General features: G+C 65.6%; 54 protein-coding genes (1 of these 54 only partly in view). 28 read left to right on the top strand and 26 right to left on the bottom strand.

The features are described 5' to 3' along the window. The first annotated feature begins 1 nt into the window (after position 1). The 4 genes from odhB to C8J47_RS13250 all read left to right on the top strand — a co-directional run bounded on the left by odhB (position 2) and on the right by C8J47_RS13250 (position 5,089). Entirely contained in the window at positions 2–1,252 is a 1,251-nt protein-coding gene (odhB, locus tag C8J47_RS13265; protein WP_121886032.1) for a 2-oxoglutarate dehydrogenase complex dihydrolipoyllysine-residue succinyltransferase, read from the top strand. 94 nt (positions 1,253–1,346) lie between these two features. Next, complete coding sequence (locus tag C8J47_RS13260; protein WP_259467544.1) at positions 1,347–1,634, top strand: GIY-YIG nuclease family protein; 288 nt, start codon at positions 1,347–1,349, stop codon at positions 1,632–1,634. Positions 1,635–1,729: 95 nt separating this feature from the next. Then, the gene (lpdA, locus tag C8J47_RS13255; RefSeq protein WP_121886031.1) at positions 1,730–3,124 is read left to right on the top strand and encodes a dihydrolipoyl dehydrogenase; all 1,395 of its coding nucleotides are present in this window, start codon (positions 1,730–1,732) and stop codon (positions 3,122–3,124) included. A 753-nt stretch (positions 3,125–3,877) separates the two neighbouring features. Beyond that, positions 3,878–5,089, top strand: a complete 1,212-nt coding sequence (locus C8J47_RS13250) for a GGDEF domain-containing protein (RefSeq protein ID WP_121886030.1) — start codon at positions 3,878–3,880, stop codon at positions 5,087–5,089. Between the two features lie 51 nt (positions 5,090–5,140). Here C8J47_RS13250 and C8J47_RS18955 read toward each other — a convergent pair whose 3' ends face one another. Together C8J47_RS18955 and C8J47_RS13240 are read right to left on the bottom strand one after the other, a co-directional pair. After that, positions 5,141–5,722: a hypothetical protein gene (locus C8J47_RS18955; RefSeq protein WP_147454331.1), complete on the bottom strand. Its 582-nt coding sequence runs from the start codon at positions 5,720–5,722 to the stop codon at positions 5,141–5,143. Between the two features lie 95 nt (positions 5,723–5,817). Further along, positions 5,818–6,636 carry an energy transducer TonB gene (locus tag C8J47_RS13240; RefSeq protein ID WP_121886028.1) on the bottom strand — a complete coding sequence of 273 codons (819 nt, stop codon included), beginning with the start codon at positions 6,634–6,636 and terminating at the stop codon, positions 5,818–5,820. Between the two features lie 234 nt (positions 6,637–6,870). Between C8J47_RS13240 and uvrA the strand changes: the two genes are divergently transcribed. Both uvrA and C8J47_RS18950 read left to right on the top strand, forming a co-directional pair. Next, on the top strand, positions 6,871–9,768 hold the full coding sequence (gene uvrA, locus C8J47_RS13235; RefSeq protein ID WP_121886027.1) for an excinuclease ABC subunit UvrA: 2,898 nt from the start codon (positions 6,871–6,873) through the stop codon (positions 9,766–9,768). A 110-nt stretch (positions 9,769–9,878) separates the two neighbouring features. After that, a complete protein-coding gene (locus C8J47_RS18950; RefSeq protein WP_147454330.1) occupies positions 9,879–10,814 on the top strand; it encodes a hypothetical protein in 936 nt (311 codons plus the stop codon). 629 nt (positions 10,815–11,443) lie between these two features. Here C8J47_RS18950 and C8J47_RS13230 read toward each other — a convergent pair. Next, positions 11,444–11,743 (bottom strand): BrnA antitoxin family protein, encoded by a 300-nt coding sequence (locus tag C8J47_RS13230; RefSeq protein WP_121886026.1) that lies wholly within the window; start codon positions 11,741–11,743, stop codon positions 11,444–11,446. Then, positions 11,703–11,975, bottom strand: a complete 273-nt coding sequence (locus tag C8J47_RS13225) for a BrnT family toxin (protein WP_121886025.1) — start codon at positions 11,973–11,975, stop codon at positions 11,703–11,705. The genes C8J47_RS13230 and C8J47_RS13225 overlap by 41 nt, the downstream gene beginning before the upstream one ends. Positions 11,976–12,144: 169 nt before the next feature. Between C8J47_RS13225 and C8J47_RS13220 the strand changes: the two genes are divergently transcribed. The 7 genes from C8J47_RS13220 to C8J47_RS13195 all read left to right on the top strand — a co-directional run bounded on the left by C8J47_RS13220 (position 12,145) and on the right by C8J47_RS13195 (position 16,302). Then, positions 12,145–12,474, top strand: a complete 330-nt coding sequence (locus C8J47_RS13220) for a hypothetical protein (RefSeq protein WP_121886024.1) — start codon at positions 12,145–12,147, stop codon at positions 12,472–12,474. 542 nt (positions 12,475–13,016) lie between these two features. Next, positions 13,017–13,259, top strand: coding sequence for a hypothetical protein (locus C8J47_RS18945; protein ID WP_147454329.1), 243 nt, complete (start codon positions 13,017–13,019; stop codon positions 13,257–13,259). After that, positions 13,256–14,551 carry a hypothetical protein gene (locus C8J47_RS13215; RefSeq protein WP_121886023.1) on the top strand — a complete coding sequence of 432 codons (1,296 nt, stop codon included), beginning with the start codon at positions 13,256–13,258 and terminating at the stop codon, positions 14,549–14,551. The genes C8J47_RS18945 and C8J47_RS13215 overlap by 4 nt, the downstream gene beginning before the upstream one ends. Beyond that, positions 14,548–14,991 (top strand): DUF3597 domain-containing protein, encoded by a 444-nt coding sequence (locus C8J47_RS13210; RefSeq protein ID WP_121886022.1) that lies wholly within the window; start codon positions 14,548–14,550, stop codon positions 14,989–14,991. Before C8J47_RS13215 ends, C8J47_RS13210 begins: the two co-directional genes overlap by 4 nt. A gap of 73 nt (positions 14,992–15,064) precedes the next feature. After that, entirely contained in the window at positions 15,065–15,478 is a 414-nt protein-coding gene (locus C8J47_RS13205) for a glycine zipper 2TM domain-containing protein (protein ID WP_183128697.1), read from the top strand. 278 nt (positions 15,479–15,756) lie between these two features. Beyond that, a complete protein-coding gene (locus C8J47_RS13200; protein ID WP_031394996.1) occupies positions 15,757–15,969 on the top strand; it encodes a cold-shock protein in 213 nt (70 codons plus the stop codon). A gap of 105 nt (positions 15,970–16,074) precedes the next feature. After that, entirely contained in the window at positions 16,075–16,302 is a 228-nt protein-coding gene (locus C8J47_RS13195) for a hypothetical protein (protein ID WP_056047490.1), read from the top strand. Between the two features lie 666 nt (positions 16,303–16,968). On the opposite strand, the gene C8J47_RS13190 is transcribed toward C8J47_RS13195, so the two are convergent. The 14 genes from C8J47_RS13190 to C8J47_RS13125 all read right to left on the bottom strand — a co-directional run bounded on the left by C8J47_RS13190 (position 16,969) and on the right by C8J47_RS13125 (position 31,943). Further along, on the bottom strand, positions 16,969–17,964 hold the full coding sequence (locus C8J47_RS13190; protein WP_121886021.1) for a cell wall hydrolase: 996 nt from the start codon (positions 17,962–17,964) through the stop codon (positions 16,969–16,971). A gap of 157 nt (positions 17,965–18,121) precedes the next feature. Next, positions 18,122–20,953 carry a pitrilysin family protein gene (locus tag C8J47_RS13185; RefSeq protein ID WP_121886020.1) on the bottom strand — a complete coding sequence of 944 codons (2,832 nt, stop codon included), beginning with the start codon at positions 20,951–20,953 and terminating at the stop codon, positions 18,122–18,124. Between the two features lie 8 nt (positions 20,954–20,961). Continuing rightward, positions 20,962–21,159, bottom strand: a complete 198-nt coding sequence (locus C8J47_RS13180) for a hypothetical protein (RefSeq protein ID WP_197978314.1) — start codon at positions 21,157–21,159, stop codon at positions 20,962–20,964. Next, entirely contained in the window at positions 21,156–22,307 is a 1,152-nt protein-coding gene (gene tgt / locus C8J47_RS13175) for a tRNA guanosine(34) transglycosylase Tgt (protein ID WP_121886019.1), read from the bottom strand. The genes C8J47_RS13180 and tgt overlap by 4 nt, the downstream gene beginning before the upstream one ends. 1 nt (position 22,308) lies before the next feature. Continuing rightward, a complete protein-coding gene (locus C8J47_RS13170; protein ID WP_259467543.1) occupies positions 22,309–22,764 on the bottom strand; it encodes an EF-hand domain-containing protein in 456 nt (151 codons plus the stop codon). Between the two features lie 8 nt (positions 22,765–22,772). Next, the gene (gene queA / locus C8J47_RS13165) at positions 22,773–23,798 is read right to left on the bottom strand and encodes a tRNA preQ1(34) S-adenosylmethionine ribosyltransferase-isomerase QueA (RefSeq protein WP_121886017.1); all 1,026 of its coding nucleotides are present in this window, start codon (positions 23,796–23,798) and stop codon (positions 22,773–22,775) included. Positions 23,799–23,805: 7 nt separating this feature from the next. Then, positions 23,806–24,528: a peptidylprolyl isomerase gene (locus C8J47_RS13160; RefSeq protein WP_121886016.1), complete on the bottom strand. Its 723-nt coding sequence runs from the start codon at positions 24,526–24,528 to the stop codon at positions 23,806–23,808. A gap of 221 nt (positions 24,529–24,749) precedes the next feature. Next, positions 24,750–25,256: a pantetheine-phosphate adenylyltransferase gene (gene coaD / locus C8J47_RS13155; protein WP_121886015.1), complete on the bottom strand. Its 507-nt coding sequence runs from the start codon at positions 25,254–25,256 to the stop codon at positions 24,750–24,752. A 9-nt stretch (positions 25,257–25,265) separates the two neighbouring features. Further along, positions 25,266–26,165 (bottom strand): polyprenyl synthetase family protein, encoded by a 900-nt coding sequence (locus tag C8J47_RS13150; RefSeq protein WP_259467542.1) that lies wholly within the window; start codon positions 26,163–26,165, stop codon positions 25,266–25,268. Positions 26,166–26,169: 4 nt separating this feature from the next. Next, positions 26,170–26,409, bottom strand: a complete 240-nt coding sequence (locus C8J47_RS13145) for an exodeoxyribonuclease VII small subunit (protein WP_056047509.1) — start codon at positions 26,407–26,409, stop codon at positions 26,170–26,172. Between the two features lie 54 nt (positions 26,410–26,463). Continuing rightward, a complete protein-coding gene (locus C8J47_RS13140; protein WP_121886013.1) occupies positions 26,464–26,664 on the bottom strand; it encodes a hypothetical protein in 201 nt (66 codons plus the stop codon). Positions 26,665–26,777: 113 nt separating this feature from the next. Beyond that, positions 26,778–28,454: a diguanylate cyclase gene (locus tag C8J47_RS13135; RefSeq protein ID WP_259467541.1), complete on the bottom strand. Its 1,677-nt coding sequence runs from the start codon at positions 28,452–28,454 to the stop codon at positions 26,778–26,780. A 670-nt stretch (positions 28,455–29,124) separates the two neighbouring features. After that, on the bottom strand, positions 29,125–31,443 hold the full coding sequence (gene clpA, locus C8J47_RS13130) for an ATP-dependent Clp protease ATP-binding subunit ClpA (RefSeq protein ID WP_121886012.1): 2,319 nt from the start codon (positions 31,441–31,443) through the stop codon (positions 29,125–29,127). 305 nt (positions 31,444–31,748) lie between these two features. Continuing rightward, positions 31,749–31,943, bottom strand: a complete 195-nt coding sequence (locus C8J47_RS13125; RefSeq protein WP_056047521.1) for a DUF1192 domain-containing protein — start codon at positions 31,941–31,943, stop codon at positions 31,749–31,751. A gap of 124 nt (positions 31,944–32,067) precedes the next feature. Between C8J47_RS13125 and C8J47_RS13120 the strand changes: the two genes are divergently transcribed. From C8J47_RS13120 to C8J47_RS13090, 7 genes are all read left to right on the top strand, one after another. Then, complete coding sequence (locus tag C8J47_RS13120; RefSeq protein ID WP_121886011.1) at positions 32,068–33,048, top strand: NAD(P)H-quinone oxidoreductase; 981 nt, start codon at positions 32,068–32,070, stop codon at positions 33,046–33,048. A gap of 344 nt (positions 33,049–33,392) precedes the next feature. After that, a complete protein-coding gene (locus tag C8J47_RS13115; protein ID WP_121886010.1) occupies positions 33,393–34,277 on the top strand; it encodes a UDP-2,3-diacylglucosamine diphosphatase in 885 nt (294 codons plus the stop codon). 158 nt (positions 34,278–34,435) lie between these two features. Further along, positions 34,436–35,470 (top strand): glycosyltransferase family 1 protein, encoded by a 1,035-nt coding sequence (locus C8J47_RS13110; protein WP_121886009.1) that lies wholly within the window; start codon positions 34,436–34,438, stop codon positions 35,468–35,470. Between the two features lie 109 nt (positions 35,471–35,579). Next, positions 35,580–36,257, top strand: coding sequence for a DUF1013 domain-containing protein (locus C8J47_RS13105; RefSeq protein WP_055873545.1), 678 nt, complete (start codon positions 35,580–35,582; stop codon positions 36,255–36,257). Between the two features lie 203 nt (positions 36,258–36,460). Beyond that, positions 36,461–37,525, top strand: coding sequence for an MBL fold metallo-hydrolase (locus C8J47_RS13100; RefSeq protein WP_121886008.1), 1,065 nt, complete (start codon positions 36,461–36,463; stop codon positions 37,523–37,525). 34 nt (positions 37,526–37,559) lie between these two features. Further along, positions 37,560–38,429 (top strand): dienelactone hydrolase family protein, encoded by an 870-nt coding sequence (locus C8J47_RS13095; RefSeq protein ID WP_121886007.1) that lies wholly within the window; start codon positions 37,560–37,562, stop codon positions 38,427–38,429. Positions 38,430–38,620: 191 nt separating this feature from the next. Then, complete coding sequence (locus tag C8J47_RS13090) at positions 38,621–39,235, top strand: glutathione S-transferase family protein (protein WP_121886006.1); 615 nt, start codon at positions 38,621–38,623, stop codon at positions 39,233–39,235. Between the two features lie 503 nt (positions 39,236–39,738). Here C8J47_RS13090 and C8J47_RS13085 read toward each other — a convergent pair. The 3 genes from C8J47_RS13085 to C8J47_RS13075 all read right to left on the bottom strand — a co-directional run bounded on the left by C8J47_RS13085 (position 39,739) and on the right by C8J47_RS13075 (position 42,720). Continuing rightward, the gene (locus C8J47_RS13085; RefSeq protein WP_121886242.1) at positions 39,739–40,257 is read right to left on the bottom strand and encodes a thioredoxin family protein; all 519 of its coding nucleotides are present in this window, start codon (positions 40,255–40,257) and stop codon (positions 39,739–39,741) included. A gap of 5 nt (positions 40,258–40,262) precedes the next feature. After that, on the bottom strand, positions 40,263–41,969 hold the full coding sequence (locus tag C8J47_RS13080) for a DEAD/DEAH box helicase (RefSeq protein ID WP_121886005.1): 1,707 nt from the start codon (positions 41,967–41,969) through the stop codon (positions 40,263–40,265). Positions 41,970–42,243: 274 nt separating this feature from the next. Next, the gene (locus C8J47_RS13075; protein ID WP_259467540.1) at positions 42,244–42,720 is read right to left on the bottom strand and encodes a hypothetical protein; all 477 of its coding nucleotides are present in this window, start codon (positions 42,718–42,720) and stop codon (positions 42,244–42,246) included. A 110-nt stretch (positions 42,721–42,830) separates the two neighbouring features. Here C8J47_RS13075 and C8J47_RS13070 point away from each other — a divergent pair, with 110 nt between their 5' ends. The 4 genes from C8J47_RS13070 (at position 42,831) to zwf (ending at position 48,548) form a co-directional block, all read left to right on the top strand. Beyond that, on the top strand, positions 42,831–44,258 hold the full coding sequence (locus tag C8J47_RS13070; protein ID WP_121886004.1) for an FAD-binding oxidoreductase: 1,428 nt from the start codon (positions 42,831–42,833) through the stop codon (positions 44,256–44,258). Between the two features lie 62 nt (positions 44,259–44,320). Further along, a complete protein-coding gene (locus C8J47_RS13065) occupies positions 44,321–45,103 on the top strand; it encodes a SapC family protein (protein WP_121886003.1) in 783 nt (260 codons plus the stop codon). 314 nt (positions 45,104–45,417) lie between these two features. Further along, positions 45,418–46,965 carry a sodium:proton antiporter gene (locus C8J47_RS13060; RefSeq protein WP_121886002.1) on the top strand — a complete coding sequence of 516 codons (1,548 nt, stop codon included), beginning with the start codon at positions 45,418–45,420 and terminating at the stop codon, positions 46,963–46,965. 83 nt (positions 46,966–47,048) lie between these two features. After that, positions 47,049–48,548, top strand: a complete 1,500-nt coding sequence (gene zwf, locus C8J47_RS13055; RefSeq protein WP_259467539.1) for a glucose-6-phosphate dehydrogenase — start codon at positions 47,049–47,051, stop codon at positions 48,546–48,548. 108 nt (positions 48,549–48,656) lie between these two features. Here zwf and C8J47_RS13050 read toward each other — a convergent pair whose 3' ends face one another. From C8J47_RS13050 to C8J47_RS13040, 3 genes are read right to left on the bottom strand one after another with little or no spacing between them, the layout of a single operon-like run. Continuing rightward, positions 48,657–48,944 carry a hypothetical protein gene (locus C8J47_RS13050; protein WP_056047554.1) on the bottom strand — a complete coding sequence of 96 codons (288 nt, stop codon included), beginning with the start codon at positions 48,942–48,944 and terminating at the stop codon, positions 48,657–48,659. Positions 48,945–48,971: 27 nt separating this feature from the next. Then, on the bottom strand, positions 48,972–49,202 hold the full coding sequence (locus tag C8J47_RS13045) for a hypothetical protein (protein ID WP_056047557.1): 231 nt from the start codon (positions 49,200–49,202) through the stop codon (positions 48,972–48,974). A gap of 43 nt (positions 49,203–49,245) precedes the next feature. After that, positions 49,246–49,623: a helix-turn-helix domain-containing protein gene (locus tag C8J47_RS13040; protein ID WP_121886000.1), complete on the bottom strand. Its 378-nt coding sequence runs from the start codon at positions 49,621–49,623 to the stop codon at positions 49,246–49,248. Positions 49,624–49,718: 95 nt separating this feature from the next. Here C8J47_RS13040 and C8J47_RS13035 point away from each other — a divergent pair, with 95 nt between their 5' ends. Continuing rightward, a complete protein-coding gene (locus tag C8J47_RS13035) occupies positions 49,719–50,780 on the top strand; it encodes an SDR family oxidoreductase (protein WP_121885999.1) in 1,062 nt (353 codons plus the stop codon). Positions 50,781–50,912: 132 nt separating this feature from the next. Here C8J47_RS13035 and C8J47_RS13030 read toward each other — a convergent pair whose 3' ends face one another. After that, positions 50,913–53,321, bottom strand: coding sequence for a hypothetical protein (locus tag C8J47_RS13030; RefSeq protein WP_147454328.1), 2,409 nt, complete (start codon positions 53,319–53,321; stop codon positions 50,913–50,915). A 121-nt stretch (positions 53,322–53,442) separates the two neighbouring features. On the opposite strand from C8J47_RS13030, the gene C8J47_RS13025 reads away from it, so the two are divergent. Further along, complete coding sequence (locus C8J47_RS13025; RefSeq protein ID WP_183129107.1) at positions 53,443–54,717, top strand: amidohydrolase family protein; 1,275 nt, start codon at positions 53,443–53,445, stop codon at positions 54,715–54,717. A gap of 228 nt (positions 54,718–54,945) precedes the next feature. On the opposite strand, the gene C8J47_RS18940 is transcribed toward C8J47_RS13025, so the two are convergent. After that, positions 54,946–55,356, bottom strand: a complete 411-nt coding sequence (locus C8J47_RS18940) for a hypothetical protein (RefSeq protein ID WP_147454327.1) — start codon at positions 55,354–55,356, stop codon at positions 54,946–54,948. Positions 55,357–55,768: 412 nt separating this feature from the next. Here C8J47_RS18940 and C8J47_RS13015 point away from each other — a divergent pair, with 412 nt between their 5' ends. Beyond that, positions 55,769–57,163, top strand: coding sequence for a hypothetical protein (locus C8J47_RS13015; RefSeq protein ID WP_121885996.1), 1,395 nt, complete (start codon positions 55,769–55,771; stop codon positions 57,161–57,163). A gap of 102 nt (positions 57,164–57,265) precedes the next feature. After that, a protein-coding gene (locus C8J47_RS13010) for a DUF2975 domain-containing protein (protein ID WP_121885995.1) crosses the window boundary here: on the top strand, positions 57,266–57,286 show its 5' portion. It continues 495 nt past the right edge of the window; 21 of the gene's 516 nt are visible here — the first part of the coding sequence; its start codon is at positions 57,266–57,268; its stop codon lies off the right edge, out of view.

Raw genomic sequence — 57,286 nt, 5'->3', positions numbered from 1 at the left:
CATGGCAACCGAAGTCACCGTCCCCGTCCTGGGTGAGTCGATCACCGAAGCCACCCTCGGCGAGTGGCTGAAGCAGCCCGGCGATCCCGTCGCGGTCGACGAGCCCATCGCCAGCCTCGAGACCGACAAGGTCTCGGTCGAGGTCCCGTCGCCGGTCGCCGGCGTCATGGGCCAGCACGCGGTCGCCGTCGGCGACACCGTGCAGGTCGGCGCGATGCTCGCCACGATCGACTCCGGTGACGGCGCCGCCGCTGCGCCCGCCAAGGCGCCCGAGCCAGCGGCGACTGCGACGCCGTCCGCGCCCACCAAGGACGAGTCCGGCGCAGGGTACGGCGACCAGCCCGGTGCCGGCACCAGCGACTCCCCCGCCGCGCTATCCCCGTCGGTCCGCCGCGCGGTGCTGGAGCACGGCGTCGACCCCGGCACCGTCAAGGGCACCGGCCGCGACGGTCGCATCACCAAGGAAGACGTGACAGCCGCCGCATCGAGCAAGCCAGCGCCTGCCCCCGCCGCGGCGCCCGCACCGGCAGCAGCCCCCGCCGCCGCATCGGGTCGTGGTGAGGAACGCGTGCGCATGACGCGCCTCCGCCAGACGATCGCGAAGCGCCTCAAGGAAGCGCAGAACACGGCCGCGATGCTGACGACGTTCAACGACGTCGACATGACCGCGGTGATCGAGGCGCGTGCCAAGTACAAGGACCTGTTCGAGAAGAAGCACGGCGTTCGTTTGGGCTTCATGGGCTTCTTCGTGAAGGCCGCGACGATGGCGCTGCGCGACATTCCGTCGGTCAACGCGTCGATCGACGGCGATGACATCGTCTATCACGATTACGCCGACATCTCGGTCGCGGTCTCGTCGCCGGGCGGCCTCGTCGTCCCCGTCATCCGCGATGCCGATCAGATGTCGGTCGCGACGATCGAGAAGACGATCGGCGACTTCGGCAAGCGCGCCAAGGAAGGCGCGCTCAAGATGGACGAGATGAAGGGCGGTACCTTCACGATTTCGAACGGCGGCGTGTTCGGCTCGCTGATGTCGACTCCGATCATCAACCCGCCGCAGTCCGCTGTGCTGGGCCTCCACCGCATCGAGGAGCGCCCGGTCGTCGTGAACGGCCAGATCGTCATCCGCCCGATGATGTACCTCGCGCTCAGCTACGACCACCGTTTGATCGACGGCCGCGAAGCCGTGACGTTCCTGGTGGCGCTGAAAAATGCTATCGAGGATCCGACCCGTATCCTGATCGACCTCTGACCCAAAACGGCTCCTCGTTCTCCTGCGAACGCAGGAGCCCAGGGTCACGGACACCACCCCCCGTAATCCTGGATTCCTGCATGCGCAGGAAAACATGAGAGCCGGTTTCGTCTACCTCATGGCGAGCAGCCGCAACGGAACGCTCTACCTCGGCGTCACCAGCGACCTGCTCGCCAGAGCCTACCAACACCGCAACCGTCTGATCGACGGCTTCTCCAAGGAGCATGGCTGCATCCTCCTTGTGTGGTTCGAGGCGAGTGACGACATACAATCTGCACGGCAACGCGAGTTGCAGATGAAGAAATGGAAGCGGGCCTGGAAGATCGACCTGATCGAACAGACCAACCCGCACTGGAAGGATTTGTACGAGACGCTCTTCTAACCCGTTCTCCTGCGAACGCAGGAGTCCAGGGTAACAAGGGGCGCCTCCCGTAACCCTGGGCTCCTGCGTTCGCAGGAGAACGACGGAGATGAAGAATGGCTGACTACGACTATGACGTCCTCGTGATCGGTGCGGGCCCCGGCGGTTACGTCGCGGCGATCCGTGCCGCGCAGCTTGGCCTGCGCACCGCCTGTGCCGAGTCCCGCGAGACGCTCGGCGGCACCTGCCTCAACGTCGGCTGCATCCCGTCCAAGGCGCTGCTCCACGCCTCCGAGATCTACGAGGAGGCCAAGGGCGGTCACATGACGAAGTTCGGCGTCGAGTTCGCCGGCGTCACCCTCAACCTCGACCAGATGCACGCCGAGAAGGCCAAGGCCGTCAAGGAACTGACCGGCGGCGTCGAATTCCTGTTCAAGAAGAACAAGGTGACCTGGCTCAAGGGCAAGGCCGCGTTCCAGGATGCGCACACCGTCGACGTCGCGGGCCAGAAGGTCACCGCGAAGAACATCGTCATCGCCACCGGCTCGTCGGTCATGCCGCTCCCCGGCGTCGAAGTCGACCAGGCGACCGTAGTCGACAGCACCGGCGCGCTCGCGCTCCCGAAGGTCCCCGAGCACATGGTCGTCATCGGCGGCGGCGTGATCGGGCTCGAACTCGGCAGCGTCTGGCGTCGTCTCGGCGCGAAGGTCACGGTTGTCGAGTTCGTCGATCAGATCCTCCCCGGCTTCGACGGCGAAGTCCGTCGCGAGACCGCCAAGCTCTTCAAGAAGCAGGGCATGGAGCTGAAGCTCTCGACCAAGGTCACCGGCGTGACGGTCGACAACGGCGTCGCGACCGTCACCGTCGAGCCCGCCGCGGGTGGCGCGTCCGAGACGCTGACCGCCGATGCGGTGCTCGTCTCGATCGGGCGGAAAGCGAACGTCGACGGCCTCAACCTCGAAGCCATCGGCCTCGAGCTCAACAAGCGCGGCCAGATCGAAACCGACCACTCGTTCCGCACCAAGGTCGACGGCGTCTGGGCGATCGGCGATTGCATCCCCGGCCTGATGCTCGCGCACAAGGCCGAGGACGAAGGCGTTGCGGTCGCGGAAAACATCGCCGGCCAGACCGGCATCGTCAACGAGGACGTCATCCCGAGCGTCGTCTACACGATGCCCGAGATCGCCGGCGTCGGCCTGACCGAGGAAGCGGCGAAGGAAAAGACCGAGATCAAGGTCGGCAAGTTCCCCTTCGCGGCCAACAGCCGCGCCAAGACCAACCGCGACACCGACGGCTTCGTGAAGATCATCGCCGACGCCAAGACCGACCGCGTCCTCGGCGTCTGGATCGTGTCGAGCCTCGCGGGCACGCTGATCGCCGAAGCCGCCATCGCGATGGAATTCGGCGCGACCAGCGAAGACATCGCCTACACGTGTCATGCGCACCCCACGCATGCCGAGGCGATCAAGGAAGCGGCGATGGCGGTGCAAGGCAAGCCCATTCATATCTAGCAAGTGCTAGATATGATCTAAAGGGCTTGCCCGGCCGGCGGCGCTCCAGCGCCGTCCGACGACAGGGGCTTTGCCCCTGTCCGGCCAAGCAAGGCTTCGCCTCTGCGAGTGAAGAAAGATCGAGAGGGCGTCGGTGGCAATCCACCGGCGCCCTCTCTGCGTTTGTGGGGGAACGATACAACTGCACCCCCTCCTCAAAACCCGTCCAACCACCCCCTATCCGTCATCCCGGCGGACGCCGGGACCCACGGTTACGGAGGACCCGGCGATACCGCGCCATCATCACCCATTCCGCGACCATGGGTCCCGGCGTCCGCCGGGATGACGGGGGAGGGAGTAGCGCGCAATCAATTGGCAGCCGCGACTGCAGGAAGATCCTGGTTTGCGAGGTCTATGACAGCGTCCCGCGCTCCAAAGCCCACGCTCCAGACCCTTCCCAAACCCACCCAATCCGCACCCCCTATCTGTCACCCCGGCGGACGCCGGGGCCCACGGTTGCGGCGGACCGCCGATACCGCGCCATCATCACCCCGCCCGCGACCAAGGGTCCCGGCGTCCGCCGGGATGACGGGGCAAGGGGAACGCAATAACCGAGCGCGATCAGAGTGACGTGCAACGCGGTGGCGGGGCCCTTCAAGCCGAAGCACCGCAAACCCAACAAAAAGCAAATTTCCGTCCCCAAGCACCAACCGGAACCAATCCTTAGCAAAGCCAACCTATCAGCCCGCGTAACGAACGAACAAGCAGGTCTCCGTGGCGCTCGATCTCTCTACTCTCTACGTCGTCGCAGGCCTCGGCATGCTGGTCGCCGGGTTCATCCACCTCATCCCCCTCGCGACCGGTCGGTTCGGATCATGGGCAGGCTTATGGGGCGCCGGCCACCTGATCGCGGGTTGCGGCGCGCTGATGGCGGTGCTGAACGATCGGATCGGCCTCCCCTGGGCGCCCAGCATCGGCAACCCCGCGGTGGTGATGGGCTATGCGCTGATCGCCGGCGCGGCGGTGAAATTCGACCGCCCGGACGCGCGACTGAGGTCGCTGCTGGCGATCGCCGCCGTGCTGGGCCTGCCCTTGTGGTTCACGCACGATCCGGCGCATTTCCACCTCCGCGTCGCCTATCTCAGCGTCATCCGCGCCGGGTTCGACCTCGTCGTGGTCGTCGTCGCCGTCCGTTTCGCGCGGCGTGACTCGCTGCAGACCGGCTGGATCGTCGCCGCGCTGTTCGCGGTCACCGTACCGATGTTCCTCGGCCGCGCCTGGTTGGCCTATAGCGACCGGATCGGCACGCAGTTGACCGGTCGTCACGACGATCTCGGCGCCTGGCTCGCGGCCGGCCAGATCGCCTTCATCATCTTCCGCGCCTTTTCGCTGCTGATCCTCCAGGCCGAGCGCGGCCAGAACCTGCTGCTCGATCAGATGGAGCGCGACTGGCTCACCGGCGCGTTCAATCGCGCGGGCCTCGATCGCATCGTGCGGACGTTCGCTGGTTGCCATGCGCCGCGTACGCTGACGGTGATGATGCTCGATCTCGATCGCTTCAAGACGCTCAACGACACGTTCGGCCACGCCGCCGGCGACGCGGCGCTCCGCACCTTCGCGGAGATCGCCCACGAGGCTCTCGGCCGGCAAGGCCACCTCGTCCGTTGGGGCGGCGACGAATTCGTCTGCGTGCTGCCCGACGTCCCGACAACGCAGGCCCGCGCGATCGGCACCAGCATCGCGACACGGTTCGCGCAGACCATGGCGCCGCGCATGGCGACGCATGGCACGCTCGGGGTCAGCTTCGGTATCGTCGAAGGCGAGCCCCAGATACCGATCGTCGACCTCATCGCCGACGCAGACCGCGCGATGTACCGCGCGAAAAGCGATCGCCGTCAACCCGCCGTCTGCATCCCTCCCGTATATATCCCGGACATCTACATCCCGGACGTCTACGTTCCGGACGTCTACACCAAGGCCGCCTGAGCCGCCCCGGCAGAACCGCAACGCCACGCGCGGCGTCGCGGTCCGGCACGGTCAAGCGGCCGGCGGGTCCTTCTTCCCGGTCGGCTTGCCGAACCCGACGAACAATCGCTCCAGCCCTACCGTGACCGAGTCCAGCACCTTGGCGAACTCGGGCGGCAACGCGTTTTTCTCGCTCCGCGGCGGCTCCGGCGTATCCCCGGCGAACGGACCATTGCCCTGCGGCTTGGCCGTCTCGGCCGCCACGTCCGGCTCCACCTTCGACGCACCAGGCTCAGCCTGTTGCGAGGGTGCGGCAGGCGAGGGCGGGGCAGGGGGCGTCGGCGGGGTCGGCCGCGCATTCGCCTTCGCGTCATGCTTCGAGATCGCGGTCGCCGCGGCCATCAGCCCGGCCGCGATCATCTGCCGCCCGACCGGCGTTCCCATCTGCCGTGCGATCGTCGCGGCGATCCCGGCGAACGGCGCCCCACCCGCATGCTTGCCGCCATCCTGCTTTCCACCGTCGTGCTTATGGTCGGCGTGCTTGTGGCGCTTGTGCCCGCCGCCGTCCGGCTCACCCTCGTGATGCCCGCCCGCACGCATGTCGATCTCAACTTCGCGCTCGCGCCGCTTACGCTCGTCCTTCTTCTTGCCCATGTCGTCCTCTGTGCCGTTCGCAATGTGTACGACAAAGATAATACACCATCGGCGGGGCGCAAGGCCGTTTCGTCGGGCGAGCGGATGCGCCGGGCTCAATCTTTGCCCGACCACGTCCCCCGCAATCGCCACGCCACCTTGCGCGTACTGTGGCTGATCATCGGCTTGCCGTCATGACCAAGCGCCGGCTTGTAGCGCCCGCGCTGGGTGATCGCATGGCAGGCTGCCTTGTCGAGTTCGACCTCGCCGCTCGATACCACCGTCCGGCAATCGGCGACCCGTCCGTCCAACCCGATCGTCCACAGCACGATCGATGTTCCCTGCGCGCCCTTTCTGACGATCGTCATCGGGTAATCATTGGTCACGACCCAGTCGCCCGGATAGCTTGCCGGCTCGGCAGACTGGGCGATCCGCGCGCGCTCGGTCGGATCGATTCCCCACAGCTTGACCGTCGAGTCATTGCATTTCGCCAGCGCCTCGAACGCGGCCTTCGCGTTGGGCAGTGCGAACGCCCAGCCCGGCATCTTGTCGGGCACGATCTGCAGCACCGGATCGGCGGGCAGCGTCTCGAACACCGCGCCGTCGACCGACAGGCGGGTCATCCGCTTGTCCTTGGCCTGCGTTGGAAAGCTTTCGTACCGCCCCTCGTACGATCCGCCGCCCGCAATCGATACCCTCGCCTGCCCGAGCCGCATCGTCGCGTTTCGATCGTTGGTATAGACCATCAGTTCGAGCCCGGACGATAGTGGCACCTGACGCAGCGCAAGCACCGTCTCGGCCTTGCCGGTCCCGTAGATCCGTCCCAACACGCAGGCGGTCGCGCCATAATCGACGTTCCATTTGCCCGAGGGCATCATCGGCGCGGCCGGCACGGCCACGGTGGCCGCCATGGCAAGCGCAACTATCACTGGCATCGACACCTATTCCCCACCGGCATTTCCCCCGACGTCGCGGCCGGCGCGGCGGTTGTCGTCAATACGCAATGCTGTTGCAAGCAACGTTCGTGTTCGTTGCCGCCCCGCACGCGAGATCCGCACGCACGATCGTGGATTCGCCCGATTGATCCTGCCGATGAACTGGCACCCGGCCTCATGCATTCCTATCTCTCCCACTAGTGTCCCGATCAGAACAGAAGTAGAACCAGCCTCATGCTGACCAAGATTTCCGTACGCGGCGCGCGCGAGCACAACCTCAAGGACGTCGACATCGACATCCCCCGCGACACGCTCACGGTGATCACCGGCCTCTCCGGCTCGGGGAAGTCGAGCCTGGCGTTCGACACGATCTACGCCGAGGGCCAACGCCGCTACGTCGAGAGCCTGTCCGCCTATGCCCGCCAGTTCCTCGAACTGATGCAGAAGCCCGACGTCGACCACATCGAAGGCCTCTCGCCCGCGATCTCGATCGAGCAGAAGACGACGTCGCGCAACCCGCGCTCGACCGTCGCCACCGTCACGGAGATCTACGACTACATGCGCCTGCTCTGGGCGCGCGTCGGCATCCCGTACTCGCCTGCCACCGGCGAGCCCATTGCGGCGCAGACCGTGTCGCAGATGGTCGACCGCGTCATGGCGCTCCCCGAGGGCACGCGTCTGTACCTGCTCGCCCCCGTCGTCCGCGGGCGGAAAGGTGAGTACCGCAAGGAACTCGCCGAGTGGCAGAAGGCCGGCTTCGCGCGCGTCCGCATCGACGGCACGATCCACGACATCGACGAAGCCCCCGCGCTCGACAAGAAGTACAAGCACGACATCGAAGTCGTCGTCGACCGCCTGGTGGTAGGCGGCGAAATCGCCACGCGCCTCGCGGAATCGTTCGAAACCGCGCTGAAACTCGCCGACGGCCTCGCCTATGTCGACCCCGCCGACCCGGTCGAACCGCACACGCCAAAGTCCGAAATCCTCGGCAACAACGCCCCCGACGGCCGCATCGTCTTCAGCGAGAAGTTCGCCTGCCCGGTCAGCGGCTTCACCATCTCCGAGATCGAGCCGCGCCTGTTCTCGTTCAACGCCCCGCAAGGCGCCTGCCCGGCCTGCGACGGCCTCGGCGAGAAACTGCTGTTCGACGAAGACCTCGTCGTCCCCAACCACATGCTCAGCATCAAGAAGGGCGCGGTCGTGCCCTGGGCGAAATCCAACCCTCCGTCGCCCTATTACATGCAGGTCCTCGGCAGCCTCGCGCGCGAGTATAAGTTCGACATCGAGACGCCCTGGTCCGACCTTCCGCCGGAGGTCCAGAGCACCATCCTGCACGGCTCGAAGGGCAAGCCCGTCACGCTCACCTTCATCGACGGCAAGAAGAAATACGACGTCTCGAAGCCGTTCGAGGGCGTCATCGGCAACCTCAACCGCCGGATGCTCCAGACCGACTCCGCCTGGATGCGCGAGGAATTGAGCAAGTACCAGTCCGCCGCCCCCTGCGAAGTCTGCGGCGGCGCGCGCCTGAAACCCGAAGCACTCGCGGTCAAGATCGCGATGAAGGACATCTCCTACGCCACGCATCTCTCGGTGGTCGACGCGCTCCAGTTCTTCACCGACATGCCGCAGCATCTCGGCGACCAGCAGAACGCGATCGCCGAACGCATCCTCAAGGAGATCGTCGAGCGCCTGGGCTTCCTCAACAACGTCGGCCTCGACTACCTCAACCTCGACCGCACCAGCGGCACGCTCAGCGGCGGCGAATCTCAGCGCATCCGCCTCGCGTCGCAGATCGGCAGCGGCCTGTCCGGCGTGCTCTACGTCCTCGACGAGCCCTCGATCGGCCTGCACCAGCGCGACAACGACATGCTCCTCAAGACGCTCCGCCGTCTGCGCGATCTCGGCAACACCGTGCTCGTCGTCGAGCATGACGAGGACGCCATCCGCACCGCCGACTACATCATCGACATGGGCCCCGGCGCGGGCGTCCGCGGCGGCCAGGTCGTCGCGCAGGGCACGCTGAAGCAGATCCTCAAGTCGAAGGGCAGCATCACCGCCGACTATCTCAACGGCACGCGCGAGGTGCCGGTCCCAACCACGCGACGGAAAGGCAACGGCAAGAAGCTCACCGTCCACAACGCGGTCGCCAACAACCTGCGCGGCGTCACCGCCAGCCTGCCGCTCGGCACCTTCACCTGCATCACCGGCGTCTCCGGCTCGGGCAAGTCGAGCTTCACGATCGACACGCTCTACGCGGCCGCCGCACGCGAGCTGAACGGCGCGCGCATCGTCCAGGGCAAGCACGACAAGATCACCGGCCTCCAGTATCTCGACAAGGTCATCGACATCGACCAGTCGCCGATCGGCCGCACCCCGCGCAGCAACCCCGCCACCTACACCGGCAGCTTCACGCAGATCCGCGACTGGTTCGCCGGCCTGCCGGAATCGCAGGCGCGCGGCTACAAGCCCGGCCGCTTCAGCTTCAACGTCAAGGGCGGCCGCTGCGAGGCGTGCCAGGGCGACGGCGTGCTCAAGATCGAGATGCACTTCCTCCCCGACGTCTACGTCACCTGCGACGTCTGCCACGGCGCGCGCTACAATCGCGAGACGCTCGAGGTGAAGTTCAAGGGCCATTCGATCGCCGACGTGCTCGACATGACGGTCGAGGACGCCGCCGAGTTCTTCAAGGCGGTCCCCCCGATCCGCGACAAGATGGCGATGCTGGTCGAGGTCGGCCTCGGCTACGTCAAGGTCGGCCAGCAGGCGACGACGCTCTCGGGCGGCGAAGCGCAACGCGTCAAGCTCGCCAAGGAACTCTCGCGCCGCGCCACCGGCAACACGCTCTACATCCTCGACGAACCCACCACCGGGCTCCACTTCGAGGACGTGCGGAAATTGCTGGAAGTCCTCCACGCGCTGGTCGAGCAAGGCAACACGGTCGTCGTGATCGAACACAATCTCGACGTCATCAAGACCGCCGACTGGGTCCTCGACCTGGGCCCGGAAGGCGGCGTCAAAGGCGGCGAGATCGTCGCGGAGGGCACGCCGGAGAAGGTGGCTAAGGCCAAGGGCAGCTTTACGGGGAAGTATCTCGCGCCGTTGTTAGAGAAGCGGGTGGTGGCGGCGGAGTGACTAGCCCCATTAGGTGAGTTTTACACAAATCTGCATCATCAGTTGCATACGCTTGACCAAAAAGTTGATCGGGTATTCAATGTCTAGCTAAACAGAGGATCCGATTCTACATGGCTAAGCGTCAACGCAATCACCAGGTAACTGCATCGTTTCATTATCTTGTTAAGTCAATACCGAACGATGACGAAGTAGGCGAGGCGTCGGAAGAGGGTTTCACTGAGGCCGAGTTCAATAGGGTCATAGCGAGGCTTCAAGACACGCGCCCGATTGACGATACTGATGACAGGGTTATTGCGGCGATAAAGCTAGGTAGGAACCTGCCATTCAATTATTTCGAAGAGCCTGAGGAAGGTTTGTTTTTCGGGAACTTTGAGGGAGCGTATTACGGGCAGAAGTATAGAAATAATCGTCTGGGTGTTGTTGAGGCGGACAGCCTTAATCTTCGGGGATTTCACTATCTTGTAACGCGGCTTCGTGACGGGAAGATACTTATCGGTACGACCTATCATGGTGCTTTTGGCGATTATGAAGGTTTGAAGAACTGCTTCTCGTACATTCTCGCCGGGAACTATCGGATCGCGTCAAAAACGCTAACGAATGCCTCCAGTGAAATCGGTACGGGGCGACCCATTTCCGTAAAGCTCATCTATCGCAAGCGCGGTGACCGCGCTGAGCGCCGTCCTATATTTGGAAGTTCGGGTGTGTTGGCGGTTACGAGCGCTGAGTACGGCGATAATTTTGAACAAAGTGTTAGCGACATTACTGAGCAAGTTCGAGGAACGGTTGATCAGCGTAAACGAGCTCTGGCTCGTATAGTCAGTCAGAGCGAACTGCTATCACTTGATGAGGATGAAATCATCGGTTGCTCGGCAGTGATACGAGAAGAAGGTGGTCAAAGAACTATTTATCTATTGGGCGATAATAATTTTTCGACAAAATTTGGCATCTCAGCGGAAATAGACGGCGATGGTATAGCCGATCCGATCCAAGTTAGAGATGAAATGATAAGAGTTATGCGGGAAAAGATAATCCCGATGTTAGCATAATGCGCGCGATTTACCACCTCTGGCGCGATGTGTACGTTACCTATCGTGGCGATGACGAGCGTCATCGACTGAGGTTGGCTGTATTTATCGCGGTAGCGATTTTAATCGCTATATTTGCTAAGGTGATTGACGAAAATTCACTTGCTATGATGTCTGTCGCGATATCGGTTTTGACGGGTTTTACGTTCACGTCACTCTTTTCTAATAATATTTCACCTAGCGCCGACTTGCCGAAGCCAAAGAATGAAACGGACCGTCATGACATTGCGACGTTAGCAATATTGGAAAGAAACTTCAAAGCTAGATCAAAGTTCATAATCGCTGTCTCAATGACCAGTATCATTCTAATGGTCTTCTTGAGTATATCTATAAGTCCTCGGGGTTTGGTATATAAAACTATAGAGGTTATATTTGGGGAAGGCAGTAAAAGATATTTAGACGTTGTATATAGTTATGCCATTTTAGCATGGATTGCATCAGCGTTCGTCGTTAGGGCGACTACAGTGTTTATGTTCTTTGAGGTAATTTATACGTTTTATCGGTTGTCTGAGACGGTAATTTCAGTTTTGGAGACGCGGGGAGCATATCGGGATGCCCACAGGGGTTAGGGGATGTAGTTCGGACACCCCCTAAAGTCCCACCGCCGTCCGCAACGCCGCATTGATCCGCCCCTGCCACCCCGGCCCGCCCTGGCGAAACTTCGCTAGCACGTCCGGGTCAAGCCGCAACGTCACCTGCTGCTTGGCGCGGTCGCGCAGCGGCGGGCGGCCCTTCACAACGCCGTTCGGCCCCAGATAGCCCGTCGCCGGCCGGATCACCTTCCCGCCGATCGCCAACTCGGCATGTTCGAACATTTCGTCCGTCCACTCCGGCGCGTCGTCGTTTGGATCAAGCGAGGTAGCGCTCGAACCGCGTGCGTTCTCGGGCATTGGCCTTCCTCATCGATATGACGCGCCGACCGTCTTCGGCATCGACCCATATTACCACGACCATGCGGCCTTCGAGCATGCCGATTGTCGAGTATCGCCGCTCGGAATACGCACCGCGCTCGTCCTCGAACTCGAACACCGTCCCCGCAAACACCTTGCCCGCATCGGCGAAGTCCAGACCTCGCTCCGCCAGCGTCCATGCGTGTTTCACCGGGTCGAAGCTGATCTCCACATCCGACCCTTTATGTAACTACAACAATGTTACCGTCAATGAGAGCATAGCGCGTCATCACACTCAGCAAGGGTAGTCGCATCGGTAACGGACGCATCCCGTCACCCGCACAAGTTGGAACCCCTGCGACCGACCGTCCGTTTCCGAGGCTGCATCAAAGGACATTCCCATGACCAAGCCTCACCCGCACAAGCCCGCCCCAAAGCCCAAGCCCAACGCCAAAACGTTCGGCATCAACGCGCTGTCGATCGGGGCCGCGGCGATCGGTCTCGGGGGTGCGTTGCTGGCGGTGTTCCTGCGCTCGAAGGCCAACCCCGCCGAGCATGCCGCGCCCGATCTCGCGCTCGACAAGCCGCGGCCAAGTGCGACCGATCGCGCGCCGGACGCCTTCCGCCCCGATCCCACCGCGGTCCCCACCAAGGCCGAGCGCGAGTCGCTCCGCCCCGCCACCGGCCCGGCCCCGTCGTTCGCCGCGGATCGCGGTTCGACGCTCGGCTGACGCCTTCCTGTTCCTCCCCCGCAAGGGGGAGGTGGCTGGCTTGCCAGACGGAGGGGGAGGGGGCGACAACTGCTGTTCCGTGTCCTCCCCCTCCGTCACCTGCGGTGCCATCTACCCCTTGCGGGGGAGGATCAGGAGAGCCCAACGGTCGAAGCCTATCCTGATGCCACCGCCCGTGTTTCGTCACGGTTGGCTGGATCGTTGGGTACGTCGAGCAAGTAAGCCTGTTTCCCCGCGAAGGCGGGGATCCAGACTGGGCTCCCGCCTTCGCGGGAGAACAAGGAGGGCGTCGGATCGCGCGCTAACGCATGTCCGAAATCGATGAGCACTGGTTCCATCACCCACGCCACGCCCTTATCCCCCCCTTCGTCATCCTGACGAAAGTCGGACCCAGAGCCAAAAGCGCCATACCCCGTAACCCTGGGCCCTGACTTTCGTCAGGATGACGAGGGGGCGTCAGGACGCGGGCTCCCCCCGAAACCGCTGTCCTACACACCCCGATCCGGCATACCTGATCGGTCCTCTCGCAACGAGGATCGATCATGGCGAATGCACCCACCCCGGCCGACCCGCCCCCGTGCTACATCGCAACGCGCGCCGTGCCCGCCCCCAGGCCGCGATACGACCCGCCGATCTCCGACCACCTCCCAGACGCGGTCCGCCACGTCATGGCCTGGCAAGCGCATGTCGACGCCGGCCGGATCGGCACCCGCATGCCCGTCTCGCCCGAGATCGCCGCCAACCGCGACCGCTGGACCGCGCTCGCCTGGACCATGCGCAAGTGACCGCCGCTCTCCAGGAACACGGCATCGACGCGCCGCCCATCGACGCCTTCACGCGGCAACATCGCCAGCGCATCGACGGCTGGTCCCCCGAGCGCCAGCGCGGCTTCCTCGAACGCATCGCCGAGGGCGCCACCGTCGACGAGGCGACCGCCAGCGTCGGCCTGTCGCCCCGCGCCGCGTACAGCCTGCGCCGTCGCGCAGCGGGCGCGGCGTTCGCGCTCGGCTGGGACGCCGCCAAGCTCGTCGCGCGGCCGATCGTCGCCGAGGCGCTGTTCTGCCGCGCGATGGTCGGCCAGATCGAGCGTCTCACGAAGCCCGACGGCGACGTGATCGAACGCCACCGCTTCGACAACCGCCTCGCCATGTCGCTGCTCGCCCGGCTCGATCGCCATGCCGAGGAGAGCGAGACCACCAGCGCCGCCGCCCGCCTGATCGCGACCGAGTTCGACGCGTTCCTCGACCTCGTCGAGCGTGACGCAGGGCCCGCCCGCGCCGGCCTGTTCCTCGGCGAGCGTGTCCGATCGTCCGACGCAGGGGAGGGAATGGCGCCGATCGTCGCGCTCGCCCGCGCCGACCGCTGGCTCCGCGGCGGCGCCGGCCTCGCGTCGGAAATCGATGTCACCGATCTCGACCCCGCCGCCCGCGCAGGCTGGACCGCCGAGCAATGGGCGCGCGCGGAGGCCGCCGGCCTGCTCAGTCTCGCGCCCGAACCCGTCGCCAAACCCGCGTCCCCGAAACCCGTTCCAGCGTCTGCACTTTCTGCACTTCCGGCGGTCGAGCCCGACGGTCCCGACGGCGAATGCCCGGTCTGGTGGGACGACGTCACCTGTGCCTGGCGCACCCGCTTCCCACCGCCGAGCGACTATGACGAAGAGGACGGCAGCAATTTCGGCGACGACGATTACAGCCGCGACTGTTCCGAGGAGGAGGTGATCATCCTTGATGCGCCGCGCGACCGCGAAACCGCCGAGCGGTTCGTCGTCGAGGGCGCGGACCGCGACAGCTGGTTCATCGGCTATGCGGTGGACTGCGGGCTGATCGGCGATGACGAGGTCGACGCGGCGGCCGCGACCGATGCGGCCCGAGTCGCGGCGCTCGCCGATATGTTCGATCCGGAACGCCCGAGCGAACCCGACCCCGAGTTCGAACCCCGTGACGATGCTTCGCCCGGCGCCGACCCCGGCCAGTCGCACGGCGCGGCCGATCTGGCGCCGGCCTTTGCGGACCCTGCACCCAAATCCGCCACCGGGCGTTCTCCCGCCATACGCCTCATCAACGGAGACCCCCCATGAGCATCTTCAGCAAGATCAAGTCCGCCATCTTCGGTGAGCACGGCCCGCTCGGCAGCGGCCATTTCGGCACACCCAAGGCCGACGCACCGGCTCCAGCGCCCACGCCGCAGACTACCGCAGCCCAGCCCGCGCCGACGACGGCCGCACCGACTCCGCAGGCGGCCCCCGCCGCGCCCGCCCAGCCGGTCGACGTCGAGGCCGTCCTCTCGGGCATCGCCTCGAAGAAGGGCTCCGATCTCAACTGGCGCACCTCGATCGTCGACCTGATGAAGCTGCTTGATCTCGATTCGAGCCTCGACAACCGCAAGGAGCTCGCCACCGAGCTCGGCTATACCGGCGCGAAGGACGGCAGCGCCGAGATGAACATGTGGCTGATCAAGGCCGTGATGCGCGAGTTGGAGAAGAACGGCGGCACCGTGCCCGCCAATCTCAAGGACTGATGTGGGATAGGCGCCGGCAACCAAACCCCGGCGCCGATCATTACGCTCTCGATATCCACGAAAAGGACACGAAATGCGCGTTGCGATGCTGGGCCTGCTGGCCGCCTCCACTCTGGTCGCCGGCTGCGTTGGCGACGGCGGCAGTCGCTACGGCGCCGACCCGCGCTATCGGTCCTACGACTATAACCGGCCGGATCCGGCGTACAACGGCTACGATGCCGGCCGCTATTACCGCGACGACCGCCGCTACCGCGAGCGCCGCCTGTCGCAGAACGAGCGTGTCTATCGCGGTAACGACGGCCGGTATTATTGCCGCCGCAACGACGGCACCACCGGGCTGATCGTCGGCGGAGTCGCGGGCGGCGTGCTCGGCAACGTCATCGCGCCGGGCGGTTCGGGCCTGCTCGGCACCGTGCTCGGGGCAGCCGGCGGTGCGCTGGCCGGGCGTGCCATCGACCGCAACAGCAACGAGACGCGTTGCCGCTAAGCCGCTCGACCGGCACCGAAATATCGGTGCCGGTCGTCGCGAAGTATTGCTGCTTCGGGATGGGCGCACGAAAATATTAGTTGCGTAAATCGACGTGTTTCTTGACCCATTTTATCGGCAAGATTTGCATTTCCGGCGGTCTTGGCCCATATGGTGCTCAGCTACAGTCGCATATCGACGGTTCTTGGCGCTTTGCGGCACCTTTCTCCTTCTTTCCCTGCTCCGCGGCACGGGCCGCCCGAACGTCGGGTTGCCCCATACTAAGAAGGAGCCATCTCATGGCTATCACCGGAACCGTAAAATTCTTCAACGCCGACAAGGGCTATGGCTTCATCGCGCCGGATGGCGGCGGCAACGATGCATTCGTGCACATCACTGCGGTTGAGCGCGCCGGCATGCCGACGCTGAACCAGAACCAGCGCGTCACCTACGAGCTCGAGCCCGACAAGCGTGGCAAGCAGTCGGCCGTGAACCTCCAGCCAGCCGATTGATCTCGCTGGCGGATTACGGTCCGCCAACCTGATCTCGGTTGCGATGCGGCGGCCATAACGGCCGCCGCATCACCCCTTTGAAAATTCCCGCAGGAGCGCACCAGCATGGCCGATAATCCAGAATTTTACCGGGCCCGCGCTGATGAAGAGCGTCGCAACGGCGATGCCGCCCTCCTCGACAACGTCCGCGACCGCTGCCGCCGCGCCGAAAAGGCCTGGGACGAGATGGCCTCGCGCGCCGAGCGCACCCAGGTCCTCCGCGCCGCCCGCGAAGCCGCCCCTCCCGGCGGCGAGCGCATGAACATGATGAACGTGATGGTCGCCGCCGAATAGGCGCACCCGCGATCACCGCGATGCGATCGACGAAGCAAAAGAGCCCGGGTGCCACCAGCGCCCGGGCTTTTCTGCATCAAGAGGCGGCCGAACAGGGCGGGTTGAGTCCTGGGACTCTCGATCCCTCATACCCATCCTTTGGGCTACACTCGAGAGAACTGCATGCAACCGCAATTCGGCGAAATCCAACGGTACTGGATTTGACAAATTTAGCCCGGAAACCAGTCCGTGATAGCCAACCTGTCGGACGGTCGTGCGCCCCAAGCGGCGGAAGTCGCGCCGCTCCAAGCGGCGATGCCTGGAACCCATCGACAGCCGGTCTGAACCGGTAAATCCGCTCTTTTCGCGCGTTATGTCGGCCGCTTCAGCTTTACTCAGGAATCCAGAATCTCCGTTGCCGCCTATCGATAGAATATGGCCCGCGGAACAGTGTGCCCGTGAACCAGTCGGTGATCATAGTTTCAAGCAGGTAGTCGTCATTCCCGCGCAGGCGGGAACCCGTAATGGCAAACCTCGCGACGTGATCGCCGACGCGTGAGCATATGGGTCCCCGCCTCCGCGGGAATGACGATGGTTAGGTGACAATGGGTATAACCACGGAACAGTACCGAGCGACGGAGCAATCTTGGCGCTGCCGCACCCGAACACACTGAGTGTCGGTCGGCGCTATTTCAACGGCTTCCCCGAATCCTTCCAGCGATCCAGGATCTGCGATTCGGGCGGCAGCATGTCGTCGGCAACCGGCGCGGGTGTAGGGGGGGGGGACTTCGTGGACATGGCGCCCCGCTGAACCGACGCCATCGAGACAGCCGGGACACTCGGTGTTGGAACGGTATCGGCCGCGGCGATGCCTGCAGCGATCATCGCCGGTGTGGGTGGAGCGATCGGTGCCAGTGGGGTGTGCGGCCCCGGTACGGGTTCGCCGCCGCCATAATGTTGGCTGAACGCGGCCGATGTTCCCCAATACCCCTTCCATCGGTGGAAGAAATGCGCGCCGACGACATCGGTCATCACCATGCTGCGGTTCCACGCCGGGGTCACCGCATAGGTGTGATAATGCGTCGCCAGTCCGACCGGCGCGTAGACATAGCCAGACAGCGCCATGCCCGCGGTCCGCGCCGCCCGCATCCACGCCGCGCGATTGGGAATACGCGCCATCGCGCCATCGCACGCAAAGCTGAACTGGCAGCCGGCATGTTCGGACCCTTGATACACCACGCCGCACACGGTCGCCGGAAATGCCGGATGACGCGTGCGATTGAGGATCACCTGCGCGACGGCCTGCTGGCCGGCATCGGGTTCCGACGCCGCTTCGTAATAGATCGCGGCGGTCAGGCACTGCACCGCGCGGCCGCGATCTATCGCCGAGATGCCGGTCGTCGAGAACGGGCGGGCGGGGACGATACCGACGTCGATCGCCGTACCGGCGGGGATCGGCAGGTCGGGAAGATCGATCGTCCCGGTCACGCCGGCAGCGGGCGCGGCGGTTTCCTGCTTGTCTGACACCATTGGCAAAGCAGTATCACCCGGCAGGGTCGAGGCATCGGTGCGATCAGCCTTGACCGCGCCGTGGCGCGCGATGGCGCGCAGTGCGGCCTGCGCGGATATCCCGGCGCCGATCACCAACAGCACCGCAACCATGCCCAACCAGATGCGGCGCATCAGCCGAAATGTTCGCATCTGAACCCGCAACCGACTTACCTCGCCTCTGCCCGACCGCCGCGGGAGAATCGGAGCATAGCCGATTATGCCGTCGCGAACTGTTCCGTATTTACCGTGCGTCCCGTCTCGGGACGCCCGGCATCGTGGCAGGAATTGCTTACCGCAAGGTTGGCGTGTCGAGGTTCAAGGCGGCTTCGGGAATGACTTCGACGTTGGGATAGGCTTTGCGCAAGGGAGCGATGAACTGCTTCGCATCGCCGACCACGACGATGCTCGCTGCCTTCGGGTCGAGCAGCGCGATCGCCGCCGCCTGCGCGGCCTTTGGATCGACCGCTCCGACCGCGTCCGTGAAGCGTTGAAGTTCGCCCAGCGGTACGCCGTTCTGGACATACGCGCCAAGAATGTTGGCGACACCGGAGGTCGTCTCGATCCCGCGTCCGAAATTGCCGATCAGCACGGCTTTACGCGTGTCGAGCTCGGCCGCCGGGACGGGGGCCGACCCCATCCGGGTCATCTCAGCGGCGATCAGTGTCACCACCTCCGCGGCGGTCGGGTTCTTGGTCTGGGTTCGCGCGGCGATCGTCCCCTGGGTCTTGCCCGCATCCAGCGCGCTGCCCGCGCCGTAGGCCAGCCCGCGCTTGATCCGGATCTCCTGGTTCAGCCGCGACGAGAAGCCGCCGCCGAGCACGGTGTTGCCCACCGCCAGCGGATAATAGCGCGGGTCGGCGCGTTCGATGGCCGGCCGCGCGACGACGACGCCCGCTTGTCCCGCCTCGGGCATGTCGACGACGATCACGCGCGGTTTGGGATACACGACCGGTGTAGCCTTCGGTGCACCTGCGCGCTTTGTCGTCCAGCGGCCGAACTGGGCCTCGGCCAACGCCTTGGCCTTGGCGGCGGTGACGTCGCCGACCATGATCAGCGTCGCCTGGTCCGGCTCGAAGCTGCGCGCATAGGCCGCGGTGATGTCGTCGCGCGTGATCGCTTTCAGCGATAGCGGAGTTCCCCCGCTGGGCGCACCATAAGGCGATGCGCCAAGCACCGCCCGGTCCGCGACGAGCCCGGCGACCTGCGCGGGGTCCTTGAGCGCCAGCGTGACCGCGTCGACCTGCTGCGTGCGTGCGCGCTCGATCTCCTCAGGCGCAAAGGCCGGGTTGATCGCGACGTCGGCGAGGATCGCCATCGCCGGCGCCAGCTGGTCCGATTTCACGGTCACGTCGACCGACGCCCCGTCGCTTGCCGCATCGCTGCCGATCACACCACCAAGACCTTCGATGGCGCGCGCGATCTGCGTCGCGGACCGCGTCTTCGTACCCTTGGTCAACAGGTCGGCCGAAAGGCTGCTGACGCCGGCACGGTTCGCCGGATCGGTCGCCGTGCCACCAGCGGTCACGAGATACGCAGTGACGATCGGCAGGTCGTGCCGCTCCACCGTCACCAGCCGCATGCCGTTGGCAAGCCGCGTCTCCACCGGTTGCGGGATCGTCGGCGATACCGGTGCGCTTGGCGCGGGCGGCTGGACGCGCTGGCCTTCGAGAGCAGGCGTGACGATCTCGATATTTGCCGGTGCCTTTAGGTCGGCAACCTGCACCGTCGGCGCCACCGCGATCGTATCCGCGATACCGCCCGCAGGTTTAGCGGCAAGTGGCATGTAACGGATCGTAGCGGACTGATTTTCGGCCAGATATTTCCGCGCGACCCGCTGGATATCCGCCGCCGTCACCCGCGATATCGCCGCCAACTGCTTGTCGGCCGCCGCCGGATCGCCATCGATTAGCACCGCTGCGGCCAGCGTGCTCGCCTTGCCCTCCGCAGTCTCGCGCGATTGGATCGACTGGGTCAGGATCTCGTTCTTCGCCTCGGCCAGCTCGGCCGCCGTCACTGGCGCGTCGCGGAACCGGGCGATCTCGCGCTTCAACGCGGCCTCACCCGCCTCGACCGTCTTGCCGCCTGCCAGGATGGCATAGACGATCATGTTGCCGGTCGCCTGCTTGGTATCGAGCATGGCTTCCGCGGACTGCGCCAGCTGGTCGCGGTACACGACGCTTTCGTACAGCCGTGAACTCTCGCCGGTCGCCAGCACTGCTTTCAGCACGGTCAGCGCGGGAATATCCGCGTCACGGTCTGGCGGCAGGTGATAGCTGACCAGTACGGCAGGCAGCGGCGTGTTCGGCTCGTACACAGTCCGCGTCACCGCCCTGGTCCGCGCGGGCTCGGTCACCGTCACGCGAGGGATCGCGGCGGTGGGCTTCTTGATCCTCGCGAAATACTGGTCGACCCAGCCGTTCAACTGCGCCGGATCGAAATTGCCCGACACCACGAGGATCGCGTTGTCCGGCCGATAATAGGTCGCGTGGAACGCCCGGACGTCGTCGATCCCGGCGGCTTCGAGATTCTCCAGGCTGCCGATTCCTGGCCGCGCATAGGGATGAACCTGGTAGGCGAGTTCGGGATAATAGATCGAAAACAGCTTGCCGTACGGTTGCGCTAAAGTCCGCTGGCGCAGTTCCTCCTTCACCACGTCGCGCTCCGACCCAAAGCTCTTGGGCTCGACGACGAGGCTCGCCATCCGATCGGCCTCCGCGAACAACAGTCGCTGGAGGTGGTTCGCCGGGATCACCTCGTAATAATTGGTGTAGTCGTCGTTGGTCGACGCGTTGTTGTAACCGCCGACATCCTCGGTCAGCCGGTCCATCTGCTCCGACACCAGGTTGCGCGTCGACTTGAACATCAGATGCTCGAACATGTGCGCGAACCCGGATTTGCCCTTCGGGTCGTCCTTCGAACCGACGTCGTACCAGACCTGCACCGACACGTTCGGCGTGCCGGTATCGCGGATCGCATACACGCGCAGGCCATTCGGCAGCGTGCGCTCGGTATAGGCAAGCGGCTTTACCGAAACCTGCGTCGGGACAGGTGCGGTCTGCGCTACCCCCGCTACGGGAAGACATGCTGCGGTCAGCAACAACGCGGAGCGGAGGAGGCGCATGGAGATCCTTACTTGTTGCGGTTCGCGAACAGCACCGCGCCTGCGATCGCCGCGGAGCCGATGCCGACGCCCAGGCCGATCTTCGCGAGCGGCCAGCTCTTGGCCTTCTCGGCGGCGTTATGCGCGGCGGCTTCGGCCTGCAGCTTCGCCTCCTTCGCGGCGGCGAGGATTTCGTTCGGGGTGTCGCTGTCGATCTTGATCGTCACTTGGGCTCTCCTTCACTCTTCCGGGCATACACGCCACGGAAATCATTCGCGAACTGTGTCAGCGTCCCCGAGGCGATAGCCGCCCGCAGATCCGCCATCAGCGTTTCGTAGAACCAGATGTTATGCTCCGTCATGAGCATCGCGCCAAGCATTTCGCCCGACCGGACGAGATGGTGCAGATACGCCCGCCCCCAGGTCGCGCAGATCGGGCAGGGGCAGGCGGGATCGAGCGGCCCCATGTCCTCGGCGAACTTCGCGTTGCGGATGTTGATCGGGCCGGTGCGCGTGAAGGCCTGGCCGGTGCGACCCGAGCGGGTCGGCATGACACAATCGAACATGTCGATACCACGCTCGACCGCACCGACAATGTCGTCCGGCTTGCCGACGCCCATCAGGTAGCGCGGCTTGTCGACCGGCAACTGGTCCGGCGCGAAGTCGAGGCACCCGAACATCGCCTCCTGGCCCTCGCCGACCGCCAGCCCGCCGACCGCATAGCCGTCGAACCCGATATCGATCAGCGCATCCGCCGATGACTTGCGGAAGCCCTCGTTCAGCGCACCCTGCTGGATCCCGAAGATCGCATTGTTCTCGGCATGATCTTCGCCCGCATCGAACGCCGCGCGCGACCGCTTCGCCCAGCGCATCGATCGCTCCATCGCCGCGGCCTGCACTTCACGTGTCGACGTCGTCGGCACCAGTTCGTCGAACGCCATGACGATGTTCGAGCCGAGCAGCCGCTGGATCTCGATCGACCGCTCGGGGCTCAGCAAATGTCGTGTGCCGTCGAGGTGCGACTTGAACGAGACGCCCTCCTCGGAGCGCTTGGTCAGGTCGGCGAGGCTCATCACCTGATAGCCGCCGGAGTCGGTGAGGATCGGCTTCGACCAACCCGAAAACGCGTGCAGCCCACCTAGCCGCGCGACCCGCTCCGCGCCCGGCCGCAACATCAAATGATATGTGTTGCCGAGGATGATGTCCGCGCCCGCACCGACCACGTCGGCGGGCTTCATACCCTTGACGGTCGCGGCGGTGCCGACCGGCATGAACGCAGGCGTGCGGATGTCGCCGCGCTGCATCGCGATGACTCCGGTGCGTGCCTTGCCGTCGGTGGCGGAAATAGTGAAGTCGAAGCGGGGACGGGTGGTCATATTACTTTTTCTTGCGGAGGCCGTAGCGATCGCCGGCTGGCGCGCCGCGGATGGTGATGAGTTCGGCGCGGGTCAGCAGGCCGTCCTTATCGCGGTCGAACCGCACGAAGAATTGCGCGAACCGCGCCTGGAGTTCGACGAGCGTGATCCGGTTGTCGCCGTCGCGATCGATCTCGAACGGGCTCGGCAATGCGTTGCGATCGCCGAGCCACGCCTGCGCCCAGTCGGCATAGGCAATGTACCCGATCGATCCCGACGCAGCGCCCTCGGCGGTCGCATAGCTCCGAGCGACGCACGCAGTCAGCTCGGTCTGCGTCACGCGGCCGTCACCGTTCGCGTCGCACGCGGCGATGAACAGCGCGGCAGGCTCGGCGAAAATCGTCGCGGGCGGTTGCGGCGCGCCCGCGGGCGGCGGCGCGGCCGTGATAGCCTGAAGCAGAGCGAGAGCGAGCAGCATGCCGCCCGTCATGGCAGCAGAAGCGAGGCGTCGCCATAGCTGTAGAACCGATACTTCTCAGCGATCGCATGGGCGTACGCCGCCTGCATCCGCTCGCGGCCCATCAGCGCCGACACCAGCATGAACAAGGTCGAGCGCGGGAGGTGGAAATTGGTCATCAACCCGTCGATCCCGCGGAACCGGTATCCGGGGGTAATGAAGATCGCGGTATCGCCATCGAACGGCCGAATGACGTCGTCCTCACCGGCTGCACTCTCGATCAGTCGCAGCGACGTCGTCCCGACCGCGATCACGCGACCACCGCTCGCGCGCACCGCGTTGAGCCGATCGGCGGTGGCGGCATCGATCCGGCCCCACTCGGCGTGCATCCGGTGCTCGGTCGTATCGTTTGCCTTGACCGGCAGGAACGTCCCCGCGCCGACATGCAGCGTCAGCGTCGCGTGACCGATCCCCGCCGCGTCGAGCGCCGTCATCAACTTTGGCGTGAAGTGTAACGCCGCGGTCGGGGCGGCGACCGCCCCCGGCTCGGACGCGAACATCGTCTGGTAATCGTCCGCATCGCGCGCGTCGGTCGGGCGCTTGCTGGCGATGTATGGGGGCAGGGGCATGTGGCCCGCGCGTTCCAGCAGCAGCTCAACGGGCTCGTCGCCAGCGAATACCAGCGCGTAGCTGCCGTCGTCCTCGCGATCGACCGCCGCCGCGCTGACGCCGTTGCCGAACGCGATCACGTCGCCGTCGTGAAGCCGCCGCGCGTTGCGGATGAATGCCCGCCACCGACGCGGGCCCTCGCGCTTGTGCAAGGTCGCACCGATCTTCGAATCGCCGCGCCGTCCTTCGAGCTGGGCGGGGATGACGCGCGTATCGTTGAACACGAGCATGTCGCCTCGCCGCAGCAACGACGGCAGGTCGGACACGCCCGCATCAAGGGTCCGATCACCTTCGAGCACCAGCATCCGTGCAGCATCGCGCGGCGCCGCGGGGCGCAGCGCGATGTTGTCGGTCGGCAGGTCGAAGTCGAAAAGGTCGACGTTCAACGGAGTCTCACTTCTTGGCAGGCGCCTTCTTGACCGGCGCCTTGCGGGCCGGCGCGAGCTTGGGCTTCGCCGCGTTCGGGCCCGAAGCCGTTCCCGGCAACGTCACCGGCGCACCGAGCGCAGGCGCCGGCGGGCCAGCGACATACGCCGGAGGATTGTCCGCCGCGATATAGGCATGGACGATCCGCGACGGGTTCGCCGGCGGCTCGCCGCGCTCGATCGCGTCGACATACTGCATCCCGTCGATCACACGGCCGAACACCGTGTATTTCTTGTCGAGGCTGAGGCGCGGCTGGAAGACGATGAAGAACTGGCTGTTGGCGCTGTCCTCCTTGTCCGAGCGGGCCGCCGACACCGCGCCGCGGACGTGCGGCAGGTAATTGAACTCGGCCTTGAGGTCGGGCAGCGGCGAGCCGCCGGTGCCGTCGCCCTTGGGATCGCCACCCTGCGCCATGAAGCCGTCGATCACGCGGTGGAACGCGAGGCCGTCATAGAAATGCTGGCGGGTCAGCGTCTTGATCCGCTCGACCATCAACGGCGCGACGTCGGGCCGCAGCCAGATCGTCACGCGGCCGCCGGTCGACAGATCGAGCAACAGCAAATTCTGCGTATCGGTCGTGAGCGGCGGCGTCAGGCGCGCAGGCGCTGCCACGACATCCTTCTTCTGCGCAGCGGCTGGTACCGTGACGAGGCACCCGAGCAACGCGAACATTCCGACGAAAAAGCGCATCAAATTCCCACTCGCAAGAGGCCCGGCGCAACCAGGCTGCCGCCACTTAGAGCAAATCCCCGCTTGCGCCAATCTGAACGTGCGGGGCTGCTGACGCCGAACTGCTCCCCTTCCTGCAAGGGAGGGGCCGGGGGTGGGTCCGCCCGCTTGAGCCTCAACGGTCCAGTCATGCGGCACCCGACCCACCCCAACCCCTCCCTTCCAGGGAGGGGCGAAGGAGGTCAACTCCCCTTGCGGCCGATCTTCTCGACCCGCGCGACGACCTCGACCCGCACCGATTCCGGCACGAACTTGGCGATATCGCCGCCGTACAGCGCGATCTCCTTGACCAGCCGGCTGGCGATCGGCTGCAACGCGACGTCGGCCATCAGGAACACCGTCTCGACGCGCGGATTGATCTGCTGGTTCATCCCCGCCATCTGATATTCATATTCGAAATCGGCGACCGCGCGTAAGCCTCGGACGATCACCTTGGCACCCTGCCGCTCGGCGAAATCCATCAGCAGCGAATCGAAGGCGACGACCTCGATGTCGCCGCCGATGCTCGCGACCTCGCGGCGCACCGTCGCCATCCGCTCCCCGATCGTGAACATCGGCGACTTAGACGGATTGGTGGTGACGCCGATCACCAGCCGGTCGACCAGCTTCGCGCCACGCCGGATGATGTCCATGTGACCCAGGGTGACCGGATCGAACGTGCCGGGATAAACGCCGATTCGCGGTGTCATTGCGCTCTCCTAGCGGTCGCGTTCGAGCACGTAGCGGGCGATATCCCGCAGCAGATCGGCTTCCTTGCCATAGCTATGGAGATGCGCGATCGCCTGGTCGACCAGCATCCGGGCCTGTTCGCGCGCGCGCTCGGGGCCGAGCAGCGACAGAAACGTCTCCTTGCCCGCCACTTCGTCCTTGCGCAGCGACTTGCCGACCACCGCCTCGTCGCCCTCGGCATCGAGCAGGTCGTCGGCGATCTGGAACGCGAGCCCCAGGTCGTGCGCATAGCCACGCAACCCGACACGCCCCTCGGGTGGCAGGCGCCCGAGGATCGCGCCAGCCTCGACCGACGCCGAGATCAGCGCCCCGGTCTTCATCTGCTGCAACCGCGTGACGGTGGTGAGGTCGAACCGCGTATTTTCGGCCTCGATATCCATCTTCTGCCCGCCCGCCATGCCGTTGGGGCCGGCGGCGCGCGCGAGATCCTGAACCAGTTCGATGCGGACGAATGGATCGGGATGCGTCGCGGGATCGGCGAGGATTTCGAACGCCAGCGCGTGCAGGCAATCGCCCGCCAGGATCGCGGTCGCCTCGTCGAACAGCTTGTGCACGGTCGGCTTGCCGCGGCGCATGTCGTCGTCGTCCATCGACGGCAGATCGTCGTGGATCAGCGAGTAGACGTGGATCGCCTCCAGCGCGGTCGCGGCTCTTGCGGAACAGTCGCGTGATACGTCGAACAGGTTGGCGGTCGCGAATACGAGCAGCGGCCGCAGGCGTTTGCCGCCGCCGATCGCCGCATGACGCATCGCCCGGTACAGGTCGTGACGCGGATCGGCGGGGATCGCCAGCAACTGGTCGAACTGCCGGTCGATCTCCGCCGAAACCTCGGCGAGCGCGTCCTTCAGCGTGGTGGAAATCGCTGCCACCGGCTCAGCCTGCCGCGAACGGGCGCACGCCCACGGGCTTGCCCTCGCCATCGAGCCGGATCGCCTCGATCCGCGCCTGCGCCGCGTCGAGCCGGTCGGCGCACCGCTGGCGCAGCTTGTTGCCACGCTCGTACAGCTCGATCGCCTGCTGGAGCGGCGTATCGCCACTTTCCAGCTTACCGACGATAAGCTCGAGTTCCTTCAATGCATCCTCGAACGCGAGGTCTTCGATCGGCGTGTCCATGTCCGCCGCTATGGCGCAGGCACGCGATGGGGGTCAAGGACATGGCGCGCGTGTTCAGCGCAGCCGGTTCACGGTCCAGGTATAGAGCACGGACACGCCGACCAGGCCGAAGTCGACCGCCGCCTGCATCCGATGCGGCGCGGGATCGCGCACGTCGTGCGTGACCAGTCGCAGATCGACGGTAGGATGCCGCACGGCGATCGCGGTCAGCGTGACCAGCCCCGCGATCAGCAGCGTCCCCTTGTGATTTCGCATCGTGCGTCCCCCCGGCAATACGCGGGATCATGTCGCAAATGTTGCGCGGCGACAAGTCGACCGTCAAACCTCGGCAGCGGTCAGTCGGGGGTCAGGCGGGGGGCAGGCGGGGGTCAGGCGGCGATGCACACCGGGGCTTCGCGTGCTCGGTCGCGCCCGGCGGCCTTCGCCGCGAACAACGCGCCATCGGCGCAGTGATACAGGTGCTTCCAGTCCTTCTCGTGCAGCAACGGCCCGGTGCAGGCGCCGATGCTCGCGGTCACCACGATGTCGAACGGCATCCGCTGACGGCGCAGGCGATCGAGCACCGCGTCGGGCGAGACGGCGTTCGCCGCGTCGAGCAGGATCGCGAATTCCTCGCCGCCGATCCGCGCGACCAGCGCATCCGCCGGCACCGCGTTGCGCAGCGCGCGCGCCACTACGCGCAGCACTTCGTCGCCGCCGTCATGGCCGATCTTCTCGTTGACGCGCTTGAAGTGGTCGACGTCGGCGATCAGCAGCATCTGGTCGCCCGGACGGCCGATCGCACGCGTCAGGAACGCGCGACGATTGAGCAGTCCGGTCAGTGGCTCGGTATCCGCCAGCAACCGCGCGGCAATCTCCTGTTCTCGGGCCTCGTCGCGCTCGACGCTCAACAGTCGGATCCGATACGCGATCGCCAGACTCGACAGCATCGATTCGAGCGCCATCGACAGGATTGTCGAATTGTCGAGCCACAGGCTCCATTTCAGCAGGCCGAATGCATTCGCGACGCGCAGGCCGGCCACCGCGATCGGCACGCTCCATGCCAGCGAGAACAGCCACAGGAAATGGCTGCGCGTTCGCCAAGCGTTGTAAAGGACGGTGGGGATCAGGATCAGCAACGCGAGGTAGGCCGTCGCGAGCAACCTATCGAGCACGTGGAAATGCCACGGTGCGCAGGCTGCCCACGCGGTTGCGCTGCTCAGCAACGCGACCATCACCCAGGTGCTCGCGGGTCGCAGCCATCCTGCGAACACCGGCCGCTCGAAGAACGCGCGCGCGAACAGCAAGGCCGAGACGGCGGACCCGGCGAGGAACAGCGTGTTCAGCCGCTGCCGGTCGTTATTGTCGAGGGTGGGGACCATCTGCCCGAGTGCTCCCGACGACGTCAGCGCATAGGCCAGCAGGCACAGCACCAGCAGGCAATAGGCAGGCTGGAAAGCCTGGCGCAGCGCCCCCCACAGAGCCAGGTTGTAGACGATCAGCGCCAGCGCCATCCCGCCAAATGCGCCGTACAATGCCGCCAGCAGGATTTCGGTAACATCGCGTTGTTGGTGGTCCGCGATCGCAGGGCCGAGGATCAGACCGCGCAGGTTCGCCGCGCCCTCGATGTGCCAGAGCAGCCGGACCGGCGCGGAGTCGTGATACGGGATCGGCTGGACGATCACCGCGCCGAGCCCGAGCAACTGTCCTGCGGTGCGCGAGGTGAACCCGGTCTGGCGGATCGCGCCATCGGCATACAGGACATACAGCGTGACGCGGTTCACCCATGTGCTGCCGATCCGTACGGTATCGGCCCGCGTCGTATTTGCGGGCAGGGGCTTCGACACCACCCAGAAATCGCCGCCGCCGAACCCCGTCTGCGGTGTGGTGCAGTCGAACGCGTCAGGGTGCGCGAACAGCATGGCCGGCGTTTGGCTGGGTAATGCCGGACGCACGCATACCGACACGGGCGTGCCCGTGATGGCAGCGGCCGGAGTCGCGAAGGCAACGCAGAACGACAGCGCCACCGCGCCGATCATCCATCGCAGCCATGCCAAACGTTCCATGCCGCCACACTAGCACCGCTTCCCCAATTATCGGTAAACGCGGTCCATTTTGGTTGTAAATTGTTCCTCGCCAGGGGGCGCGAGGCGTCGGAGGGGGCGGGCACTGAACAGAGGCGACCGCGCACTGCTCCCGCCGTGTGGAGAGCGTGAGCCACCTCCCCCTGGCTGGGGAGGATAAGAGCGGTTGACCGATATGAATCTGGGACAGCCATATCGGCCGTCCTACTTGTCGTGCGAAACTTGTCGGCCCTATCGGTCGAGCACTGGCACCTCCCCGGCGGAGGCCGGGGTCCAGTTGGCAAGGTCGCAGAAACGGAGCGTTGCGCGTCGTCAGCTAGGTCCCCCAACTGGACCCCGGCCTCCGCCGGGGAGGTGAAGTACCTTTAGGGCATACGGACCGACATGTTCGATAGCAGCATGCGCTTCTTATTCTCTCGCGAAGGCGGGAGCCCAGCCTGGATCCCCGCCGTCGCGAGGGAAAAACGCTTCTCTCGATATGAGGGATAGGACCGAAGCCAGCCCAGGTGATGCGGTGACCTCGGCAAGTTCAGGGCCATCACGCGGGAAGTCGACCGCCAGGAACGGTCCCCTTCAAAACACCCGCTACATAAAAAAGCCCGCCGCCGGATCGCTCCGACAGCGGGCTCTTCATCTCAATCGCAACCCAAGACTACTCAGTCTCGACGGTCTCGACCTTGCCCTTCTTCTTCGGCTTCTTCGGCGCGGCAGGTTCGATCGCGAACGACAGCGCGCCGTCCTTCATCTTCACCGTCACCTCGCCGCCATGCACCAGCTTGCCGAACAACAACTCCTCGGCGAGCGGCTGCTTGATCTTTTCCTGGATCAGGCGGCCCATCGGCCGTGCTCCGTACAGCTTGTCATAGCCCTTGGTCGTCAGCCACGCCTTCGACTCGTCGTCTAGCATGATGTGCACGCCGCGGTCCGCCAGCTGCAACTCGAGCTGGAGGATGAACTTGTCCACCACCCGCGCAACAACCTCGGTCGGCAGGTACCCGAACGGCACCACCGCATCGAGACGGTTGCGGAATTCCGGCGTGAACATCTTCGTCACAGCCACCTCGTCCTCGCCCTCGCGCGACAGATTGCCGAAGCCGACCGTCTCGCGCGCCATGTCGCTGGCGCCCGCATTGGTCGTCATGATCAGGATGACGTTGCGGAAATCGACCGACTTGCCGTGCTGGTCGGTCAGACGCCCGTTATCCATCACCTGCAACAGGATGTTGAACAGGTCCGGATGCGCCTTCTCGATCTCGTCGAGCAGAAGCACGCAGTGCGGGTTCTGATCGATGGCATCGGTCAGCAGACCACCCTGGTCGAACCCGACATAGCCTGGGGGCGCACCGATCAGACGGCTGACCGAATGCCGCTCCATATATTCGGACATGTCGAACCGCTGGAGCGGGATGCCAAGGATCGTCGACAGCTGCTTGGCGACTTCGGTCTTGCCGACACCGGTAGGCCCGGTGAACAGATAGTTGCCGATCGGCTTCTCCGGCTCGCGCAGACCCGCGCGCGCCAGCTTGATCGCCGACGACAGCTTTTCGATCGCTGCATTCTGCCCGAACACCACGCGCTTCAGATCCGTCTCGAGCGTAGCGAGTGCCAGCTTGTCGTCGGTCGAGACCGACTTCGGTGGGATGCGTGCCATCGTCGCGATGACCTGCTCGATCTCCTTCGGCGTGATCGTCTTCTTGCGCTTGTTCGGCGGCACCAGCATCTGCATCGCACCGACCTCGTCGATCACGTCGATCGCCTTGTCCGGCAGCTTGCGGTCGTTGATGTACCGCGCCGACAATTCGACGGCCGACTTGATCGCATCGGGCGTGTACTTGACGTTGTGGTGATCCTCGAACGCCGAGCGAAGGCCAGCAAGGATCTTGATGGTGTCCTCGATCGTCGGCTCGTTCACGTCGATCTTCTGGAAGCGCCGCAGCAGTGCGCGGTCCTTCTCGAAGTGATTGCGGAACTCCTTGTACGTCGTCGAGCCGATGCACCGGATCGTGCCACCGCTAAGCGCAGGCTTGAGCAGGTTCGAGGCATCCATAGCGCCGCCACTCGTCGCACCCGCACCGATCACGGTGTGGATCTCGTCGATGAACAGCACCGCGTCAGGCAGCTTCTCGAGCTCGTTGACGACCGCCTTCAGACGCTCCTCGAAATCGCCACGATACCGCGTACCCGCCAGCAACGCGCCCATGTCGAGCGAGTAGATGATCGCCGGTAACAACACGTCGGGCACATCGCCCTCGACGATCTTCCGCGCCAGGCCTTCCGCGATCGCGGTCTTGCCGACGCCGGGATCGCCGACATAGAGCGGGTTGTTCTTCGACCGGCGGCACAGGATCTGGATCGTGCGATCCACCTCCGGCCCCCGCCCGATCAGGGGATCGACCTTGCCGTTCTTGGCCTTCTCGTTGAGGTCGACCGTGAATTGCTTGAGCGCGCTTTCCGTCTTGCCCTTCTCCTGTCCCTTGGCCGGCTTCTCGTCGTCCGCACCCTTTGGCGTGGATGCTTCGGTCGCCTGCTGTCCGCCCTTGCCGACACCGTGGCTGATGAAGCTGACCGCATCGAGGCGGCTCATGTCCTGCTGTTGCAGGAAATAGACGGCATAGCTCTCGCGCTCGCTGAACAACGCGACGAGCACGTTGGCACCGGTCACTTCGTCGCGGCCCGAGGACTGGACGTGGAGAATCGCGCGCTGGACGACGCGCTGGAACCCGCTGGTGGGCGAGGGATCGGTCGCCGCATCGACCTTCAGCGCATCGAGTTCGCTGTCGAGGTAGTGCGAGACGGTGTTCTTCAGATCGCCGATCTCGACGTTGCACGCGGTCATGACCTTCGACGCATGTTCGTCGTCGATCAGCGCGAGCAGCAGATGCTCCAGCGTCGCATATTCGTGACGCCGGGACGATGCCGCCTCGAGCGCCTTGTGCAGCGTGGTCTCGAGGGCGGGTGCAAATGATGGCATTTACAATACTCCTGTCGGGCCGCGAGAACGCAAGCCCTTTGCCACTATGTCGGAATTGATATCGGTCGCATCAAGCACTTGAACCCGGGCCCGTCCGTTCCTGCGTCGGTTAAAGATCGAACGACCCGCATTACCCACGCCGTCATCCTGGGCTCGACCCGGGATCCAGAGCCGTAAAGGCGGACGCTCGCGAGTCTGGATCCCAGCGTCCGCTGGGATGACGAAGCGGTGAGGTCGTCCCTCATCGGTCGAAAAGACAGTGCCGGTCGATGCCGTGGCCGCAATCAAAGGCACCGCGGCGGCGGTCACCGCCTGAAAAGATCGTCGGCGATGGCGCGGTGGCTGACCGCGCGGTCCTTCTTGACCTGGCAGCGCGCGATCTCGCCCTGTAGCACGGTTATGCGTGCATCGAGCTCGGCGACCGACAAAGGATCGAGGTCCTGTCGCACGAGCGCGTCGAGCAGATCGTCGGGACGGGAGGGGGTGTCTTCCGGGTCCATAATTTCTGTAACGTTGACCCGCACCGGAGTGATGTCAATAAGGCGCGAAGTTCAAAAGGGACGTGACGAGCAGATGACCGCGATACCCGAAAACAATTCGAATAACTTAGGTTTGCCTGACGTCATGAAGGCGATCGATCCGGAACAGCCGGGCGGTCCCGAAGTGCTGGTCCTCGTCGACCGTCCCGTGCCGCGGCCAGGGCCGGGCGAGGTGCTCGTCAAGGTCGCCGCGGCGGGGGTCAACCGCCCCGAAGTCATGCAGCGCCAGGGCAAGTATCCGCCCCCGCCGGGTGCGCCCTCGATCCTCGGCATGGAGATATCCGGTACGATCGTCGCGGTCGGCGAGGGCGTCGGCGACGAACAGATCGGCCAGCGCGTCTGCGCGCTGATCTCGGGCGGTGCATACGCGGAATACGCGGTCGCACCGTTCGGCCAATGCCTCCCCGTCCCCGAAGCGCTGACGATGGTCGAAGCGGCGGCGATGCCCGAGACGCTCTTCACCGTCTGGACCAACCTCTTCGAGCGCGCCTACGCGATGGAAGGCGATACCGTCCTCGTCCACGGCGGCACTTCGGGCATCGGCACGATGGCGATCGGCCTGTGCAATGTGTTCGGCATCGACATCATCGTCACCGCCGGCTCGAAGGCGAAGTGCGAGGCGGCGCTCAGCCTCGGCGCGACGCACGCGATCGACTACAAGTCGGAGGATTTCGTCGAGCGCGTGAAGCAGATCACGGGCGGCAAGGGCGTCGCCGCCGTACTCGACATGGTCGGCGGCGACTACGTCCCGCGCAACCTGCAATGCCTCGCCGAAGACGGCCGCCACGTGTCGATCGCGGTCCAGGGCGGCATGATGGCGACGGTCCCCCTGTTCGAGATCATGCGCCGCCGCCTGACGCTGACCGGCTCCACGCTCCGTCCGCGCGACACCGCGTTCAAGTCGTTGGTCGCAGACGAACTCGCCCGCACGGTGTGGCCGCACGTCGAGGCCGGCAAGCTGAAACCAGTGATCGACCGCACCTTCGCCTTCGCGGACGCACCGGCGGCACACACGCGGATGGAAGCAGGCGACCACGTCGGGAAGATCGTCCTGACGATGGGGTGAGGGGGCAAACTCCTACCAACCGCACTGCACCACCCCGGCGAAGGCCGGGGCCCAGTTGGGAACGCTGAGTAAGGAAGCGGCGCGCTTCGTTATTGCCACCTCTCCAACTGGGCCCCGGCCTCCGCCGGGGTGGTGGCCTCGAAGCGCTACCCGACCCAAAACTTGTTCTCCCGCGAAGGCGGGAGCCCAGTCTGGATCCCCGCCTTCGCGGGGAAACATGCTGACCTTGTTCCAGCTGTAAATACGATAGATCCGCTGACTTGGAACAGTCACCAGACTGCGACCACCCTGTAACAATACTCGGCTAATACTCGCGACAAGGATAGTTTTGCGGGGGCAGGCTCATGAACGCCATCACGACGTTTTCGCCATCTAGCTTCGTTGGCGCCGATATCACCGATATCGCCGACTTCATCCACTCCCGGCCTGCCGTACCCGAGCCGGTCGTCGAACGCCGCCAGTATCGCACGATCTGGATCTCCGACGTCCATCTCGGCACGCGCGGGTGCAATGCGGGCATGCTCAACGACTTCCTCGATCACGTCGACAGCGAGACGATGTACCTCGTCGGCGACATGATCGACGGCTGGCGGCTGAAGAAGAAATTCTATTGGCCCGCCGCGCACAACGACGTGATCTGGCGCCTGCTCAAGCGCGCCAAGCGCGGCACCCGCGTCGTCTACATTCCCGGCAACCACGACGAGGTGTTCCGGCAATATTCTGGCCTCGACCTCGGGGGCATCTCGATCCGCCGCAACGCGATCCACGAGACGGCGGACGGTCGTCGCCTTCTGGTCCTCCACGGTGACGAGTTCGACGCGATCACGCTCGCGCATCGCTGGATCGCACATATCGGCGACGCCGCCTACACGATGCTGATGGGGCTAAACCGCTGGGTCAACGGCGCACGCCGCCGGATGGGCATGCCCTATTGGTCGCTGTCGAAGCACGCCAAGGCCAAGGTCAAGAACGCGGTCGCCTTCATCTCGCACTTCGAGGAAGTCGTCGCGCACGCCGCCGGCGTCCGCGGCGTCGAAGGTGTCGTCTGCGGCCACATCCACACCGCCGAAATGCGCGAGATCGCCGGCATCGCCTATTACAACGACGGCGACTGGGTGGAGGGCTGCACCGCGCTGGTCGAGCATTTCGACGGCCACATGGAACTGCTCCACTGGGGCGACGAGATCGCCGCCCGCGAACGCGACAAGGTCGTATCCATGGCCGCCTGAGTTAACCCTCTCCCAGTCGGGGAGAGGGCAAGCCGCGTCAGCGGCGCGAGTGAGGGCAAGTCCACGACGTCGGTGAAAAATGCCCTCACCCTCCCATCCGGCTGCGCCGGCCGGGCCCCTCCCTCTCCCGACGGGAGAGGGTAAGAAAGGATAAGCCGATGCGTATCGCGATCGTCACGGATGCCTGGAGCCCGCAAGTCAACGGTGTCGTCCGCACCCTCCAGGCTGTCCGCCAGGAACTCGAATCGATCGGCCACCAGGTCCTGGTCGTCTCCCCCGAACGCTTCGCCTCGATGCCATGCCCGACCTACCCCGAGATCCGCCTCGCCTTCGCGCGCTCGGGCGCAGTCGGTCGCATGCTCGCCGCATTCGGCGCCGATGCGATCCATCTCGCCACCGAAGGGCCGGTCTGCCTCGCCGCCCGCAACTGGTGCCTGGCCCGCGCGCTCCCATTCACCAGCGCGTATCACACGCAGTTTCCCGACTATATCGCGGCTCGTACCGGCGCGAACCCGGACTGGATCTGGCGCTACATCCGCTGGTTTCACCGGCCCGCGCAGTCGATCCTCGTCTCGACGCCATCGGTCGCGAAGACCCTTGCCGATCACGGCCTGCATCAGGTCCGCGAATGGGGCAGGGGCGTCGACTTCGCCCAGTTTGGTCTCGATGGCGCACGAGACCCCGAGCTGGCGGCATTGCCCGGCCCCATCCTGCTCTATGTCGGCAGGGTTGCCGTCGAGAAGAACATCGAAGCGTTTTTGTCCTCCAGCCACCTCGGCACCAAGGTGGTCGTCGGCGATGGTCCCGCGCGCGCCACGCTCGCTCGTCGCTTTCCACAGGCCGTTTTCCTCGGACATCGTTCCGGTCTCGATCTCGCCGCCGCGTACCGGACTGCCGATGCGCTCGTCTTCCCGAGCCGCACCGACACCTTCGGCCTCGTCATCATCGAAGCGCTCGCCTGCGGGACGCCGGTCGCCGCCTACCCGGTAACCGGCCCGATCGACGTCCTCGACGACCGCGTCGGCGCGATGCACGAGGACCTCGACAGCGCGATCGCCACCGCGCTGACCCGCGACAGCGTCACCTGCGCCGCCTATGCCGCGCGCTACAGCTGGCCCGCCAGCGCACGCCAGTTCCTCCACGCGCTCGTCCCGCTCGACCGCCCCCTGGATCGTCCGCTCCTCGCGGCATGATACGCGTTACGCTTGTTCGCTTGCCTGTTAGCGCCGCGCGCACTAAGTCTCCTTCATGTCAGGCCGCTCCGAAAGGGGCGGCCCTTTCTATTTTTACGGAGTTTCCGCCGTGGCCCAGCCGCTCATGCCCCACGCGACCGCCGCCTGGATGGTCGACAATACCGCGCTCAGCTTCGAGCAGATCGCGGACTTCTGCGGCCTGCACATCCTCGAGATCCAGGCGATCGCCGACGATACGACCTCGACCAAGCTCACCGGTCGCGATCCGGTCCGCGCGCATGAAGTGACGCAGGACGAGATCGACAAGGGTGCCGCCGATCCCGATTACCAGCTCAAGATGATCAAGGGCCCCGAGCAGGTCCGCCGCACCAAGGGCCCGCGCTACACGCCGGTCTCGAAGCGGCAGGACAAGCCCGACGGCATCTCGTGGATCATCCGCAACCACCCGGAGATCACCGACGGCGCGATCTCGCTGCTGATCGGCACGACGCGCACGACGATCGCCGCGATCCGCGACCGCAGCCACTGGAACATCGCCAACATCACGCCGAAGGACCCGGTGACGCTAGGCCTGACCTCGCAGCGTGAACTCGACGCGGCAGTGGCGAAGGCGGCCAAGGCAGCCGGCATGGAAGCCCCGACCGACACCCGCCTCGAAGGCGACCGCGAGGTGCTGCTCCAGCAGCTTCGCGCCGAGCGCACCCAGGCGGCAGCGGACGCACAGTTCGTGGCAGACGGCGGCGTCCTTCCCGTCAAGCCGCTCTTCGACGACCCTTTCAAGCGCTGACCGCACGTCCCCTCCCGCCAGCGGGAGGGGGCAGGGGGTGGCGCACGTTCCCCCCGATCGTCATCCTGACGAAAGTCAGGACCCAGAGCCAAAAACGTCGCCCTACATTATCCTGGATCCTGAACTTCGTCAGGATGACGGGGTGTAGTTCGTCACGTTCGGCAGCACTATCTCCCGCCACATCCAGTTGCTAACCGCAACGGATGGCAACCGCACCCGACACCGATTTCGCGCTGACCAGCCACAAGGGTCTGACCTACCCCTTCGGCGGCGCCGAGCCCGAAGCGGGTGACGTCTTCGAGGTCGCCCCCGGCATCGACTGGGTCCGCCTGAAGATCCCCGGCCCGTTACGCCACGTAAATTGCTGGCTTCTCGCCGACACCGACGGCGACGCGCTGATCGACACCGGCATGAACACCGCGGACGCTCGCGACGCATGGAAAGCCATCTTCAACGGCCCCAAAGCCGGCACCCGCATCACGCGAATGATCGGCACCCACTTCCACCCGGACCATATCGGTCTGGCGGGCTGGATGTGCGACCACCACGCCGCCCCCCTCATCATGACCCGCGCCGAGTGGCTGACCGCGCGCATGCTAGCCGCCGACGCCCGCGACTCCGTCCCCCAAGAAATGCTCGCCTTCTGGCGCGGCGCAGGCTGGGACGCCGCGCAGATCGATCACGCCACCGCCAAGGGCTGGGCCGGCTTCCGAAAGATCATCACGCCGCTCCCGCTCAGCTACACCCGCGTAGAAGACGGCGACACGCTCACGATCGGCGCGCGCGACTGGCGCGTCGTCACCGGCTCCGGCCACTCCCCCGAGCACGCGTGCCTGTACGACGAAGCCGGCGGCATCCTCATCGCCGACGACCAGGTCCTCCCGCGCATCAGCCCCAACGTCTCGCTCGGCGTCACCGAACCGAACGCCGACCCCTTGGGCGAATGGTTCGCCTCGATCGCCAAGCTGAAGACGCTGCCGAAGGACCTGCTCGTCCTCCCCGGCCACGGCGACCCGTTCACCGGCCTCCACACCCGCCTCGATGCGATGGACCGCGAACACCGCGAACGACTCGACGAACTCGCCGTCTTCCTCGCCGAACCCCGCCGCGCGGTCGACTGTTTCGGCCGCCTGTTCCGCCGCCCGATCGGTTCCGACGTGCTCGGCATGGCGACCGGCGAAGCACTCGCGCATCTCCGCCGCCTCGAAGTCGAAGGCCGAGCGACCCGCGAGACGCACGATGGCGTATGGTGGTGGCGCGCGGCCTGAGTTAGCATGCGGCCAAATTCAAGAGGATAGCCCCATGTGCGACGAGCATACCGCAGACGATAACGAAGCGTATCTGGCCGGCGTCTCGCGCCGCCAGTTCGGCGTCATGACCGGCGCGATGGGCCTGACGATGCTGCTGCCCGCCCCCGCCAACGCCGCCGTCATCAAGGGCCGCGACGTCGCGATCGCCACGCCCGACGGCAAGGCCGACGCCTATTTCGTCGCACCCGCCACCGGCAAGCACCCCGGCGTGCTGGTCTGGCCCGACATCATGGGCCTGCGCCCTGCCTTCCGCCAGATGGCCGACCGCCTCGCGCAATCGGGCTATGCGGTGCTCGTCGTCAACCAGTTCTACCGCTCGACCAAGGCGCCTTTCCTGAAGCCCGGCGAATCCTACGACCAACCCGAAGTCAAAAGCCGCATCGCACCATTCCGCGAAGCGCTCACATCCGAAGGAACGGTCCGCGACGCGAAAGCCTTTACCACCTTCATCGACGCGCAACCGCAGGTCGACCGCAAGCGTGGGCTGGCCACCACCGGCTATTGCATGGGCGGCCCGATGGTCATGCGCACTGCCGCAGCCGTCGCGAACCGTATCCGTGCAGGTGCGACGTTCCACGGCGGCGGCTTCGTCACCGACAAGCCCGACAGCCCGCACCTCCTGATCCCGCAGATGAAAGCGCAATACCTCATCGCGATCGCCGCCAATGACGACGCCCGCGCCCCCACCGAGAAGGACACGCTGCGCACGGCGTTCGCCGCTGCGAAATTGCCCGCCGAGATCAAGGTCTACGCCGGCACGATGCACGGCTGGTGCCCGCCCGACTCGAAGGTCTACAATCCGGTCCAGGCGGACAAGGCCTGGGCACGGATGCTCGCGCTGTTCGACAAGGCGCTAGTGTAGGCACCCCCTCTTCGTCATCCTGACGAAAGTCAGGACCCAGAGCCAAATGCGCCGACCCCCATGGCTCTGGATCCTGGGTCAAGCCCAGGATGACGACCGTCGGGGCTGAGGCCTGCGATCTAAAGCGAGCGCTTGACGCAACTCTCGCTCCATGAGACCATCGTTCACGATCCGTTCTCAAGGAGAGTCGCGTGACGCTGATCCTGTACACCAACCCGATGTCCCGCGGTCGCATCGCGCGCTGGATGCTCGAAGAGGTCGGCGCCGAGTACGAGACGGTCGTGCTCGGCTACGACACGACGATGAAGGCCGAGGCGTATCGCGCGATCAACCCGATGGCCAAGGTCCCCGCGCTTGTCCACAACGGCAAGATCATCACCGAATGCGCGGCGATCTGCGCCTATCTCGCCGAAGCATTCCTCGAAGCGGGCCTGGCGCCACAAGCAGATGAACGCGCCGACTACTATCGCTGGCTCTTCTACGCCGCCGGCCCCGTCGAAGCGGCCGTAGGTAACCGCGCACTCGGTGTTGTACCGGATACCGCGCAACAGCGGATGATCGGCTATGGCAGCCTCGACCGCGTCATCGACGTCCTGGAACAGGCGGTTGCGGCGCATCCGTACATCGCTGGCGACCGCTTTACCGCCGCTGACGTCTATGTCGGATCGCAGGTGATCTGGGGCATGCAGTTCGGCTGGCTGCCAAAGCGCCCCACCTTCACCGACTATGCCGCCCGCCTGATCGAACGTCCGGCGTACAAGCGGGCAGGAGAACTGGACGACGCGCTGATCGCTGCCGCAGCCTGAGGTCGACGGATGGCGTGCTACCGGTGACCTCGTCATCCTGACGAAAGTCAGGATCCAGAGCCACGGAGGCTAGTTGTCGGTATCCCGGGTCCTGACTTTCGTCAGGATGACGGTAGAGACTCGGCCGGCACGGCGCATGTGAGATAAGCTTTTTGGCAGAACCTGTTGCGTCCGCAGTCCGTTGGCGCGCACCGGATCGACGTCATACGGGCAGGGGGCGCTGGATGGTCTCGGCTAGAAAGACGGGTCGGCTCACGAACACGACCGGTAGCAATGGCCCGTACAAACCTTGCCCTGACCCTTCCCACGGCCGAGTGGCCGCGGGCCCCTTCCCTCTTCCGTCGGGGAGAGGGAGAGACGCGAAGGCGGCGATAGGTGAGGGCACGCCACCGATTGCAATTGTGGACGCTAAATTCGCTGGCTAGGCGATCGATTAACAACGCCCACTCCAAGCTAAACTAGTATCAACTACTTAGCAGCTAGCCGACTCTCACAAACCCGGATCAGGCCGCCCACTTCGCCAGCCAGTCGGCCAAGGCCTGAGGCCCCATCGACCGAGCATCCGCCAGTTCGGTCTCGTGCCCGGCGTTCAACAGCTTGTTGGTCCGCGGATCGACGACCAGCACCGCCGGGACGCCCTTCAGGCGACCCTTGATGCCGTAGCCCGCCGCAATCTGTCCATTCTTGTCAAAGCGACCGATGTCGACCGTCACCACCACGAACTTACTGTCCACGAAGCGCTTCATCTCGGGCAGGTCGATCGTCCCAGCCAGCAGGCGGCAATCGAGACACCAGTTGCCGCCGAGATCGATCAACAGCCGCTTGTGCGTCTTCAGCGCGCGCGCGCGCGCCGCCGCGACCTGCGCATTGGCATTGGCCGCCTCGTCATACGGCAGCGGCAAAGGCTGGGGCAGCTTGTCGAAGCTCGCCGTGTTGACGTGCGGCGCCGCGACCTTCGCGCGCGGTGCAGCCGGTGCGGCTACCGCGGTGGCGAGCAGGGCAAGGGCGGCGATACGGCTCATCGACATCATTCATATCCTCCGATCACGGCATTGAGGAAGCTCGGGAACGGCCCGTTCCAGCCATCCGCCGGCGCATCGACGACCGGCTCGCGACGACTACGATCCGGTTCTGCCGGAATACGCTCTGACCGCGCCGGTTCCGAACGGGCCGGGTCCGACCGCGCCGGCTCGGAGCGAACAGGTTCGCTCCGAGCGGGTTGCGAGCGGACCGGCTCGGACTGAACAGGCGCGGCGCGAACCGGTTCCACATACTCCGGCTCGATCCGCGCAGGCTCGACGGGCACGGGTGCAACCCGCACCATCTCCGCAACGCGCGGTGCGATCGCAGGTACGGGCTCGTCGATCGGCGTCCGCTCCCAGCGCGGGCGCTTGGCCACCACGACCGGCTCGGCCGCGGCGAGCACTTCGGCGACGATCGCAGGCGCGACCGTGTCTTCGCGCGGTACGCGGCGAGTCCGCGGCCGCTCGCGACCAGCCTCCTCCGCAACCGCGACCGGCGCCACGTCCTCCGAACGTCCCCCGCGACGGCTCCGCGACCGATCGCGACGCGGCGCGTCCTCCTCGGCCTCGACGGCAACCGGCGCGGTCTTCGGCTCGGCAACCTTCAACCGCTCGATCGTCTGCCCGGTAAGCTTCTCGATATTGACGATGTTCTCGGCATCGTCCGGCGCGACGAACGTGTACGCCGTCCCCGTCGCCCCGGCGCGACCCGTCCGGCCGATCCGATGGACGTAATCGTCCGGATGCCAAGGCGCGTCATAGTTGAACACCGTCGACACGCCCTTGATGTCGAGCCCGCGCGCCGCGACGTCCGACGCGACCAGGATCGTCACCGCGCCGGTCTTGAACAGCTCCAGCTCGGCCAGTCGCTGCGGCTGTTCCATGTCGCCGTGGATCTCGCCCGACTTGTAGCCCGCCTGCTTCAGCACCTTGTTGAGGTCGCGCACCGTCGTCTTGCGGTTGCAGAAGATGATCGCGTTGGTCACCTCTTCCTGCGCAAGGATGCGGCGCAGCGTCTCGCGCTTGGCGGTCTGGCTCGGCACCGGCACCAGATACTGCTTGATGTTGAGGTTGGTCGACGCGGGGCGCGACACCTCGATCGTCTTGGGATTGGTCAGGAACTTGTCCGCCAGCTTCTTGATCGGCGGCGGCATCGTCGCCGAGAACAGCAACGTCTGGCGCTGCTTCGGCAGCTTGGTGCAGATTTCCTCGATGTCGGGGATGAAGCCCATGTCGAGCATCCGATCCGCCTCGTCGATCACCAGCATCGAACAGCCGTTGAGCATGATCTTGCCGCGCCCGAACAGGTCCATCAGCCGGCCCGGCGTCGCGATCAGGACGTCGACGCCCTTTTCCAACGCGGCGAGCTGGTCGCCCATCGATACGCCACCGATCAGGAGCGCCATCGAGAGGTTCGAATTGACGCCGTATTTCTCGAAATTCTCCGCCACTTGCGCGGCGAGTTCGCGCGTCGGTTCGAGGATCAGCGAGCGCGGCATCCGCGCGCGGCTACGGCCATGCGCGAGAATGTCGATCATCGGCAGCACGAACGACGCGGTCTTGCCGGTGCCCGTCTGGGCGATACCGATGATGTCGCGCATCATCAGCACCGACGGGATCGCGCCGGCCTGGATCGGGGTCGGCTCGGTATAGCCGGAGTCGGTGACTGCCTTCAGCAGTTCGTCGGAGAGGCCGAGATCGGCAAAACTCATGCAAATGTCCGGTAAATAGAGGGTGAAATGCACTGCCCTCAAGCGTTTTTGCGCTCGCCGATTTAGCGACAAATGTCAAGGAAACGCGGTGAAACGAAGGTGGGGAGGGGGCGGTGAGCGGCATATTTCCGCAAAACCCCCTGTCATCCTGACGAAAGTCAGGATCCAGAGCCAAGCAGCGTACCGTCAGTTACTCTGGATCCTGATTTCGTCAGGCATGACGGAGCGAAGTCAGACTGCGTTCGCCACACACGCGACTGGCCGGCCCCCGCTACTACTTCGGCCGCAAACTCTTGAACCCATCGATCTCGCACCGCGCGCCCGAGCGCATCCGGATCGCATCGCGCGCCTTGCAGACCATCCCGTCGGGCCCCGGTCTCAGATAGAAGCCCGAATAATAATCGAGCGGCCGGCAATCGCCATCGAGCCGCGCGCGCAGCCTGGTCTGGTCGGCCATCAGCAGATCGAGCGCACCGTCCTTGTTCAGCATCGCCCCGGCGATCTCGGCCACCGCGATGCATTTGGGGCCCTTGTGCTCCTTCCATTCGGTCGACCGGTCGAGCGTCCGCATCGTCGTCCGGTTCATCCGGGGTACGCGGATGATGATGCGCTCGTGGATCGAGATCTGCGCGATCTGCAGACGGGACACACGGGTCTGCACCGGGCGCACAGGCGTGTCCCGCGTTGCGGCCGCAGCGGCGGCGGGGCCTGCCAGGGCAAGCAGGGTGGCGGGAATCGCTAGATGGATCATGATGCTGTCGATACCGTTAGGGCCGATCGTTGAACGCGCGATGAATTTTGTCTAGCGCGTGGCCCGTGGCCATTTTTCCGACAGCAACCCTGACCCCTTCGCAAGCCGCCATGCTCGACTCGCTCGCGCCGCAACTCGACCCGAAGGCGATCGTCATCGACCCGGCCGATATCGACCCCTGGCTGCACGACTGGCGCGACCGTTTCCACGGCGCCGCGCCCGCTATGCTCGCACCGAGCTCGACCGCGGCGGTGGCGGCGATCGTCGCGGCTGCCGCCGAGCACCGCGTGCCGCTGGTCGCCCAGGGCGGCAACACCTCGATGGTTGGTGGCGCGACCGCTCCCGCCGATGGCAGCGCGCTAATCCTGTCGTTGCGCCGGATGAACCGTATCCGCAGCCTCGACGCCGACGCAGGTCTCGCCATTGCCGAGGCTGGCGTGATCCTCGCCGACCTCGACGGCGCCGCGCAAGGGCAGGGCTGGCGCTTCCCGCTGACGCTCGGCGCGCGCGGCACGGCGACGATCGGCGGGCTCGTCTCGACCAACGCTGGCGGCACGCAGGTCCTCAAGTTCGGCACCATGCGCGGCCTCGTCGCAGGCGTCGAAGCGGTGCTCGCCGACGGGACGATCTACGACGGCCTGTCCGCACTTAAGAAGGACAACCGCGGCTACGACCTCGACCAGCTCTTCATCGGCGCGGAGGGCACGCTGGCGATCGTTACCGCCGCCACGCTCCGCCTGGCCCCCGCAATTGCAGCGCGCGGCACGGCATGGGTCGGCATCGGCTCGCCCCAGGCCGCGCTGAAACTCCTGCGGACGATGCAGGCGAAGACCGATGCGATCGAGAGCTTCGAGATCCTCCCCGCCGAGTCGCTCGACGCCGCCATCGCCCACCTCCCGAACACCCGCGCGCCGTTAGCCGGCCGCCACCCCTGGCACCTCCTGATTGAGGCGACCTCGGCCACCACCGAAGGCGAGTCCCCGTCCGCGCTGCTCGAACGCCTGCTCGGCAAAGCCCTTGAGGACGGCGCGATCGAAGATGCGACGATCGCCACCAGCGAAGCCCAGTCCACCGCATTCTGGCTGCTCCGCGACTCGCTCTCCGCCGCCGAACGCGCGCTTGGCCCTGCAACGCAGCACGACATCTCGATTCCCGTCGAGACGATGCCACGCTTCATGATCGAGGCGGCGGCGGCGTGCGATGTGCGCTTCCCCGGTACGCACGCCAGCGGGTTCGGCCATCTCGGCGACGGCAACGTCCATTTCCACGTCCGCGCCGCCCCCGGCACCGACCCCGCGCGCTGGTATGCCGAGGACGCGCCGGTCGTCACCCGCTTCGTCGGCGACCTCGTGACGGCGGCCGGCGGCTCGATTTCCGCGGAGCACGGCATAGGCCAGATGAAGCGCGACGAACTCGAACGCCTCTCGTCGCCCGCCCGCATGACCGCGCTCAGGGCGATCAAGTCCGCGCTCGATCCGCTCGGCATCCTCAACCCCGGCAAGCTCGTCACACTTGCACGCCCGCCCGGCGCACCATAGAGCCTCGCCCCAATCGGTGGCATGAGCCACCGGCATTTCGACCGACCGATCCGGAGAGTAACATGGCCAGCACCGCCCAGCTTCCGCTTTTCTACAATGGCCTCGAGCCGCTTTCGAGCGACACGCACGCGAACTACAAGGTCCGCCCGCAGGACAGCGCGCCGTTCCTGGTCGGCCAGCATGCGATCCCGATCACCGTCGACGAGTTTCCGCTGGTCCAGCGTCACATGCCGATCGTCTTCTCGGTCGGCGACGACGCGATCCCGCTCGCGCTGATGGGCCTGAACGAGGGCGTCAACGTGTTCGTCGGCGAAGACGGCAAGCTGACCGAGAACACGTTCTACGTGCCCGCCTATGTCCGCCGCTACCCGTACATGCTTGCGCGCCTGCACCCGGAAGCGCAGGAACTGTCGCTCTGCTTCGACCCGACCTCGCAGGCGCTCGGCGAGTTCGAGGACGGCGATGCGCTGTTCGAGAACGGCCAGCCGACCGAGCTGACCAAGAACATCCTCGGCTTCAACGAGTCGTTCGAACAGGCCGGCGCGCGCACGCAGAACTTCATGAACGAGCTGCGCGAGCTCGAGCTGCTGATGGACGGCGAAGTCACGATCCAGCCCGAGGGCGCGGACCAGCCGTTCGTCTATCGCGGCTTCCAGATGATCAACGAGGAAAAGCTGATCGACCTGCGCGGCGATGCGCTGCGCAAGATGAGCAAGTCGGGCATGCTGCCGCTGCTGTATGCGCACCTGTTCTCGCTGTCGCTGATGCGCGACATCTTCGCGCGCCAGGCCCAGCTCGGCCAGACCCCGCAGCCGCAGATGGCCGCACCGCAGTTCAACGTCTGAGGCTTTCCCACGAGGACGACCCGTGGCGCGCAGTGCGCTACGGGTCGTCCTCGATACCGGTGCCGCTCGACCCCGGACGTACGGATTTAGCAAAATTATTTGCAGTGCGGTGCAACAAGGGTTGAACCAAATCGGCGCTCACCCATTTAGATCCTGTACGGCATCGTGTCCCCCCCTTTCGCGGCGCCGTACGGGACGCTTCTAGCGTCCCTCCTCCCTGAACCTAGGCCACTCCGTGCGACATGCACGGGGTGGTTTTTTTTGGCCTGCGCGATGCGTCGGGCCCGTTCGCTCCTTCCACCCGTTGCGTGCCCGTGGAAGTATTCGAAAGCCTCGACGCGATCCTGCTCGCCGCGCTGGTCCTGCTGGTCCTCGCGCGCAAGTTGAACGTTCCCTATCCGACCCTGCTGGCGGCGGCCGGGATCGGCTTTGCCGCGTTGCCCGTCGCGCCGAAGATCACGGTCGAGCCGCATCTGGCGCTGGCGTTGTTCATCGCCCCCGCGCTGCTGTACGCCGCCTATTACACCAGCCCACGCGCGTTGCGGCGACACTGGTTCCCGCTGCTGAGCCTCGCGGTATTCGCCGTACTTGTCACGGCGTCGGCGGTCGCGCTGGTCGGCGTGACGCTGGGCGGATTGCCGCTCGCCGCCGCGTTCGCGCTCGGAGCGATCGTTGCGCCGCCCGACGCCGCTGCCTCGGAAGCGGTGCTCGGCGAAGTCGGCATCCCGCGCCGCGGCCTGTTGCTGCTCCAGGGCGAGAGCCTGCTCAACGACGCCACCGCGCTGCTGCTGTTCGGCCTCGCGGTGGCGTTCGCGACGCATTCGGATACGCCGGTGACGCCGCTTGCGCTCGCCGCCGCAGTGCCGGGTGGAATCGTGTTCGGGGCCATTGCGTCGTGGCTCTACCTCCGCGTCGCGCCGCTGTTCGCAGGCACGCTCGGCGCGAGCCTCGCCGATTTCGCGGTGACGTTCGGCATCTGGCTGCTCGCCGAGCGGTTGCATATCTCGCCGGTACTGGCGGTCGTCACGTTCGGGATGATCGTGTCGCAGCGCCGTCCGATCGTCCAGCCTGCGCGCGACCGGTTGCAGGGGGCGGCAGTGTGGTCGGCGGCAGTGCTCGTCCTCAATATCATCGCGTTCGCGCTGATGGGGCTGCAATCGCGCGACGTGCTGGTCGGTCTGCCCGCCGCCCAGCGCTGGCCTGCGATCGGGTTTGCCGCCGCGGTGCTGGCGACCGTGCTGGTCACGCGCGTCGCGTGGGTGTTCTTTGTGCGGTTCGTCGAGGGCGTGATCGCCAGCCGCTACGCGCCGTCCTGGCTGCCCAAGCCTCCCCCGTGGAACGCGTCGATCATCCTGTCCTGGTCGGGTATGCGTGGCCTGCTGACACTAGCGACCGCGTTCGCGCTGCCGCGATCGGTGCCGGGGCGCGACCTTATCGTTCTCGCCGCGTTCGCCGTCGTCATCGGTACGCTCGTGTTGCAAGGGCTCACGCTCGGCCCCTTGATCCGCCGTCTCGATCTCGGCGAGGATACCGGGCTCGCCGACGAGATCGCCCCCGCGCGCAAGCGACTGATCGATGCGGGCCTCGCGGTGCTGCCCGCGCGCGAAGGCAAGGCGGCGGATGCGCTACGCTTCCGCTACGGCGCGGCGGGCAAGGTCACCGCGGAAGCGGACGACCCACAGGCGACCTCCGAATTCGACGAACTCCACCTTGAGATGATCGCCTGCCAGCGCGTCGTGCTCCACGAAATGCGCGACAAGGGCGAGGTAGCGGAGGACGTCTATCGCCGCCTCCAGGAGGAACTCGACTGGGCGGAGGTCGACGCGCGCGCGTTCGGCGACAACATCCTCACGGCGACCTGAGGGCAAGCGCGGAACATCGGCACGCGCTACGCGGTTTGAAGAAACCACCGTAGAAAGGGTCGATGCATGTCCGAGGCGAATTCGTGAGCAAGTCCGTGAAGCCTGCACCGCCGACGACGCTCGTGATCTTCGGCGCATTCGGTGACCTGACCCGTCGGCTGCTGATGCCGGCGCTGATCAACATGACCCGGCTCGGGCTGGTCGGTAACGATTTCCACGTGCTCGGTGTCGGTATCGACGAGGGGAACGACGAGTCGTTGCGCAAGGCGCTCGGCAGCTTCGATGCGAAGGGCGGCGAGGGGGCCGGCGAGAAGGGCGACGCCTGGGCGCGGCTCAAGGACCGCGTTGGCTATCTCCAGGGCGATTTCACGAAAGACGAGGTTTACGAACAACTCAAGGCCCGCGTGAAGGGCAACGTAGCATTCTACTTCGCGGTGCCGGCCAAGTTCTTCGGCGACATCGTCGACAAGCTCGCCGACCACGGCCTGATGGCGGAAGCGCCGCACGCGTTCCGCCGGATCGCGATCGAGAAACCGTTCGGGCATGATCTCGCCTCCGCGCAGGCGCTCAACGCGCGCATCCTGTCGAAGGTCGGTGAAGCGCAGGTCTACCGGATCGATCATTTCCTCGGCAAGGAAACCGTCCAGAACATCATGACCGCGCGGTTCGCGAACATGATGATCGAGCGCGTCTGGAATTCGGATTGCATCGCGCACGTCCAGATTACCGCCGCCGAGACGGTCGACGTCGGCACCCGCGGCAAATTCTACGACGGCACCGGCGCGCTCCGCGACATGGTCCCCAACCACCTGTTCCAGCTGCTCGCGATGGTCGCGATGGAGCCGCCCGCGAGCTTCGATGCCGAGGCGATCCGCAACGAAAAGGGCAAGGTCCTCAAAGCCGTCCGCGTCTATTCGCCCGGCAAGGCGAAGCGCAACGGCGTCCGTGGGCAGTATACCGCTGGCAAGGTGAAAGGGGCCGACGTGCTCGCCTATACCGCCAGCCCTGACGTCGCGCCGGACAGCAAGACAGAAACCTATGTCGCGCTGAAGTTGATGGTCGATACGTGGCGCTGGGCGGGCGTGCCGTTCTACCTGCGCACCGGCAAGGCGATGACCTGTCGCGACACCGAGATCGCGATCACCTTCAAGCCGGTCCCGTTCGCGTCGTTCCCTGGAGCCGCCGCCGACATGCTGCCGCCCAACCGCCTGATCATCCAGATCCAGCCCGACGAGGGGCTGAGCATGGACATCAACATCAAACGTCCCGGTCTTGAGGTCGCAACCGCGCCGATCGCGCTCGATTTCCGGTATGCCGACGAATTCGATATCGGTCATCTGACCGGCTACGAGTCGCTGATCTACGACCTGTTCGTCGGCGACCAGACGCTGTTCCAGCGGGCGGATGCGATCGAGGCGGGCTGGGCCGCGGTGCAACCGTTCCTCGACCTCTGGGCGCATGACGCCGGGATGCCGGAGCCGTATGAGGCGGGCACGCTCGGACCTGCCGCAGCGGATGCCCTACTCGCGCACGACGACCACACCTGGCACGAACTCGCGCCTGCGGGGAAGACGGTCCCCTGATACGTCGTCATCCTGACGAAAGTCAGGATCCAGAGCCAAGTGTGTAATGCTGCGTGGCTCTGGATCCCAGCTTTCGCTGGGATGACGAGAAGGTGACGCCGCGCTAGTTCAAACCCGCTCAGTCAGCTCGATCTCGCCCTCGACTTCCATCTCGTCCTCGTCGCCCATCTCGTCCATGTCGGGCATCGTGAAGTCCGCCTTCCAGTCATAGACCTTCTCGACCCCACCCTGCACCCAGACGCGCACCGCGCCCGACGTGATCTCGCCGCCCATCGCGCCGACGAAATCCGCCACCAGCGAATCCGCCGCATCCTCGTGATCGGTCGCGCCGGGGATCGTAGCGGCGGTCATTTCCTCATCGAGTTCGATGATCTGCGCCCAATATTGCTTCGCCATATGTCGCTCCTGCGTAGATGAAAGCCGTCAGCCGGCGGTGATGATGGGATGATCTTCGCGCAGCCGGTCCGCCAGCCGCTCGACCGCGTCGACCTCGCTCGCGCTGCCCGATGGGGTCACCGCCCAGTTGCAATGCGCGTGCGTCGCGAGGCTATAGACCTTTACATCGCCGACGATCAGCCGCCACCGCCGCCGGTCGCCGCTATTGTACCGGACGAGGTTGGTGACGAACAGGCTCTGGAGATCCGATGCGGTCATCCGCGCCCCATAGCGACAAGCGGATCGTCACTGCAAACCGTCGTTACCGTCGCGAGGTCGGCTTGGCCTGCAACGCATCGAGCGCATCGGCATTCCGGCGCCCCCAATCGTACAGCAGCTCGACCGGCTCGACGAACCGCGCGCCGAGCGGCGTCAGCGCATAATCCACCGCGGGCGGCACCGTCCCGTGGACGGTCCGCACGACCAGCCCGGCCGCCTCCATCTCGCGCAGCGTCTGCGTCAGCATCTTCTTCGAGATGCCGGGGATCGATCGCAGCAGTACGCCGGTCCGCGCCGGCCCGTCATGCCGCACGTGCAACGTATGCAGGATCATGCTCGTCCACTTGGTCGCGAACAGCTCCAGCGTCCGCCGCGGCGCGCAATTTTCGCGCCATTCCTCGTCGGCCGTTCCCGCCTGCATGTGGATACCTTCCGGTGCCTATGTCCCCAAAGGGTGCCTTCTAGAAGCGCGTGCGTTCGGTGCCTAGCTGGTAGCGAGCAGATAAGGAGCTGAAGATGGCCAAGACGGCACTGGTAGTAGGGACAAGCGGGATCGTCGGTAGCGCGACCGCCGCGGCATTGGTGAAATCGGGCTGGACCGTCCACGGTCTCGCGCGGCGCCCGACCGAGCAGGACGGCGTCCAGCCCGTCGCGGCGGACCTCCAGGATCCTGCCAGCCTCGAAAAGGCGCTCACCGGCCTCAAGCCCGACGCGGTGTTCATCGCCACCTGGTCGCGGCAGGACAGCGAAGCGGAGAACATTCGCGTCAACGGCGGCATGGTGCGCAACCTGCTCGGCGCGCTTTCGCCAGCAGGTAGCGTTGGCCATGTCGCTCTCGTCACCGGCCTCAAGCACTACCTCGGACCGTTCGAGGCCTACGGGAAGGGCGTCCTCCCGCAGACGCCGTTCCGCGAGGAGCAGGGCCGTCTCGACGTCGAGAACTTCTACTACGCGCAGGAAGACGCGGTGTTCGAGGCCGCCGAGCGCGGCGGCTTTGGCTGGAGCGTCCACCGCCCGCACACGATCATCGGCAAGGCGGTCGGCAATGCGATGAACATGGGAACCACGCTCGCGGTCTACGCGACGCTATGCCGCGAGACCGGTCGCCCGTTCCGCTTCCCCGGCTCGGCCGCGCAGTGGAACGGTCTCACCGACATGACCAGCGCGACGATGCTCGCCGATCATCTGATCTGGGCGGCGACCACCCCCGAGGCGCGCAACGAGGCGTTCAATGTCGTCAACGGCGACGTCTTCCGCTGGAGCTGGATGTGGAGCCGCATCGCCGAGTGGTTCGGGATCGAGCCGGCCCCGTTCGACGGCACCGTGCTCACGCTCGACGAGCAGATGAAGGACGATGCCGGCGTCTGGCGCGAGATCGCCGCGCGCGAAGGTCTGGCGGAAGCCGACCTGTCGCGGCTCGCCTCGCCGTGGCACACCGACGCCGATCTCGGCCGCCCGATCGAGGTGGTAACGGACATGGGCAAGAGCCGCCGATTGGGCTTCAAGGAATACCAGCCCACGGATGACGCCTTCTTCGACCTGTTCGCGGAACTGCGTGCGGATCGGCTGATCCCGTAAATACCGCTCTATTCCGTCATTCCCGCGAAGGCGGGAACCCATACCGGCTGGCCATGCGATCGTGCACGACCGTCGGAGAATATGGGTCCCCGCCTCCGCGGGGATGACGGAAGGTGAGGGTGGGTTAAGGCGTTACGGCTTAACCGCCACCGTCGCCACCACCGCCGGATCATCCCGAAGCTTCAGAAACAGCGCATCCCCAACCGGCTTGGGCACGGTCAGCGAAGCCCCGGTAAACCCTTCCGGCACCCGCACCGCGTCCGCGAACCCCGCATTCGCCGCCACCGAATCGATCAGAAACAGGTCGCTTCCCGCCAGCGCACAGACGTCCTTGCACGTCACCCCGGCCAGCACCGGCACGCGCACCAGGCTCGTCAACGGCACCCAGTCGCCCGCGACGCCGTCCTGCAGCAGCCGCCACCTGAGCGGCCCATGCGCGGACACCCCCAGCGCCTTGCCCGGCTCGACAGAGACCACCGCGATCCGCTCGTCCTGCACGGTCAGCCCGCGCCCCGACGCGACGCTCATCGTCGGCCCGCCGGCGACCGCGCCGATCTCGACGCTCTCCCCCGCCGCGAACCGGGTCGTTCCCTCCGCACGCAGCGAGAAGGTCAGCCGGGCATCCTGCGCGATCGCCGTATCGCCGGCCAGCACGACGGGAAGCCCGGGGGAGGGGGGCGCAACCACACTCTTGGCGATCAGCGTCGCCTTAGGCCGCGCCGCCGCGACGGTGAACTTCACCGATCGCTTCCGCCCACCGGTCAGCGTGACAAGCGCGGTCTTTGTCTGACCCGCCGCGAGCGCCGGACTCGTATCGGCGGCGAGCGGCAGCAGATCGCCTTTGTCCGCGCGCACGACCTCGCCCGGCTTGAACGCCACGCCGTCGACCGTCATCGATGCGACCAGATCGAGCCGGGTTCCCGCCAGCGTTCCCGCCGTATCGCCCGCATACAGCGTCAGGCCATCGATCCGTCCCGCCTCGGCGAGCGCAGTTAGCGCGATCTTCTCCGGCGCTTCGACCCCGTATTGCTTGACCAGCAGCGTCAATTTTCCCGGCGCGGTCTTCGCGAGTGGCAGCGTCAGTCCGATCCGGTCGCCAGTGGTCGTCCACGCCAGCGGCACGTCGCCCGCCGCGCTGGTCAGCGTCACCGCCTCGACGCAGCTTGGCGTCGGCCCGGCGAGCGCCACCGGATTGTCGCGCCCAACCACCAGATTCTCAGGATCGGTATCGACCATCGTCCACCCGCCGGCGCGCGGCACCTGCAAGCGGAACTGCGGACCGTCGAACGGCGTGAACCCCCAACGCCCGTGCAGCTTGGCATCGGTCACCGAACTCAAGCCCGCGGTCTGCATCCCGACCTGATCGAGGACATACCCCCCGCGCTCGGCATCGGCCTGCACCGGCAGTTCGACCACGCCACCCTGCGGCGTCGTCACCCGCAGGCTCATGTCGTGCGCGAACTTGGTCGCATAGATCAGTGGTGCGCCCTCGACCGGCAGCACGAGGTCGGGCTTGGCCGCGCAAACCAGCCGGTCCGCCTCCGCGCGCCGCAACGTCGGCGTCTGCGGCGTGCCCGTCTCGATCACCGGCATCGCGACGACCATCACCGATTTCGGGCTGGCGAACGATGGCGCCGCGTTCAGCAACAACGCCATCCGATCGTCATGCAACCGCGCCAATGCCGGAATATAGCGGAACTGCGTCGACTGGAACGCACCGAAGATCTTCGCCAGATCGCGCACTACGCCGATATACGGGCTGTAGTACCCAAGCCCGCCCGCCGGCGTCGCGCTGAGTTGCAGCGCCAGGTCGGTCGGTGCCCCCACCAGCGTATCTGCCAGCGTCGAGCTCTGGCCATCCGCCAGCACCAGCGAATCGCGGCTCTGCGTGAGGCAGGAGGCTTGCAGATCGGCGGCGAGATCGAGGCATTCCGCCTTCAGCTTGATCGACAGGCTGCGCGACAGCAGCGGCGATACCGCTTCGATCCGCTCCGGCCGCGTCCGCTCCAGCGCATGAATACTATCGAGAAACGCATCAAGCCGCGCGCGATCAAGCGACGCCTGATCGAGATCCTGGACCGCGCGGACGAACGCTCCCGGCTGCTTGCGGACCGCCGCGACGACGGTATCGAACCCACCGCTGTCGGGCACAAGGAACACCACCAACTGCCGCGCCCCGTCAGGTACCTTCAACGTCAGCGCGGCCTTTTTCGTTTTCCACGTCTCGGCCTTGTAAAACCACGACTTCGGCGGCGGCTCGGTCGCACCGCGCAAAAACCCCGCGACCAGCAGATAGCGCTCGGCATCGTCCTTCTTGCCCGTCGGCAGGTCGGCGGCGATCGTCACGCGGTCGCCGGTCGCGAGCCGCGGCACCTGCGCGATCGGCAGAGTCGTCGTCCCGTGCGTCACGCCGACGCGCAAATTCGGCCCGGTCAGGTCGAACGGCGCGGGATCGGCGTTGGCGATCGTCGGCGCGAGCGCCGCGGCCAGAGCACAGAGCGGAAGAAAGCGAAGCATCATCGGGGTGAGTCTCGTCGTCATGGGCGCAGCGATGACCTGCGCCGGTGTCCAGATTAGGGCAAGCGCGGCGCGTCGATCGCCCCCTTGATCCAACCCGCGCGGTGCCGCACACGAAGCGCTACTCGGGGAAGGGGACAACTACATGACGATCGCCAGGATTCTCGCCGCAGCCTTGCTTGCCGGCACGGCCACCACCGCGGACGCAAAGACGGTCGTGGTCACCGCAGCGCACATGATCGACGTCCTTGCCGGCAAGCGCGTCGACAACCCGCAGGTGACGATCGTCGACGGCCGCATCACCGCGGTCGGGCGCAAAGGCGATGCCGTGCCCACCGGTGCCGAACGCGTCGATCTGGGCGAGCGCACGCTGCTTCCCGGCCTGATCGACATGCACGTCCATCTGACCAGCGATCCGACGCTCAGCGGGTATCGCACGCTCGAATTCACCGACAATTTCTGGACCGTGGTCGGCGTCGCCAATGCGCGCAAAACGCTCGACGCGGGCTTCACTACCGTGCGCAACGTCGGCTCGGCCAATTACGACGACGTCGCGCTCAAGCAGGGTATCGAGCGCGGCTACGTCCCCGGCCCGCGCATCGTCCCCGCCACTTACGCGCTCGGCGCGACCGGCGGCCACTGCGACGCAACCGAATTCCCGCCCTCGATCCAGGTCCCGCACCCGCAGATCGCCAACACGCCCGATGAATTCCGCGGCGCCGTACGGACGATCCGCAAATACGGCGCCGAGGTGGTCAAGGTCTGCATGACCGGCGGCGTCCTGTCGAAGACCGACAGCGTCGGCGCACAGCAGATCAGCCTCCCCGAGATCAAGGCGATCGTCGACGAAGCGCACATGCTCGGCATGAAGGTCGCGGTCCACGCCCACGGCACCGAAGGCATCAACGACGCACTCCGCGCGGGTGTCGACACGATCGAACACGCGAGCTTGGCTGACGCCGAATCGTTCAAGCTCGCCAAGGCCAGCGGCGCGTGGTTCGACATGGATATCTACGACGACGACTATATCCTCGCCGAGGGCGCGAAGAACGGCGTCTTCGCCGAAAGCCTCGAAAAGGAACGCGCGATCGGCCTCAAGCAGCGCCAGACCTTCCGCGCGGCGCACGCCGCCGGGGTGAAGATGCTGTTCGGCACCGACGGCGGCGTCTACCCCAACGGCAACAACGCGCTCCAGTTCGCCAAGATGGTCGAATGGGGCATGACGCCGCTGGAGGCGATCCAGGCCGCCACCTCCAGTGCCGCGACCGCGCTCGGACGCGCCGCCGACGTCGGCGCGATCCAGCCCGGCCGCTTCGGCGACCTGATCGCGGTCGAAGGCGACCCGCTCGCCGACGTCCGCCAGTTGGAGCACCCTGCATTCGTCATGAAGGGCGGCGCGGTCGTCGTCGCAGCCCACTAAGTCACGCGGACCGGAACAGCGTCTGGTTCCCCCGCGAAAGCGGGGGCCAGGAATGACACGCGCTACATTCGCAACGCTGAAATGCCGCCTTCGCGGAAGCACCACTCAAGCAATGAATCGGACATATGCATCACAAAAATGCGCAGACTTCAGAGATCTTTGGTGTGATGTAAGATATGTGAGTTTTGCATCAGATGCATAGTTGGCACGCACTTTTTCAGCAGCCTATTAGGTCTGATAAAGCCCGTGGATATGTTTCAGCGCCGCAGCGTCACACTGCCGCGCGCGACGGGTGAACTGCGTTACCGTCGCACCAGTGGTCTTCACAAAATCCTCCACCAGCAGCGTCGTCTCGCGATAATCCAGTTCGAATCCTTCGAGTAGGATCAGAGCCACGCCACGTTCGACCATCCGCGTCGCCTCTGGCGCTGCGGCGGTGTACATCCGCCGAATGTGGCCGAGGTATTGTCTCATGACAGCGTACCGGAAATTTGGTGACGCCGATCGCTTTACCGCGCACCAATCGTCGGCCGACAATGTGTCGAGCGGCTTGAATAGTGCTTCGATGTACTTGTCCCATTCGCGTGGGTTGGCTCCAACCGTCTCGATCAGAGCAAGGGTCTGTTGTCTGTTGTCCAACTCAACCTCCCGCCGGAATCATGTAGTTGCCTTCGGCATATACCGGGATGTGAGTAGCATCCGTGATTAAGTGGCGATCGATGAGCGATTCTATACGTGAGGGGTAGCGCTCAGGCTGCTTTCGGAAAGCTGCCGCGCACCAGCGAGTTCCGCAGCGCGGTACCGACAGCCGCAGCACCGCAACTCCTCTATCAACCCTCCGCACAATCCTGTCGAAGGCCCACGCCCAAGGGGGAAGGCCGCGGTGACACTGCGTTCCAGACGCCCAGTGTCGACACCCTGCTCACCGATTCGGGCCGTCGGCATTTCATCGTTACCTAGGCGCGGTTCGTCGCATGACGGCTTGCCGTCGCAGCAGGTTCAGCCTCCCCCGAGCACAACGCCGCGAGACCGCGCGCAGGGGATTTCGACGATGACGACCGACCGCGGGGCGCTGGCCGCCCTGCTCGCCACCATGACAGTCTTCGGGACCGTCCTGGGCACTGCCGCGACATCGGCAGCCGCGCAGACCGAGCCAGCCGCACCAGTACGCGGCCTGGAGCGTCTCCAGACGCCCGGTACACAGCCGACCCCGGACGCGAGCTCGATACCGGTCCCCGCCGCACCGACGATCGTCCTGCCGAGCGCATCGCCGACCCCATCGCCGACAACCGCGCCGGTCCCGCGTAACGCGTCGCCACCACGCGTGACGACCACCACCGCCTCCGACCGCGCGGCAAGGGATCGCCCGGCTACCAATCCAGCAGCGACCGATCGAACGACCGGCGAACGCGCGGCCAACCGCCGCACGTCGGAAACTGCGACCCAACCGCGGACGTCGGAGCCCGACCAGACGCGGACGTCGACGCCTGCCGAGCCGCCCGTCACGGCGCCGACGCAAGAGCCCGTGCCGGCTCCCCAGTCTTCGCCGAGCGCGACCGCCCCCTCCGAAGCTGCGCCGCAACCCGCCACACCGACCGCGACGCCCGAGTCCACGCTCTCCGCGCCGGAAACGGGCAGGTCGATGCCGCTGTGGCTGTCGCTGACGGCGATCGTCGTGGTTCTCGGTGCGCTATGGGCACTCCGCCGCAAACCGCGCGGCAGTCGATTCGACCGAATCGAACCCGAAGCCTATGTCGAGCCTACCCCCGAGCCTGCCCCCGAGCCCGCCGCTCCGACTCCCCCGGCTCCCGCTGAACCGGTGATATCGTCGACGCCCGCTTCGCCTGCCGTCACACCGGTCGCCGTAGCCGGTGCGGCCATACCCGCGAGCGCACCCAAATTTCTCGAGCCTAGGACGAAGGTCGCGCCTACGCCGCCTGCTGCCGCCCGCGCACGACTGACATGCGAACTCCGCCCCCTGCGCGCGGGCCTCAATATGCTCAGCGCCACCGTCGAGTGCGAACTCATCATCACCAACACGGGGGCCGCATCGGCCGAGGCGATCCGGACCGGCGTCGCGCTGCTCACCGCGCATGCCGATCAGGACATGGACCTTGCGCAGTTCAACGCCGCGCCCGTGGTCCGTCCCGCCGCGCCGCCCTTCGCCTTGGCCGCAGGCGAAACGCGCACCATCCGCACCGTCGCCGCGATTGCGCGCGAGGCGATCCGCACGATGACGGCCGCCAACCGCCCGATGTTCGTGCCCGTTCTCGCGACGAATATTCTCTATGCGACGGCCGGCGACGACGCGCAGACCGCTCGCGCGTGGGTGGTCGGTATCGAGCGTACCGACTCCGCCAAGCTCGCTCCGTTCTGGCTAGACGGCCCGGCGAAGATGTTCACCACCGTCGCGGCAAGACCTCACGCGGCGACGTTCGAGCGCTGATCCCCAGGCTGTAGCCTGCGATCGATCAGAAGACGTACGCTCTCGTCATTTGACGTTTATCGATAAACGATACATATCGTTTATCGATAAACGGAGAATGGCATGCAGGATCGGGTTCTCGTC

Origin of the sequence: Sphingomonas sp. PP-F2F-G114-C0414, assembly GCF_003688595.1 — a bacterium.
GTDB lineage: Bacteria > Pseudomonadota > Alphaproteobacteria > Sphingomonadales > Sphingomonadaceae > Sphingomonas.
This window is presented reverse-complemented; position numbering and strand designations above follow the sequence as displayed.

Excerpts from the sequence above, each read along its gene's own strand:
- odhB (WP_121886032.1), top strand. The coding sequence starts at position 2 with ATGGCAACCGAAGTCACCGTCCCCGTCCTGGGTGAGTCGATCACCGAA.
- C8J47_RS13260 (WP_259467544.1), top strand. The coding sequence starts at position 1,347 with ATGAGAGCCGGTTTCGTCTACCTCATGGCGAGCAGCCGCAACGGAACG.
- lpdA (WP_121886031.1), top strand. The coding sequence starts at position 1,730 with ATGGCTGACTACGACTATGACGTCCTCGTGATCGGTGCGGGCCCCGGC.
- C8J47_RS18955 (WP_147454331.1), bottom strand. The coding sequence starts at position 5,722 with ATGGGCAAGAAGAAGGACGAGCGTAAGCGGCGCGAGCGCGAAGTTGAG.
- C8J47_RS13240 (WP_121886028.1), bottom strand. The coding sequence starts at position 6,636 with ATGCCAGTGATAGTTGCGCTTGCCATGGCGGCCACCGTGGCCGTGCCG.
- uvrA (WP_121886027.1), top strand. The coding sequence starts at position 6,871 with ATGCTGACCAAGATTTCCGTACGCGGCGCGCGCGAGCACAACCTCAAG.
- C8J47_RS18950 (WP_147454330.1), top strand. The coding sequence starts at position 9,879 with ATGGCTAAGCGTCAACGCAATCACCAGGTAACTGCATCGTTTCATTAT.
- C8J47_RS13230 (WP_121886026.1), bottom strand. The coding sequence starts at position 11,743 with ATGCCCGAGAACGCACGCGGTTCGAGCGCTACCTCGCTTGATCCAAAC.
- C8J47_RS13220 (WP_121886024.1), top strand. The coding sequence starts at position 12,145 with ATGACCAAGCCTCACCCGCACAAGCCCGCCCCAAAGCCCAAGCCCAAC.
- C8J47_RS18945 (WP_147454329.1), top strand. The coding sequence starts at position 13,017 with ATGGCGAATGCACCCACCCCGGCCGACCCGCCCCCGTGCTACATCGCA.
- C8J47_RS13210 (WP_121886022.1), top strand. The coding sequence starts at position 14,548 with ATGAGCATCTTCAGCAAGATCAAGTCCGCCATCTTCGGTGAGCACGGC.
- C8J47_RS13205 (WP_183128697.1), top strand. The coding sequence starts at position 15,065 with ATGCGCGTTGCGATGCTGGGCCTGCTGGCCGCCTCCACTCTGGTCGCC.
- C8J47_RS13200 (WP_031394996.1), top strand. The coding sequence starts at position 15,757 with ATGGCTATCACCGGAACCGTAAAATTCTTCAACGCCGACAAGGGCTAT.
- C8J47_RS13195 (WP_056047490.1), top strand. The coding sequence starts at position 16,075 with ATGGCCGATAATCCAGAATTTTACCGGGCCCGCGCTGATGAAGAGCGT.
- C8J47_RS13190 (WP_121886021.1), bottom strand. The coding sequence starts at position 17,964 with ATGCGCCGCATCTGGTTGGGCATGGTTGCGGTGCTGTTGGTGATCGGC.
- C8J47_RS13185 (WP_121886020.1), bottom strand. The coding sequence starts at position 20,953 with ATGCGCCTCCTCCGCTCCGCGTTGTTGCTGACCGCAGCATGTCTTCCC.
- tgt (WP_121886019.1), bottom strand. The coding sequence starts at position 22,307 with ATGACCACCCGTCCCCGCTTCGACTTCACTATTTCCGCCACCGACGGC.
- C8J47_RS13170 (WP_259467543.1), bottom strand. The coding sequence starts at position 22,764 with ATGCTGCTCGCTCTCGCTCTGCTTCAGGCTATCACGGCCGCGCCGCCG.
- C8J47_RS13160 (WP_121886016.1), bottom strand. The coding sequence starts at position 24,528 with ATGCGCTTTTTCGTCGGAATGTTCGCGTTGCTCGGGTGCCTCGTCACG.
- coaD (WP_121886015.1), bottom strand. The coding sequence starts at position 25,256 with ATGACACCGCGAATCGGCGTTTATCCCGGCACGTTCGATCCGGTCACC.
- C8J47_RS13145 (WP_056047509.1), bottom strand. The coding sequence starts at position 26,409 with ATGGACACGCCGATCGAAGACCTCGCGTTCGAGGATGCATTGAAGGAA.
- C8J47_RS13140 (WP_121886013.1), bottom strand. The coding sequence starts at position 26,664 with ATGCGAAATCACAAGGGGACGCTGCTGATCGCGGGGCTGGTCACGCTG.
- C8J47_RS13135 (WP_259467541.1), bottom strand. The coding sequence starts at position 28,454 with ATGGAACGTTTGGCATGGCTGCGATGGATGATCGGCGCGGTGGCGCTG.
- clpA (WP_121886012.1), bottom strand. The coding sequence starts at position 31,443 with ATGCCATCATTTGCACCCGCCCTCGAGACCACGCTGCACAAGGCGCTC.
- C8J47_RS13125 (WP_056047521.1), bottom strand. The coding sequence starts at position 31,943 with ATGGACCCGGAAGACACCCCCTCCCGTCCCGACGATCTGCTCGACGCG.
- C8J47_RS13120 (WP_121886011.1), top strand. The coding sequence starts at position 32,068 with ATGAAGGCGATCGATCCGGAACAGCCGGGCGGTCCCGAAGTGCTGGTC.
- C8J47_RS13115 (WP_121886010.1), top strand. The coding sequence starts at position 33,393 with ATGAACGCCATCACGACGTTTTCGCCATCTAGCTTCGTTGGCGCCGAT.
- C8J47_RS13110 (WP_121886009.1), top strand. The coding sequence starts at position 34,436 with ATGCGTATCGCGATCGTCACGGATGCCTGGAGCCCGCAAGTCAACGGT.
- C8J47_RS13100 (WP_121886008.1), top strand. The coding sequence starts at position 36,461 with ATGGCAACCGCACCCGACACCGATTTCGCGCTGACCAGCCACAAGGGT.
- C8J47_RS13095 (WP_121886007.1), top strand. The coding sequence starts at position 37,560 with ATGTGCGACGAGCATACCGCAGACGATAACGAAGCGTATCTGGCCGGC.
- C8J47_RS13085 (WP_121886242.1), bottom strand. The coding sequence starts at position 40,257 with ATGAGCCGTATCGCCGCCCTTGCCCTGCTCGCCACCGCGGTAGCCGCA.
- C8J47_RS13080 (WP_121886005.1), bottom strand. The coding sequence starts at position 41,969 with ATGAGTTTTGCCGATCTCGGCCTCTCCGACGAACTGCTGAAGGCAGTC.
- C8J47_RS13075 (WP_259467540.1), bottom strand. The coding sequence starts at position 42,720 with ATGATCCATCTAGCGATTCCCGCCACCCTGCTTGCCCTGGCAGGCCCC.
- C8J47_RS13070 (WP_121886004.1), top strand. The coding sequence starts at position 42,831 with ATGCTCGACTCGCTCGCGCCGCAACTCGACCCGAAGGCGATCGTCATC.
- C8J47_RS13065 (WP_121886003.1), top strand. The coding sequence starts at position 44,321 with ATGGCCAGCACCGCCCAGCTTCCGCTTTTCTACAATGGCCTCGAGCCG.
- C8J47_RS13050 (WP_056047554.1), bottom strand. The coding sequence starts at position 48,944 with ATGGCGAAGCAATATTGGGCGCAGATCATCGAACTCGATGAGGAAATG.
- C8J47_RS13045 (WP_056047557.1), bottom strand. The coding sequence starts at position 49,202 with ATGACCGCATCGGATCTCCAGAGCCTGTTCGTCACCAACCTCGTCCGG.
- C8J47_RS13040 (WP_121886000.1), bottom strand. The coding sequence starts at position 49,623 with ATGCAGGCGGGAACGGCCGACGAGGAATGGCGCGAAAATTGCGCGCCG.
- C8J47_RS13035 (WP_121885999.1), top strand. The coding sequence starts at position 49,719 with ATGGCCAAGACGGCACTGGTAGTAGGGACAAGCGGGATCGTCGGTAGC.
- C8J47_RS13030 (WP_147454328.1), bottom strand. The coding sequence starts at position 53,321 with ATGACGACGAGACTCACCCCGATGATGCTTCGCTTTCTTCCGCTCTGT.
- C8J47_RS13025 (WP_183129107.1), top strand. The coding sequence starts at position 53,443 with ATGACGATCGCCAGGATTCTCGCCGCAGCCTTGCTTGCCGGCACGGCC.
- C8J47_RS13015 (WP_121885996.1), top strand. The coding sequence starts at position 55,769 with ATGACGACCGACCGCGGGGCGCTGGCCGCCCTGCTCGCCACCATGACA.